The sequence below is a fragment of the Lactobacillus sp. ESL0785 genome (assembly GCF_029395455.1).
Classification (GTDB): domain Bacteria; phylum Bacillota; class Bacilli; order Lactobacillales; family Lactobacillaceae; genus Lactobacillus.
Genome location: NZ_CP113916.1, coordinates 1211100 through 1268770, shown reverse-complemented (window position 1 = coordinate 1268770; position 57671 = coordinate 1211100). Strand labels below are relative to the sequence as shown.

The following is a 57671-nucleotide window of genomic DNA, read 5'->3' as shown; positions in this document are numbered from 1 at the left end:
ACAAACAATTGAGATTAAATTTAATCAGGAAGTAACATATGGGCAAAAACCGTTTGCCTGTGTTCAGTTAGAGGATAATGAGGACGGTATTAAGTCATTTCATCTAATTGAAGATGAGGCAGGCAATTCTAGAGCCGTTTGTGAACTAACTTGGCGGCAAATATAATATAATTAATTGAGCATGGCTGGTCGTCATGCTTTTTTAATGAGAGGAAGTGCAGGCCAATGATTTCAAAAGAAACTTTCAAACTACAATTGCGGGATCTAATTCTATTAGGGATGGTTGTAGCAATGAAAATTATTCTTAAACAGTTTAGTATTGGCACACAAGTCGTTCATATTAGTCTGGATTTTATCGGTAATGTGCTGCTAGGATATTTGTTTGGCCCTATCTGGGGAGCTGTTGGTGGTGGTATCGGTGATTTAGTTTCTTCCGCTTTTTTTGGTAATCAAGGTGGCTTTTTTGCCGGTTTTACGGTGAGTGCAATGCTGGGACCGGTGATTTATGGGCTATTACTTTATCGGCAACCGATTAAAATTGGGCGGATTGTCGTTGCTACTATTATGGTAACGGTGATTATTAATTTGGGCTTGAACACATTATGGCTACATCTTTTATATGGCTTAGACTTCAAGGCAGCATTGCTGCAGCGAGGAGCTAAGGAACTAATTGTTCCTTGGATGCAAATGTTTGTAACCTACTTTGTTTTGCAAGCTCTTTCTCGTGTTAAAATAAGAAAGTAGATTTTTTAAAAAGGGAAAAGTAATTTGAAATGAAAATATTAAGTGTATCAACGGCAACTAATCATTTGAGTGTCGCGTTGAATGACGGCCAGACAGTGATCATAGAAAAAGGCGAACAAGATGAGCGTAATCATAGTGAGCATCTTGATCCGTTAATTACTGAAATCTTAGCAGCTAATAATTTGCAATTAAAAGATATTGATCGTTTTGCTGTTGCAATTGGGCCAGGATCTTATACGGGATTGCGGATTGGGATTACTACTGTTAAAATGTTTGCCAGTATTTTGCATAAGGATGTTGTTGGCATTTCAACTCTGCAGGCATTAGCTGCAAGCTGCGAAGATAAGGATACATTAATTGTAGCGGGAATTGATGCGCGCAATGATAATTACTTTGCTGGAGCTTACCTTAATCAAAACGGGCAACCTGTTAATGTAATTGCCGATGGTCATTATCAGATTACAGCTTTATTGGCTGCAGTTAAAGAGTATTTGGTTACTAATGAAATAGCTAAAGTTGTTTTTATTGGTTCAGGTTTTACTAAGCAGGAAGAATTACTTAAACAATTACCGGCATCGTTCAGTTATGGTACAGATGAGCAAAATATCATTCACGCTGGCTTAATTGGCAAGTTAGCAGTAACTGCAGAACCAACTGCTCCTGATCAACTGCTGCCACGATATTTACGCCGTACTCAAGCCGAAGTAGATTGGCATAAGAAGACGGGACAACCATTTGCACCAGACAGTAATTATGTAGAAGAAGTTTAAAAATATTAATTATTTTTGAGATCAATTCGTTGGCCGTATTAATTGCGATCAAGAGGTAGTAAAGAATGGTTTGCTGGTGTTGAAAATGCTGCCAGAACGGAAAAAGAAAGGGATTAAGTTTTGAATAAACAAAAAGATATTCGTATTTTAGCTTATGAAAGTTCCTGTGATGAAACTTCAACTGCAGTAATTAAAAATGGTCGTGAGATTGAGAGTTTAATAGTTGCTACTCAAATTAAAAGTCACCAGCGCTTTGGCGGTGTAGTGCCAGAAGTCGCTAGTCGTCATCACATTGAAGTAATTAGTCAGATTACGACAGAAGCCTTAGTTGAAGCAAATATAAATTGGAATGATATTGATGCGATTGCTGTAACTTATGGTCCTGGACTTGTTGGCGCGTTATTAATTGGCGTTAGTGCGGCTAAGGCAGTATCAATGGCAACTGGAATTCCGCTAATCGGCGTTGACCATATTATGGGGCACATTATGGCTGCACAGTTAACAGATGAGATTACGTATCCAGCTTTGGCTCTGCAAGTTTCAGGTGGGCATACCGAAATTGTTCTATTAAAGGATCCAACTCATTTTGAAATTGTAGGTGATACGCGCGATGATGCCGCTGGTGAAGCTTATGATAAGATTGGTCGAGTTCTCGGCGTAAAGTACCCAGCGGGTAAAACAATTGATGAATGGGCCCATCAAGGTCAAGATACTTTTAACTTCCCCCGGGCAATGATGGAAGATAATGATTATGATTTTTCTTTTTCTGGATTAAAGAGTGCGTTTATCAATACTTGTCATCATGCTGACCAAATTCATCAGGAGTTGAATAAGTATGATTTAGCTGCAAGTTTTCAAGCAGCAGTTGTAGATGTTTTGGCTCATAAAACTATACGGGCAATTAAGCAGTATCAGCCTAAGACCTTTATTATGGGAGGCGGTGTGGCTGCTAATCTTGGCTTGCGTGACCGCATGCAGCACGAAATTGCGGCATTACCATCAAAAATGGCGCCTAAAGTAATTTTACCTAGTCTTAAGTTGTGTGGTGATAATGCAGCAATGATTGGTGCAGCGGCTTATAATTTGTATAATGAAGGTCAATTTGCAGATTTAACATTGAATGCAGACCCATCGTTAGAATTACCATATGCTAAGAGTATGTTAGAATAAAAACAAATTAAAAAAGACGAGGAAATACTTAACTTCTTCGTCTTTTTTGTTATTCAAAATTATCTAATTTGGCTGATGCCTGTTCCCAAGCCATTTCGATTTGGCTGTAATTTAAGTCTGCTGTTGTTGGAAATAATAATTTTGCTTTATTTAATTCTTCCTTTTCCCCTACACCAATTGATAAGCTGCCAGCACTATTGATTGCATTAATTCCGGCAATCGAATCTTCAATGCCAACGCAATCTTTTGGCTGCACGTCAATTTCTTTTGCAGCTTGAAGAAAAATATCTGGTGCAGGTTTTCCAAGTTTAACTTCATTTGGGTTAGCTATTGCATCGAAATCTTGCCGTAAATCTAATTTTTCTAAAATTAAAGGAGCATTTAAACTTGCAGAAGCAAGAGAAAGCTTGACATCATGGCTCTTAAAATCATTAATTAATTTTTGGATTCCAGGTAAAATATCTTTTGGAGTTAAGTTGTTTAGTAACTTTTGATATGTTTGATTTTTTTCAGCGGCTAATTGCTCAAATTGTTCTTTGCTAACATTAATATTTAAAAAATTCAGGATAGCTTTTAAGGAATCTGCTCGACTAACACCTTTAGTTTGTTGTTCCAATTCATTAGGTAAGTTTAATGAAAAGTGATCCTTAATTAGTTTACGCCATGCTTGAAAATGATAAATTGATGTATCGGCAATAACGCCGTCTAAATCAAAGAGAACGCCTTTCATGCAAAAACTTCCTTTCTTCTGGTAATGGTGTTTGATTTAATATCTGTTCAATTTTACTGAAGTCAGTATCGGAAATATTAATAAAGGGTAGCATGGTATCTAGTTGTTTTAATGACATTGAACCCAAATTATCTAAGTTTGTCTTGTCTTTAAGAAATAAAAATACTGAATTAATTGGTGTCAGCTGTGTAAGTAACTCTGAATCACTCATTAATAATTTAACTGGCATATTTAAAGTATAATATTCAATATAGCTATTTTGAGGTATAAAAGTGATATTAAATATACCGTTTGTTAAAGTTAACTCGTCATTCTTCTTTAATCCATTAACTTTAATACTACCTTCTTGATAGTTAGGTAACTTTAAATTAACTGTTTGTCCAAACGGAACTTCAAGTCTCATTTTTACGGTATGATTTTCGTCAGTTTCCAATTGATAATCTACTTTTAATTGACCATAAGAGCTTTCATAAAAGCCAATAACATGTTTTAAGCGATAGTCAAATTGTGGTGAAAGCAGGACATTTTGATAACCATTTGTTTGTTCTCTAAGTCCCAAAACATATTTGTATGCCCACTGCATAATTGCCCCAATGGAGTAATGATTTAACGAATTCATTCCTTCAGGATTCATTGAACCATCAGGTAATACAGAATTCCATCTTTCCCAAACTGTCGTTGCTCCTAAGTTAACTGCATATAACCAACTTGGAAAATCTTCATTTAAGAAAATTTGCGTTGCCAGTTTATGATACCCATTATCTGATAAGACCTGACAAATTATTGGCGTACCAACAAAGCCTGTTTTAAGATGATTATTATCTTTATCTAGTCTAGTAATCAAGTCAGTTACTACTCGCTTCTTTTGGTCTTCTGGAACTAAATTAAAGTATAGAGCTAATGCGTAAGCAGTTTGGGTATCAATTGCTAACCGACCATTTAGAGTAATGTATTCTTTACGAATTGCTTCCTTTATTTTTTTAGCCTTTGCTAAATATTTATCAGCTTCGTCTGTTTTGAGTTTAAGTATTTTAGCTGTTTTGGAGACAATTAAGGTTGAATAATAGTAATATACTGAAGCAATAAAGTCCTCATCTGTTTTGCCAGTTGGAAGTGCAGGATTTTCACCATCTAGTGAAAGCCAATCTCCAAATTGAAATTGACCAGTCCATAGGTTTGATGTTGAACTGTGAGCATTAATCCAGTCAACCCATGCTTTCATTCCTGAATAATTTTGTCTTAAAATTGCAGGATCACCAGTAGATAAATATGCTGTCCACGGAATAATAGTAGCGGCATCGCCCCAAACGGCAGCACCACCATCATTGGCACCCATAGCTGGGGCGTACATTGTTAGCATACCATGATGTTCGTTTTGTTCAATCAGCATATCTTTAGCATATTTTTTAAAGAAAGCATAACTGTTCATGTTTAAAACAGCTGTTTCTGAAAAGACATCCGCATCTCCAGACCAGCCTAAGCGTTCATCACGTTGAGGGCAGTCTGTTGGTACATCCATAAAGTTGCTCTTTTGTCCCCAAAGAACATTTTGAAACAAACGATTAACTTTTGAATTATTTGTAATAATGCCGCCAGTGATTTTCATGTCAGAGTACATAACATTTGAGCGAAAATCAGCTGCAGAAATCGGTTTAGTCAATCCCGTAACTTTGACATAGCGATAACCATAGTAAGTAAAGTGAGGCCGCACCCATTTTTCTTTGCCATCCGATGTATAAACGAAACTAGCTCTGGCCTCACGTAAATTGTCGCGATAGAAGTTACCGTTTTGCAATATTTCTCCCATTTGCAATTTAACAGTTGTTCCAGTAGGTTCGTGATTTAAGAATTCTGGCCAACCTGCATGGTTCTGACCAAAGTCTAAAACAGTTTCTCCTTTTGGAGTATGGATAATTTTCTTAACTGGTAAAAATTCATGACTCTTAATTGGCAAACTTAGGCGATCATGCAAAGGTGCAAATGAATGATCAATTTCTACTGCTGGTTGCCAATTAGTAATGGCGATTCTGTCATCATAATCTTCACCATAATAAATTGCGGATTTAGTGATCTTCCCAGCAGTTGTTTGCCATGAATGGTTGCTTAGTATCACATCACTTGTACCATCTTGGTAGTTAATGTGTAGTTCAGCTAATGCCATTTGTCTTGAGCCGTAAATATTATCTTTACCACCATCGAAGCCAAAATTTCCTTTATACCAGCCATCACCAAGAGAAATTAGCAGTTCTTGCTGTAAGTTATTAGTTACAAGATTGTCGATATCGTAAGTTTGGACTTGGATTAATTTATCATAGGCTGTTACACCAGGAGCAAGAAATTCATTACCAATTTTTTTACCATTAAGGTAGGCTTCATATAAACCAAGACCAGTAATGTATAATCGAGTACTTTTAATTGGTTTTTCAATTTTAAAATGTTTCCGCAATAGTGTATTTTGTAAATTACTGTTTGAGTTACCAATCCATTTACCTTTAAAAATTTCAGACATTTTTCCTGTTTCAAAAAATGTTGAACCTTCGCTAATTTTATCGGCTTGCTTTAATTGAACGGTTACTGTGTAGCGAGTGCGAGGCTTTAAGGGGATAGTCTCATCAAAAACATTATTGTCGTAACTTTGCCAAGATGAATCAAAAATAGGACTATCTGTTTTAATAATTAATCTTTTTTGAACCGAATCAACTTTGTTTTCAACTTCAGCGCTAAATTCTATTCGAATACTATTGCCAAAATCAAAACCAATTGGTTCATGCATATGATTGATTGAAATTTCTAAAATTTGCATTTCCTATCACATTTTCTTTTATAGTCTGGTTTCAAAGCGACCGCAGAATGGATCAACAGGATTATGACCCAAGAATTTTTCTTTACCCATTAATTTCCGTAAAACCGCATCGATGGTCACATCATTTCCAGTATAAGCATTGATATAAGTCGAAACCATTGGAATATCGAACAGGTGATATGGATTGCACATTGATACAAAGACAGTTGGAATGCTGCGCATAAACCAAGGTGCATCAGCTGCCATTAGGTGAATCCAATCAATTCTGGTTGTGGTTTGATTGCTAGCCGTTTCCACATTTGCAATGTATAAGGCAAGGTCGAATTTGTTCTTTTCGTCTTGCAGACCGCCTTCAAACACTTCATAAAAGTCTAAATTTTTTCGGTCAAATACTGAAACTTGAAATCCAAGTGCTTCCAACTTTTTCTTGAACTTAGCAGTTACTTGGCCGCCTTCTTTAAAGCCACCATCATCAGTATCGCCTAAGACAACAAGGCGTAAGCGTGGATATTTTTGAGGAGTGATAGGCAGAATTTGGTCCCTATCTTTAACTAAAGTTACAGATTTTCTAGCAACTTCAGCAGCAAGCTTTTCATGTTCAGCCAATTTCAGATCAAACTTAGCTGGTACTGGTTCAAGTAATTCGCAGTTGGTATTCATTACTTTTTGGGCAACTTTGGTGGCGATTATTCGTGTGACTGCTTCATCTATTCGCTTTACTGAAAGAGTACCGTCATTTACTGCATCTTTGATAAATTGATAATCTTCATCAATGTTTTTATTGAATAAAATCATGTCAATTCCAGCGTTAATTGTTGTTGGCAGAGCTTTGGAACGAGGCATGATGGCATTGTAACCAATCATTGGAGTTGCATCAGTAATTGTTAAACCATTAAATTTTAAAACTTTACGTAATAAACCATTAATCAGCAATTTGGAAGTAGTGGCTGGCCGTAAATCCTTGTCTTCAATTCCTGGCTCTAATTTTCGTTCCCAAGCAGGCTGCATGATGTGAGCAATCATGATACTTGGCAGGCCATTTTCGATTAAATGATGATAAATTTGACCATAAGATTCCATCCAGTCTTCAGCGGATAAAGAATTAATTGAACTGAGTAAGTGTTGATCACGCTCATCAACACCATCACCAGGGAAGTGTTTAGCGACAGGAATAATATTATTGTTTTTCAAACCGTTAATTTCTGCGTCAGCCATTTTGATAACAGTGTCTTCATTACTGCCAAAAGTACGTGTGTTCATAATGGGATTACGAAAATTCTCATCAAGATCAACAATTGGCGAAAATGACATATTTCCACCAACTTGTTTGGCTTCATATCCAGAAACATCGCCAAGATTATAAGCTGATTGCGGATCATTAGTTGCAGCTGCCTGCATTGGGCGAGCAAACCAAGTGCCTTCACTGATTAAGCCATTACCACCAGCTTCAAGATTAGCAGAAATAAATAGTGGAATTTCACTTTCTTTTTGAATGGTTTCAATTTCATGCTGTAATTTTTTAGCTTTATCAGGTCGATACATAATTCCACCTGGTTGATATTTATTGATGAAGTCCTTTAGATTAGTTGTATCTTCATCTTGACCAATTACGAAAAACAACTGACCTATCTTAGCATCCATTGTCATGCTTGCAACTTTTTTTTGAACAAATTCAATTTGTTCAGTGGTTAAATTGTAAGGCTTTTTAGTTAAATCTGTCATAGTTTACCTCTATCCATTGTTTAATAATTATTGAATTTAGGTTTAGTTTATCTTACTGTTTAATAGTATGCTATCGTTAAAAAACACAAGAACTGTGTTTATTTCACAGATTTATAGTATGGCTAAGAGGGAAAAATTTGACTAATAAGCTAATTAATTATTTACGTACAAAAAATCATCAGCGAAGCTGGGATGATGTTTTTGCAGAAATTAAAGATAATGGGAAAATAGCTCATAGAGTACGAATGATAGATTGCGAGCCAGTATATCAATTTTATGATACGTATTCGGATGATTTAATTTTGAATAGTAGTGCAATTACTATCTCTCTTCAACCAGTTGAATCATTTATTCCTTTTCATATCCATGATTATGTGGAAATTATGATTCCACTAGTTGAAGACTGTGAGATTGTTTTAGAGCATACTAAGATTAAAGTTAAGCAAGAGGATATTATTTTCATGGGTAACCAGACAATTCATCAGGTTAAACCAATTAGCAAGAAGGGAATTGTTATAAACATAGCTTTAAAAGCCTCGGCTTTTTCTTTAAATGAACTGAATTTTTTGCAAGCAAAAGAGAGTAGTTCGGCAATTTCAAACTTGCTTTTTTCTTTATTATCGGATGAAGAGTATGGGGAAGGGCGTTACAGCTTATTTGAAATAAATCATAATCAAAAGATAGTCGACTTAGTTTATGACATTATTGGCGAATACTATTTTCCAGAGATTCAATCAGATCAAATTATTAAACTGGAAATGTTGACTTTGTTTTCTCGCTTAATTCGTCAAGTCAATTACTCTGATATCAAGGTAAAAAGTAATCAGCGCCAAAAGAACAATCTTCTTTCATTATTGCTATATATTGAAAGAAATTATAAGGACATCACTCTTACAAAAATGGCAGATAATTTTGGCTTTAATCCCAATTATTTGTCTGATTATTTGCAAAAGCACACCGGGAAAACATTTATCAATTTAGTTCATTTGCAACGAGTGAATGTAGCAGCAAGGTATTTAAGCTATACAAATGCGTCTATAGCAAAAATTTCTAATAAAGTTGGTTATGAAAATCCATCATACTTTTATAAGATTTTTAAAAAATATTTTGGTATGTCACCGGCTGAGTATCGAAAAGAAATTAAAAAATAGCTCTGTTAACGGCTTTAGTGGCATATATAATGCCGTACTTTTTAATTATTTATGTGATTAAGATTTAAAATGAATCTGGGAAATGAATAGATTATCTCTGATTTTTGAATATAGCTATCTACAAATTAAAATAATAAACTTAATTTGTCGTTGAAAGCGTAAACAAAAAGGAGATAAAATGGAAAAGAAGAAATTAACTGCTGCAGTTGGTATGCTGAGCATGAATTTAATGTTAATGTCGACATCAACAGCTGGCTCTGCAATAGCTGCAATTGCAAAATCATTTCCAAGAGAACCAATTTCTAAGGTTCAATTAATAGGCTCAATTCCACAGTTAGGACAAATTATTGCGACTGCATTTTTTAGTTGGCTTGCTTTTAGATTTACACGAAAGAACATGGGTGTAATTTCAGTTGCAATAACTGCGATTGCAGGTTTAATTCCTGCCTTATATAGCAATAGCTTAAATTTGATTTTAGCATGTATGGTTTTGCTGGGTTTTGGTACAGGTGTAATTAGTAATGTTGTTCCAGTTTTGATTCAGGAAAACTTTGATGGTGAAGATCGTGCAACCGTTATGGGTTGGTCAGCTGGTGCAAACAATATAGGTATGATGTTGTTTACATTTTTAGGTGGTATGCTTGGTGGGACAAATTGGCGTAATCTATTTTGGGTTTATGGAATAGGATTAATTATTTTTGTAATTGCATACGTTTTAATTCCTAAAGATAAAAAGTTGGACCAAAGTAAAACTGAAAATAGTGGTAATAAAGAAAGTGTATTTTCACTTTTGAAGAGTTTAGATCCCTTTGTTTATTTTATTTACTTAATAACGTTCTTCTTATCAATTGCAATGATGACTTTTTTAGCTAATCAATCTATTTGCCTCGCTAGTCAAGGTAAAGGTACTGCTTATACAGCAACTGTTATAGCTGTTGGTAATATCGGAGGGATTATAACTGCGGCTGTACTCACTTATATAAGAAAACTTACTAAAAATGATACTATTGCCTGGGGATTCATTGCTTTTGCACTTTCTTTTGCTTGCATTATTTTCTCTACTAACGTAGTTATGCATGTTTTAGGAAATATGTTTTCAGGTATGGGAATTGTGATGGTTAATGCCACTGTTCCATTCGAATTGTCAACTTTAGCTGATCAAAAACACTTTACTGTGGCAATTTCAATTAATACATTGGTTTCATCTATTGCAGGAATGATTGTTCCTTTGATGCTTGCAGCAATTAAAATTCAACCAGGATTCAATTCTTTTATCTTTGGAATTTGTATTTCTATTGCTGTGGCAGCAATTCTCTTTGTTACAAGATTTGGTAATCAAATTGCTAAACGAGCAAATTAAAAAATCTAATTATTGTGAGGTAAAATTATGCAAATTAAAAAATTTAATTTAAATAAAAATAATCCTGATGTTACTTTAACAGCATATTTATTAGATGATTCACATGAAATGCTTAAAGGAACACCACGGCCAGCATTAATTATTTGTCCAGGAGGAGGATATTTTAGTTGTTCTGATCGTGAAGCTGAACCTGTTGCAATGTATTTTGCTAATCAGGGTTACCATACTTTTGTACTTAGATATACAACTTATGCTAAAGGTAGTTTAGCTATGCCAGATTTATCTAAGCCATTACCAGAAAAGAAAGAATCACAATATCCGAAACAAATACGAGAATTAGGACAGTCAATGTTGCTGATAAGGAAGAATGCTGAAAAATGGCACATTGATTCTAAAAGAATCGGAGTGTGTGGCTTTTCAGCAGGCGGCCATGTTGCAGCATTGTATTCAACTGTGTTTAATGAGCCAGTTCTGACTGATTACTTGGGAGCTACTGCAAAAGAATTACGTCCAGCAGCCACAATTTTAGGCTATGCGATTACTGATTATCATTTATTGGATCAGGATGTAAAAGCTAAAAAGAACTCACCAATGGATTATGCATTTATGAAAGCTTCAAATGTTGCCTTTTTGGGTCAAGAATTTCCTGATGAGGAAACAGAATGGAAAGTGAGTCCTGTTGATCATGTCGATACTGATACACCTCCGTTCTTTATCTGGACGACTGCTACTGACCCTTTGGTTACGCCAATTAATTCTTTAAACTTAGCAAAAGTATTAGCAGAACATAAAGTTCCTTATGAAATTCATATTTTTGGTGAAGGTGGTCATGGATTAAGTTTAGGTACTCAAGCGGTTGCCGAAGCAAAGTCACAAATAAATCCAAAAGTTGGTCAATGGACGACTTTGTGTACTAAATGGTTGGAAAAATATTTTGCCCTTGATTTACCAGAAAAAAGCGATTTTGAAAAAATGCAAGAAAAAATCAAGTAAATAAAAGTGTGCGTTTAAAGCACACTTTTTGTTATGAAAGAAGTACATTTCAATGAAAAAAGAAAATTGGAATAAAGATTGGTATTTTTGGGAAGATAAAAATTCGTTTTCGTTAGTTTGGACAACTCCAGATAATGCACAAAAAGTTACGCTACCACATGATGCAATGATAATGGGTAAACGAAATAAGAATAGTAGTAACGGTGGGAATACAGGCTATTATGATGGCGGAACTTTTGTTTATACGAAAGACCTATTTGTTACACAAAATCAAATTAATCAAAATTTTATTTTGAATTTCGAGGGAGTATATAAAGATGCTCAAGTTTTTGTTAATGGTCAGTTAGCAGGTCAAAATCATTATGGCTATTCGAATTTCTATGTTTATTTAAATGATTATTTAAACTTTGATAAGCATAATGAAATACGTGTCGTGACCAAATCAGGTGCAGAGCCCAACAGTCGTTGGTATTCTGGAGCTGGTATTTATCGTGACGTTTATTTATTAACTAGTGGTAGTACTTATATTTGCTCTGATAATATTTTTGTTAAGACAAGATCAATTACGAATTCACTTGCTACTTTGCAAGCAGAGATAACGATTAATAATACAGGATATAAGAATGAGTTTTGTTTACAAACAATTGTCTATGATAACGAAAACAAAGTAGTTACCAAGGAAGAATCTCAAGTAGTCCTGTTTGCCAATGAAAAGCGAAATTTAAGACAGCGATTGTATGTTAATCAACCTAAATTATGGGATGCGGAACATCCGAACCTATATACAGTGGACTTTAGATTATTAGAAAATAATGATTTGGCTGATGAAGAAAAAGTAGTTACAGGTATCAGGCAATTAACTTTAGATCCCATTAATGGACTTGCAGTTAATGGAAACTCAGTTAAGTTAAGAGGTGCTGCAATTCATCATGACAGTGGTTTACTGGGTTCTATGACATTACAAAAAAATTCTTATCGTCAGATATACTTACTGAAAAAAGCTGGCTTTAATGCTATTAGAATGGCTCATCAACCGGCTGCACCAGCACTTCTTCGTGCTTGTGATGAATTAGGAATGTATATTTTGGATGAAACTTTTGATATGTGGAATCGAAGTAAATCTGATTATGATTATAGCCTTAATTTTTCTTCTGATTGGCATAACGACGTAGCAGCAATGGCTAAAAAGGACTTTAATCATCCTAGCGTTATTTTGTATTCTATTGGTAATGAAATTCCAGAGATTGCAACTGATCAGGGGTTGAAAATTTGCGAACAAATCAATAGCTTGATTAAGAAACTTGATGATACAAGATATACTCTTGCCGCTATTAATGGTATGTACACTGTCGGAACTGATTTGTTGAAAATCATTGTTAATGTTACATATAAGCAAGAAAAAAAGAAGTTAAGTGATCAAAATGTAAATGAATTTATGACATATATGGATAAGTATCTTGATCAAATAGTTACCGATCCAGCTATTTCTAAACAAATTAAAAAGGTAGCTGCTCAAATTGATATAGTTGGTTATAACTATATGGGAGCAAGATACAAACAAGATAGTGATTCTTATCCTAATCAAATTATGGTAGGCAGTGAAACTTATCCACCAGAAATTGCTCGTAATTGGAATAATGTCTTGAAATTATCACAGGTAATTGGAGACTTTACTTGGACTGGTTGGGACTATTTAGGTGAGGCCGGTGTTGGCGTCCCTAGTTATCATTTTGGTGATGGTGGCTTTGGTGCAAAATTTCCAATTTTAACTTCTAATGTTGGTGATTTCGACTTAATTGGTTTTAGAAGACCTATCTCTTATTATCGTGAAATTGTCTTTGGCTTACGTCAAGCTCCATATATTGCAGTACAGGACCCACATCATTATGGAAAGCAAGTTCAGTTAACTCCATGGATTTTGAGTGATACCGTATCAAGCTGGTCATGGGATGTACCTGAAAATTCTAAATTAATTGTGGAAGTCTATAGCGGAGGAACTGAAGTCGAATTATTTTTAAATGGTCATAGTTTAGGAAGAAAGCCTGCAGGAGAGAAAGTTAATTATCGTACTTTGTTTGAAACAAATTATGTTAAAGGCGAATTAGTTGCAGTATCTTACGATAATGGAAAGGAATTAGCAAGGACAGAGTTACTTTCAGCTCAGGGAGCTACACAATTGAAATTAAAACCTGAGACGTTATTTAATCAGTTAGATTTTCATGAGAGTCATAATCTATCTTATATCGATGTGAAGCTAGTCGATGATCAAGGAACAACGATAACAGATGAAGATGTCCTGTTCACTGTTGAAGTTGTTTCAGGAAATGCAAAGATTTTAGCAGTTGGTAGTGGAAATCCTAAACCTATAACAGAATTGAATAATAAGAGTAGTAATACTTATCAGGGTAGAGCATTAATTATTATAGAGCGAACAGGAAAAGAAGTGGTCAGTTTGAATGTGAAAACTGAAACTGGATTATCCATAACTACACAACTATAAAGGAGTTTCTAATGATAAATTTTAAGGTTAATTCAAAAGAGCAGCGTAGTTTTCCTCATTATTGGGAATTATGTGTTGGTAGTAGTCACGCATATACAGCTTTAAGGGCTGACTATCAGAAACAATTGGAGAAAGCACATCGAGAGTTAGGATTTAAATATGTGCGTTTTCACGGTATTTTTGATGATGAAATGAGCATCTGCACAGAAATGACCGGGTTTGATGGAATTTCACATGGTATGATTTATAATTTTGAAAATATTGACACTATTTTTGATTTTTTGCTTTCAATAGGTATGAAACCTTTTGTAGAGTTAGGGTTCATGCCTGAATGTTTGGCATCTAGTAAAGGAAAAATATTCCCTTACGGTGGTAACAATTCTATGCCTAAGTCTGATGAAAAATGGCAAGAATTAATTAGTAAATTTATCAAACATGTTTTAAAAAGATATGGCACAGAAGAAGTAGAATCTTGGTTTTTCGAGATTTGGAACGAACCAAACTTACCATTATTCTTTGCGGGAAATAAAAATGATTACTTTCATTTGTATGAAATAACTGTAAGAGCAATTAAAGCGATTAATGGTAATTTAAAAGTTGGTGGTCCTGCAACTTCCTTTAATTCATGGATTCCAGAGATGATAGATTTTTGTGAAGAAAATGCTGTACCTTTAGATTTTATATCTACCCATCATTATCCAACAGATGATCCACTATGGAAAAGTGGAATGGATATTGAAGAATATTTTAGTAAGACACACGGTGGAGATGCAAAATATCCGCGAGGTGTTCTTAAAGAAATGACGCAAAAAACTAAGCAGCAAGCAAAAAATTATCCGCTTTATTATACGGAATGGAACGTATCTGCTATGCTTGGGGATAGCATTCATGATGAGCCTTATGCTTCTGCAATGATTGCTAAGACATTGGCTGACAATGATGGCTTAGTTGATGGCTATTCATTTTGGACTTTTTCAGATATATTTGAAGAACAATTTCAAAAGCCAAATGTATTTCATGGTGGTTTTGGTTTGCAAACATATCAGGGTATTGCTAAACCTGCATATCGAATTTTTGAACTATTCCATCAATTAGGAAATATCCGTTTACAAGTAACATCTTCGCAACCTGAAGCAACAGCTGAGATGTTAGCAGTAAAGAAAAACGGAGCGGTTCAGTTAATTATATATAATCACAATGTACCAACAGAAGAAATAAGTGACTTAGAAATTTTAATTGATATAGAAAAAGATTATAATCAAAAAGTAAGCTCAATTAGAATTGATGATGATCATGCTAACGCAAAAGGATATTGGCAAGAAATAGGGGTGCCTGAGTATCTTACTTTAAGCCAGATCAAGGAATTAGATGAAGCATCATCTTTAAAAGTTGAAAAACTTAATTGTGAGAATGGAAAAATTAAAACGGTAATTCCTGCTAATGGATGTATGTTTATTACAATAGAAAATTATTTTGATTGATTTAACGAATTGTTTTAGAGGTTTAGATTTGTTGCTTTTCAAATAAATTAACTGCATAGTATAATTTTGCTTTTTTGCTCTGGCTGGTAATGACTCAGCTGGAATGTTAATTAGGGATACCTATGGTCCAAATATGCCAGGAACCGAAGCAGGCTCTGTCTTTTATTCTGGTAAACATGTTGCTTATGTTATCGCTGATAATAAATAAAATTAATTGATAGCAAGTTTAATGATCAATAAAATTTAAAAATCTCGAAATTAGTGTAGCTAACTTTGGGATTTTTTCTTTCAGTCAGAATCCCAACTTTTTATCTGTTCCAAAATTTAGTCAAAATAAAACCCTGAAATCAGGTTGTCCTAATTTCGGGGTTTAGATTGTAATTTACTTTTTGTTATTCAAAATTATCTAACTCGGTTAATGCCTGTTCCCAAGCTTCATTGGCCTTATCTAATTCGGTCTGCGTGGCCGTTAGGTCCTCTTGCAATGGTCCTAATTTGCCAAAGTCAGAAGCAATGTCGGGATTAGCCATTTGGGTTTGAATGTCTTGCTCTTTTTGTTCTAATTCTTCAATTTTGGCTTCAACATCTTCTACTTGACGTTGCAATTTGCGTTTTTGCGAGTCGCGTTGCTTTTGCTCTTGATAAGATAGTTTAGTGGAATTAGCAGCTGTTGTTTCTACTTGTGCATTCTGATTAGCGGGAGTTACGGTATTAGCAGCAGTTTGTTTAGCCTGTTCATCTAAGTAATACGAATAGTTACCTTCGTAAATTTGGGCATGATTATCTTTGACGGCAACAATCTTGTTCGCTAGTTGATTGATAAAGTACCGATCATGGGAAACAAAGAGCAAGGTACCGTCGAACTTTTGCAAAGCTTGTTCTAGCACTTCTTTAGCTTCAATATCCAAGTGGTTGGTTGGTTCATCCATCAGTAAGAAGTTATTGTGCTCAAGCGACAAGACAGTTAGAGTCAAGCGGGCTTTTTGCCCACCGGATAATTGGCCGACAGTCTTATCAATATCTTTAGCAGTAAATAAAAAGCTAGCAAGGATTGAGCGGACATCACGCTCAGGCATTGTTTTGTGTCTATCCCAGATAGTATCAAGAACAGTTTTCCCCTGTTCTAAGCCCTGTAATTCTTGGTCGTAATAGCCGATATCAAGCGAGGCACCGTATTTAATAGAACCAGCTTTGGATTTTAATTCCTTCATAATGGTCTTAAGCAAGGTTGATTTACCAATGCCGTTAGGACCAATAACAGCTACTCGATCACCCTTGTTAATTTGAAATGAAATATCTTTAACCATTGTCTTAGTAGGGTAACCAATTGTTAAGTGGTTGAGAATGAGTACTTCCTTGCCTGATGGTCGTTCACTTTTGAAATTAATTCGCACCTTATTTTTGTGTTTCGGTGGCTTAATTCGTTCAATTTTTTCTAATTGCTTACGGCGGCTTTGTGCTCGTTTAGTAGTTGTTGCCCGTACAATATTTTTTTGAATGAATTCCTCATCTTTTTTAATCTTATCTTGTTGTTTTTCGTAAGCTTCTTCTTGTTGGCGGTCGCGAAGCTCACGCTGTGCAACGTAATTCGAATAGTTACCTTTAAAAGGTGTCAATTTACCAAATTGTAATTCGAAAATTTGGTTGGCTAAGTGATCTAAAAAGTACTGATCATGAGAAACAACTAAAATTGCACCAGCATATCCTTTAAGGAAGTTTTCTAACCAATCTAATGTATCAAGATCTAAATAGTTTGTGGGCTCATCAAGCAGCAATAGTGGTGGCTTGCGTAATAATAATTTAACAAATGCTAATCGCGTTTTTTCCCCACCAGAAAGACTGCCGATTACTTTAGACCAAGTCGTTTCCGGAAAGTTAAAGCCGTTGAGAATGCTCTTAATATCTGCTTGATAAGTGTAACCGCCTTGCTGTTCAAAGTTAAACTGCATCTGATCATACTGCTTAAGTAAGGCTTTGTCTTCAGGATGATTAGCGATTTTTTCTTGCATGACAGCAATTCTTTCACCTATCTTGATTAGTTGCGTAAAAACCTCCAGCATTTCATTCCAGATTGTTTTATCTTCATTTAGACTATTTTCCTGAGCAATATAACCAACGTCGATTCCCTTATTAATGGTAAACTCGCCGTGAGTTGCATCTTCTTCACCGGTCATAATTTTAAGTAGAGTGGTCTTGCCAACTCCATTGGGACCAACGAGTCCAATCCGTGCATTTGCATCAATTGAAAAGTTGACGTGTTTAAATAAAGTATTGGCACCGAATTGTTTTTCTAAATCGTGTCCTTGTGCAATTATCATATTTTTCACCTAGAAACCATTTTAGCATATTATTTTGACCTGGTGAAAATTCATCATGGAAAAGACAAAAATAAGTCGTACATTACAATTATGCACGACTTATTTCAAATATTAATTTTCAGCAGCTTGTTGTCCGGCTAAGCGACCAAAGGTTTGAGCATGACTTGCGGCTAAACCAGGAATTCGATCTGGATAACTACCAAAGAAGAAGCCACCACTGGCATTTCCAGCTGCATAAAGGTGTTGGATGGGTTCGTAATCTTGGTTAAGAACTTCCATTTTCTTATTAATTCTTAAGCCATCAAGTGTATCTAGAACACGACCACCTAAAATACAACCATAATATGGTTTCTTCTCGATTGGTGTTAAGCGGTAAGCTTCTTTACCAAAGTCTTGATCAATATTGGCTGTTACTAAATTATTATTACGTTTAACAGTATTAACTAAATTTTTAACTGGCAAATTTAATTTTTGCGCTAGTTCTTCAATTGTATTAGCTTTAACAACTAGTCCTTTTTTAACATATTGTTCAGTATCAGCCATCAATTTTTCAGCACTAGCCATATAACCAGGGAAGCCTACTCTAGCACAACCTAAAGTATGGAATTGTTTTGCATATTCACCATAATTATCATCCCAGATCATTGCATAGAGATAACCGGGTTGTTTGCTTGCAGCATTGACGATAAATTGATAAGGAACAGATTCATTAGCAAATCTTTTACCACGTAAATTAACTTTTAATAAAGGATGACTGCCAAGCCAAAGCCAATCTTGATAGGTATCTGTTTGAACATACATGTCTTCGGTCTTTTTACCTACAGGTACTAGTCCACGGTCAAAAATACATTCAGCAGGTTCTTCATCTTTGATAGCACCGATTTCTATTGCAGCAGTAATACCTTTACCTGTATTACGAGGACTATCATTATAAACATTCTTCTTTAAAGATAATGGATTCCATTTTTTAAGTAATTTTGTATTCGCAGCATATCCACCTGAACAAATAATTACACCTTTAGATGCATTAATTTGGATATCTTGATTTTCTTGACTTCTATGGGCAATTACACCAGTAACTTGGTTATTTTTACTTATTAATTTAACTAGTTCTGTGTTAAATTCCAAATCTACACCCATTTCGGTTACTTTTTGAATAAACCATTTGCCATAAGAAGTAAAAGTCTTATCATCAAAAGTTGGATCGTTCTCTGTTGCAAAGCCTTGATATGCGTGGCCTGTCACCATAGCATCTGGTTCTGCTCGTAAATGAGCACCATGAGGTTTCAGAATATTATCTTCAACCCAGTTAACAGCTTCAGCACTATGATCAGCCCAATGATAAATTAAGCCTTCATCGACATTGTGTTGGGCAAAAGCTGCTAAATATTCGACTAAATCATATTTATTAATTGTCATGTTTGCTCGCTTTTGCGCATTAGTTCCAACTCCGGCTAAGCCAACACGTAATAGGTTAATAGAATCTTCTTTTTCAATGACAGTAACTTTGGCACCTTTTTCAGCTGCGGCAGCTGCGGCCATCATACCAGCATTTCCCGCTCCTACTACTAGAACTTCTGTATTAATTTCTTTCATTTTCAATTTGCCTTTCATAATTAAATGAATTATTTTAAGTAGCGTAAATAAATATCGATATTTTTGTAGCGCTTACATTGATAAACATATCACAATAAATATATCGCGTGAAATTGGAAAATATAATTGCTAATAATAAAAACTTATGAATGGAAGATAATTATATGAATTTTGATCATTTAAAAATATTTATTAATTTGGCTGAGACACTAAATTTTTCTAAGACTGCAGCTTCAATGAGTGTTTCTCAGCCAGCAGTGTCACAGGCAATTCACTCGTTAGAAAATGAAATTGGTTTTACACTATTTCAACGAACTAAGCGAGAAGTAAAGTTAACAGTAAGTGGGCATATGTTTTATACAAAAGTTCAGCTTGCTGTTAAAATTTTAGATAAAGCCATTTTTGAAAGTCGCGAAAATTATCAGCGTGAAAAAAGTTCATTGACAATTGGCTTAACTGGGACATCCTTTGAAGCTCATATTTTGCCTAAGTTGATTAGAGATTATTGTCAATTGAATCAAGATATTAGGGTATATGTAGAATATTATGACCATAATCAATTAAAACAAAATTTAATTCAACAAACCTGTGACGTGATTTTTACAACAGAAGATGATGTAGTAGATTATAAAGAAATAGCTTATTACTCTTTAATAAAGGGAAACTTTAGTGTAGCAGTTCCATCAAATAATTTATTAGTCAGAAATAAAAAAATAAAACTTGATATGTTGAATAATCAAAGAATTATTTTATTTGTTAACAGTTGGTGTCCGCCTGAACAATTAAAATTGCAAAATTTAATAAAAACCTCTTGTCCAGATGCTGAATGTATTATTGTTAATAATTTTGCAGCAATCGATACGATGGTTGAATCAGGTTTAGGTATTGCCGTTATACCAGATTTTACTGAATACGAAAATCATGAATTTTTTAAAATCATTCCGTTAGATTATCCTGTTTCATTGTCATATGGTGCAGTTGTTCTTAAACCACCAGTTTCGATTAGTGCTAATAGTTTTGCTAAATGGATAATGAAAAAGAAACTAGATTAAATATTAATAAATTGTTATACTCCTAGTTCTTAATTGCAGTTTAACTAAAAGCTTGGTGTTTGTCTGGAAAAATTAGTTAAGTGGCTACATAATGCAGTTAACTAGTTATTGTGGTTAGTTAAGTGGTAAAAATAATTATTTTATTTATCTGCTAGTAACGCTTATTCACTAGGATATCAGGCTTTTTTGTGGTAAAATTTACAAGATTGTGAAAAAAACATTTGCAATAATCGTAATTTTATAGGTAAAATAATACTGATTGGTGCTTAATTCACAAACTAAATGTGGGAGGCTTTTTATAAAAATGGAAAAAATCAAAATTCCTACGGCAACAGCTAAGAGATTGCCGCTTTATTATCGGTATTTAATCATCTTAAATGAGAGCGGCAAAGAGAAAGTTTCTTCAACCGAATTGTCTGATGCTGTTCAAGTTGATAGTGCATCAATTCGACGGGACTTTTCTTACTTTGGTGCTTTAGGTAAGCGTGGCTACGGTTACGATGTTAAGAGCTTATTATCGTTTTTTAAAAAAATCTTGAACCAAGATACGCTGACTAATGTTGCTTTAGTAGGTGTGGGTAATTTAGGTCACGCGCTGCTTAATTACAACTTTAAGCGCAGCAATAACATTCGGATTTCTTGTGCATTTGATATTGATCAGAAAATTACAGGTAAAATTTTAAGTGGGGTTCCTGTTTATAGTATGGCGGAACTCAATAAGCAATTAAGTGATCAACAGATTTCCATTGCTATTTTGACAGTTCCTTCATCTACTGCTCAAGCGACGGCTGATGAAATGATTGATGCCGGAATTAAAGGTATTATGAACTTTACGCCGATCCGTCTTTCTGCACCAAGCGGGATTCGTGTGCAAAATGTTGATTTGGCAACGGAATTACAAACGTTAATTTACTTTCTTGATTCTGATAAGGATAGGAATAAGTAATTATTGATCAAGGCTGTTGCACCGAGATAATTAATATGCAAATTACTAATGTTGTCGATCCAGAAGTAGTAGCCGTATTGTTTTTAAGGAAAAATAATACGGCTATTTACTTTATATGATCGAGAAAAATGAAAAATCAAGAATTAAATAATAAAAGAAAATTATTGTTAGGCTATACTGTATCAGGTTTTGGTGACCAGTTTTATACTTTTGCGGTACCATTACTTATTTTAGCGTTTAATCATTCACCAGTGACAATGGGTTTGCTAACGGCAACAGAATATTTGCCAACCGCACTTTTCGGCTTAGTGATTGGGGTTTTGTTTGATATCTATAATAAGCGGCGCGTGATGTTAATCACGCTGCTTGCGCAAATGGGATTGGTATTACTAATTCCAATCATGATTTTTAAGCAGTGGCCTTTTTGGTGTCTTTTGACAGCAATTTTTGTTTTTGGTACCTTTGATTTATTGTCGTGGGTGGGTTATCAGACCATGCTTGCAGAATCATTATCAGCAGAAGAATTAGCTCAGGTTTCTGGCCAAGTAGGTTTAGTTTCATCAATTCAACGAATGTTGGGGCCAGGAGTTGCTTCACTTATTATTAATGTAATGGGTTATCTAAGTGGTTTCTCACTTGATAGTGTTAGCTTTGGCTATCTGGCTTATATAATTAAAGACGTTCATGAAGATGATGTTAGCCCGAAAACGCAAAATATTAAGGATAAAATTACTGCTGGTTTGAAGTTTATTTGGCAGAATCAACAATTGAAATGGTTAATTGCTGGTTTCTTTGTTGCTAATCTTGGGTTTCAGGTAGTAGTACCGATGTTGACTTTTACGTTAAAGCAGTATCTTAAAGTATCAGTCAGCATGGTTAGTGTCTTTTTCACGGCTGCTGCAATTGCTAGTATTCTAGCCAATTTTATTTATTTGCATTTTAATCAAAAAATTAAGCTAGGCCTGCAGCTAATTATTAGTGGTAGTTTGATTTTAGCGGGTTTTATGCTGATGTTGCTGCTTAATTCACTGCTAACGGTTACGCTAGGATATATATTGGTATCCTTTGGCAGTGTCTGGTCACAGGCGAACTTCTTTACGATAGTTCAAGCATTAACTAAAAAAGAATATCGCGGGATGGTAACTTCCGCTGCAACTACTCTAACTAGAATTATGGGAGCAGTGATGGCTGTGGTCAGTGGCTTTCTTGCTAAAATAGATATTCATTTAATTTTTATAACAGCTGCTAGCATGATGCTTATTTCTATTTACATTATGTGTGAAAAGCATCTAATTAAATTAACGCTATAATAGAAATGGTTTTGCATAAAAAATATATTTTTTAATAGAAGAATATTGCTATAATAAAGCTTAGTGATTAAGTTGCTTGTACATGAGGTAAATAAATGAAGAAAAGATCAAGGATAATAGCGATACTTACTGCTATTATAATGAGTGGTTCTCTTGTTTTAACTAATACTAGTAATTATCTTAGTCAGCCAGTTTCAGCTGCTACTAGTAAAAGTAAAATTAACCAGCACCGCAGTAAGCAAGTTAAAGGAAAACGTGGGGGCATTGGCAATACGCTCAAACCTCAAATCGGTACGCGTCCACAAGATAATTTGTATTTAGCTGTTAATTCTAAATGGCTAAAGCAAGCTAAAATACCAGTAGATGGTACTCGTACTGGTGCTTTTGATGAGCTTTCGACTAAGGTAAATACTGAATTAAGTCAAGATATGGCAGCTTTTGCTAATGGCAAAAAGCCACTGCCGAATATTCCTAATTTTGCTAAGGCTGTTGCTTTATATAAGCAAGCTCGAGATATGGATCAGCGTAATCGCGATGGTGCTGGACCAATTAAACAGGATTTAGCAGAACTAGAAGACATTAAGGATTTTGCTGATTTTAATACTAAAGCAACAAAACTATTTAATGAAACGATGCCGCTGCCAATTGGGTGGGATGTAGAGCCTGATTTGAAAAATGCCCGAAAGAATGACCTCTACTTTGGCGCCGCTGGAACATTTTTACCTGATACTACTAGCTATCAAGATGCTAATGCAAAAGAGTTACTCGATATTTTTAAAAAACAATCTATTAATCTATTAAAATTAGCCGGTGTATCAGAAGCTGAAGCAACTACCTATGTTGAAAATGCGCTTAAGTTTGATAGTAAGATAGCGCAAAATACTAAGTCAGCTGAAGATAGCGCCGAAGTGACTAGCAATTATCATCCAATGAATGTCAAAGATTTTGAGGCGAAATTTAGTGACTTTGATATGGCGGGCTTTTTACAAAGAGCAATTGGTAAAGAACCTGACCAGATTATTGTCACGGATCCGAACTTCTTGAATAATGTTAACAAGTTGCTCAATAAGGATAATTTCGCTGAAATTAAAGGTTGGATGATCGTTGAATTCATTAATGGTGTTGCAGGAAATTTGTCACAGCAATTTATTGACGCCAGCGCACCATTTGCGCAAGCAGAATCTGGTCAAAAGGAATTGTCTTCAACTGCAAAACAGGCATTTGCAATTACAGATAGTGATTATGCTGACCTAATAGGTGAATATTATGGCCAAACCTATTTTGGTTCTGCTGCTAAAAAAGATGTCACTAAGATAGTTAAGCAAATTTTGAAAATTTACGAACATCGTTTGCAAAAAAATAAGTGGCTGTCTAAGTCAACCAGACAAAAGGCAATTGCTAAATTAAAGACAATGAAGGTTAAGGTCGGGTACCCAGGCGATGTTACCGACTTTTATGATGATATAAAAGTGGTTCCGGCAAGCCAAGGTGGTAGTTTGTATGCTAATCGAAAAGCAATGACTATCCAAGCCCTTAAGGAAAGCATCTTAGAGTTAGATGAACCTGTTAATCGTGATGATTGGTATTTCACTGGCGATGAAGTTAATGCAGGCTATAATGATGAACAAAATGATATCACTATTCCTGCAGCTATCTTGCAAGCACCATTTTATAGTAAGAAGCAAAGTAAGGCTGCTAACTTGGGCGGTATTGGCGCAGTTATTGGTCATGAAATATCTCATGCCTTTGATAATAATGGTGCTAAATTTGATAAATATGGTAGTTTGCATAATTGGTGGACTAAAAAAGATCATGCTGCATTTAATAAGCGGATTAAGGCAGAAATCAAATTATTTAATGGTATCAAGTATGGCGGTAAAAAGGTTAACGGTAAGCTGACAGTATCAGAGAATATTGCCGATCAAGGTGGATTATCTGTGGCCATAGCAGCTGCTAAGAAGGATCACGTTAGTTTGCGTGAACTTTTTAAAAATTATGCTCGAATTTGGCGGTTAAAAGCAAGTCCAGAAGTGACTCAAGGCTTACTCGCCACTGATGTTCACTCACCTAATGCCTTGCGAGCTAATGTACAAGTACAGTGCCAACCGGACTTCTATAAGGTCTTTAAAGTTAAGAAGACGGATGGTATGTGGCTGCCGCCAAAAAAGCGGGTACTAATTTGGTAATATTTCTTTTTGAGTTATAGTAAGATGAACCCTGAAATTAAGATGAATTAATTTCTAGGGTTTTTATTATGGTTAAATTATTTTACTAAGCTGATTGCAAACGGCATTCTAAGTTTAACTAGTAAAAACAATATTTTGCGCACATGTAATAGTTTTACACACTGTTTTTTACAGTTTTAATTTAAATTAGATAGTATTTGATGATGATAAGAGCAAAAAATTAGTTGAAAAATGGATAAGAAAAATTTTAATTATATGCGACGTGATGCGAGTTAAGAACTTGCAAAAAATAAAATTAGCACTTTTTTGCCTAAAGTGCTAATTTTTTCTTGCATTTTTTGGCAAAAGAGGTTATTATCATATTTGTAAGTTAGCACTTAGCTAATAAGAGTGCTAACTACTTAATAACAATAATAAGATTTAGCAAAATTAATTTTAGGAGGCAGTCATGTTACAACCAATCGGTGATCGCGTGATCGTAAAAGTTAAAGAAGAAGAAGAAAAGACTGTAGGCGGCATCGTCTTAGCATCTAATGCTAAAGAAAAGCCAACTGAAGGCGAAATCGTTGCTGTTGGTGCAGGTACTTATGCTGAAAACGGCGATAAGATCCCAATGACAGTTAAAAAGGGCGACGTTGTATTATATGACAAGTATTCTGGTACTGACGTTAAATACGAAGGTGAGAAGTACTTGGTCCTTCATGAAAAAGATATTTTAGCAATTGTTGAATAATTAAGGAGCGAATGAAAATGGCAAAAGATATTAGATTCTCAGAAAATGCAAGACGTTCCCTCTTAAAGGGTGTTGATAAGTTAGCTGATACTGTTAAGACGACCATTGGTCCTAAGGGACGCAACGTTGTTTTGGAACAATCATACGGCAACCCAGAAATCACTAATGATGGTGTTACAATTGCTAAGGCAATTGAATTAAAAGACCACTACGAGAACATGGGTGCTAAGCTAGTTGCTGAAGCTGCACAAAAGACTAATGATATTGCCGGTGATGGGACAACTACTGCAGTTGTTTTAACCCAAGCAATTATTCGTGAAGGGATGAAGAATGTAACTGCTGGTGCTAACCCAGTTGGCGTTCGCCGCGGAATTGAAAAGGCTACTAAGGCCGTAACTGATGAATTGCACAAGATTAGTCATACAGTTTCTTCAAAAGACCAAATTGCCCAAGTTGCTGCCGTTTCAAGTGCTTCTAAAGAAGTTGGTAATTTAATTGCTGACGCCATGGAAAAGGTTGGCAATGACGGTGTTATTACCATTGAAGATTCTCGTGGAATTGAAACTGAATTATCAGTTGTTGAAGGGATGCAATTCGATCGTGGTTACCTGTCACAATACATGGTAACTGACAACGACAAGATGGAAGCTGACCTTGATAATCCATACGTTTTGATTACCGACAAGAAGATTTCTAATATTCAAGATATTTTGCCATTGTTGCAAGAAATTGTACAACAAGGTAAGTCATTATTGATTATTGCTGACGATGTTTCTGGTGAAGCTTTGCCAACACTGGTATTGAACAAGATTCGTGGTACTTTCAATGTTGTTGCTGTTAAGGCTCCTGGCTTTGGTGACAGTCGCAAGGAACAATTGCAAGATATTGCTGCTTTAACTGGTGGTACAGTTATTACTGAAGACTTAGGTCTTGAATTGAAGGACACAAAGATTGAACAATTAGGTCAAGCTCGCCGCATTACTATTACCAAGGACTCAACTACAATTGTTGATGGTGCTGGTTCTGATGCTGCTATTAAGGATCGTGAAGATTCAATTAGAAAGCAAATTGAAGAAACTACTTCTGACTTCGACAAGAAGAAGTTGCAAGAACGTTTGGCTAAATTAACTGGTGGTGTTGCAGTTATCCACGTTGGTGCTGCTACTGAAACTGAATTGAAGGAACGTCGTTACCGCATTGAAGATGCCTTGAACTCAACTCGTGCTGCTGTTGATGAAGGTTATGTTGCCGGTGGTGGTACTGCCTTAGTTGATGTTGAATCAGCTGTTAAAGACCTTAAAGGTGATACTGCTGATGAACAGACTGGTATCAACATTGTCTTACGTGCTTTGAGTGCACCAGTTCGCCAAATTGCTGAAAACGCTGGTGAAGATGGTTCAGTTATCTTGAATGAACTTGAAAAGCAAGACAACGAAGTTGGTTACAACGCTGCTAATGGCGAGTGGGAAAACATGGTTGAATCAGGAATTATTGACCCAACCAAGGTTACAAGAACTGCTTTACAAAACGCTGCTTCAATCGCTGCATTGCTTTTAACCACTGAAGCTGTTGTTGCAGAAATTCCAGAAGACAAGCCTGCTGCTGATCCAAACGCAGCTGCTGGTGCCGGTGCTCCCGGAATGATGTAATTAAAAGATAAATAATAATTAAAAAAGTCGCTCGTTTGAGCGGCTTTTTTGTGTGGTGAAGATTAGTTGAAAAGGTAAGAGAACTGTTTGATTTGCTGCTGTAATAATTGTGCTAAGTTGACGGCACCAATTTCATTTAGTAAGTTGGCATAATAAACTGCTTGTTGTTGGTCTTGATTACAAATAGCTAATTCAGATTTACATAGAAGTAACTTATCATACTGATTGTTACTTTGTGCTAATTCGGCAGCTTGAGTTAGAGATTTTTCAGCGGCACTGAAATCATGTTGTTCTAGCAATAAGCTAGCCTGATTAATTAAGACGTTACATTTTAAAGCAATTAAAAAAGGATAGTAATTGTCAATTGTATTAAGAATTTTAGTAATAATTTGTTGGTTAGTATCATCATCAAAGGCATAGGCAATCATGTTCAACAGAGCAAGATCAATTATTGTTAATACTTTAATGTTAGCTAAATGATCATACCAAATAGGCTGAACTAGCTTTTTTGCTTGCTTTAAGCCGTTAGAGGTGCCTAGCAATAATTGGCCTTGTAATATTTTTTTAATGCGCTTAATGTCGATATCATCTATGATACTATCACATTGTTTGATAAGTAAATTTATCTTTTTGGTTTCAGTATTAAATTCAATATTGAAAAATTGGTATAAAATTTGATCTTTTTTGGAAGCTGAATAATCATGCTGGATATATTCAAACTCTTTAGGAGTGAGACTTAAACGAGAAATTAATTGATTGGCAACTTGTTGAGAAGGATAAGCACTACTACTTTCGATTCTTGATAAGCGACTGCGATTGAAAATACCAGCAGCTAACTCCTCTTGACTAATAGAACGGGAAACACGTAATTGATGAATTGTTTGACCAAAATCTGACATTTGAAACACCTCTTTAAGTAAATTCTACATTATATAGAGATAATTTTGCAGTGTAAAATTTAATTGTGCGGAAAACGCACAGAAATTGTTTTTAGAAAGCGCTATGATAATTACAAGAACATTTGATAAGGAGACCCTTATCAAATGTTCTGCTGATATTATTTTTAAGTTAAAAGAGTAGATTATAGAATAAAGTTAGACACTTTAGTTTCAGTGATTAGTATTGCGCTGCATCTTTGGCAATAAAATTATTTTTATATCAATTTCCCGTTGAAAGTTAATTAAAGAGGTAGTCAAATTCTTGAATTTCTGAATTAAGTGCATTGGCGGTACTATCCGCTTCTATTGAGATTAATAAATTTTTGAAAGCTAGAGCTTTAGCTTTGTTCTTATTGCAAATTTCTATTCGACCTTTTATGAATAATAATTCATCATATCTGTTTAATTTTTTAATTGATGTTAGTGAATTCTTGAAAATCAAAATAGCAGATTTTAATTTTTCTTGTTTCATTCGTAGGTATCCCTTATTAAGTAAAAAACTAATTTTTAAAGTTTGCATAAAAGGATATTTTAACTCAATTGTTTTAACAGCCTGAGATATTATCGTTTCAACTGTTTCACCATCTAAAACGAAAAATATCATATTTAAAATTTGTAAATCCGTTATAGTCCAGATAGATTTTTTTGAAAGATAATCGTACCAAATCGGTGCAATTAAGCTTTGAGCTTGTTCAAACCCATTTTCTTCCCCCCAAAATTTGCATTGCTTGCAAAATAGTGATAATTCGTTGTATTTCTATATCTTCTTTAAAATTGCTGCATTTAGATAAAAGTATATTTATTTGTTGCTGATCCGTATTGTAGTGCAGCTTAAAAAACTCATACATTAATTTTGCTTTTGCGTTACAAGAATATTCATTTCTAATATATTCAAATTCATCGGCACTAATTCCAAGTTTAGAAATTAACAGGTGAAAGTTAGTATATGAAGGTTCTAGCAAGTTATGCTCAATTTTAGATAAATTTCCTCTGTCTAAAATATTCATTGCCAATTCTTTTTGTGTCATGTTTTGTGAAGTACGTAAAATTCGTATTACATCGCCTAATTGCATCACTTTGTTACTTTCCTTAATGTATATGTGTAATTTTTACACTTTTTTAATAAACGTGCTTTTTATGATGATATTATAAAACTGAATCAAGTGTCAAATTGTTGAGAGCTCGAATTGATATATGACACTGTTTGAAAGAAAGGATCTAATTTACATGTTTACAATTTTTTGGTTTTAAAAAAGAAAGAGAAGAATATGACTCTTAAAAGAACAAAGAAATATATTATTTTAATAATTGCTTTATTTTTTTTGCTAATCACGTGGCATGTATTTTCAGCGATTAAAGATAATCAAGGAATCCTTATTAAAGGTAATATTTCGGTACACTTATTTTTTACTATGCAGTCTGGTGGTGGAAATGATGGTATAATGGTTGATTTGATAATGATGCTTGTATTTTCAATTATTGGCAGTGGTATTTTTGTTTATTTGAAAAATAGTAATATATTTTCTGGTGTTCAACAACGTGTTGGTTATCGACAATTTTTAAAAAAAGGAATAATTAATACCTTTTTAAGTGGTATGGGTCTGTCACTGATAACAAATCTGTATGAGATGCTTTTAATAAATTGGTTCTACTTTCCTTTTGTCTATAATTTTCATGATACTAACTTGAGTGAGGGAATGCGTCCGGGCTATTTTACAACTAATGATTTAACAGAAATCCTTTTGTTTATCATACTTGCTGCTATTGGTTGGGGAATATTTTCTGTTCTAGTTTTTAGTGTAGGTCTTTTCGTACAAAAAAATGCTCTTTATATTAGTATTGGACCAATTTTGGGATTGATTTTAATTTTGTTGCCAATCTTGGGAAATATGAATAATCTTGTTTGGCGGACATTTTCCTTTTCATGGTTTTTATATACTTTGGTTGCTCCAGGACAATATACTTTTATGAGTCAAAGACCACCAATTAATTCATTAGTGGCATTTATACTCGCAGGAGTGATTTACTTAGTAGTTGCACTATTAATAATTAATCTCTGGTATCGAAGAAAGCTGCGTGAAGGTTAACGATGTTAGTTAAAAAGGTAAGCCAGCGTATCTGGTTAATTGGGATAATAATTGCATTGCTAGGCTTGTGGGGTGGCTGGTATCTGATTATTAATAGTCCAGCTGAAACTATGGAATTACCTAACGCGTATATTGATTCAAATCTAGTGTCATTATATTTACAACCAGTGATTTTGGCATTAATGTACACTCAAATACTGCGCTTTCGTAATGTCCGTTTGTTAGTCGGTGTTCGTGGTCAAACTAATCAGATGACTAAGAGATTACTGATATTAGTAACAATGTATTGCTTAGTCTTCTGTTTAGGCCTAATTGTGCCATACCTGTTTACCAGTTTTCCCTTATTTCGTAATGGTAATTCAATTTTAGGAACAATGATTTTGGTGTTACATGTTGGCATATTGCTATTTTTAGCTTGGGTTTTAGTTGGTGCTTATAATTTGAAGCATCCATACTTGTTATTATTGATCATATTTATTTTGGAAATGGCATATCATTTTTATTTTGAAAAACAAATTTTGATTAAATATAGTCCTTTATATGATCCTCTGTATCGGGCAGTGCATCATATTTATGGCGGATATTAAAGGGGAGACTTATCATGTTGCAATTGACTCATATTAAGAAATCTTTTAAGAATAAGCAGGTTTTGCAAGATGTAACAATGACAGCTGAAGCTGGTGAATTAGTACATATTTCAGGGATCAATGGTTCAGGGAAATCAACAATTTTTAAAATTATTACCGGCTTATTAAAGCCTGACAGCGGCAGTGTTACAATTGGCAAGGATGATTTGATTGGTGCATTAATTGAAAATCCGGAATTTTTGGAATATGAATCCGCAATGACTAACTTACATTTCTTGGCTAACTTGAATCATCGCTTTAATGAAGAAAAAGTTAGGGCTTTACTGCAATATTTTGAACTTGATCCTGATGATCAGCAGGCGATTGCCAAATATTCTGTTGGTATGCGGCAAAAAGTAGGAATTATTCAAGCAGTAATGGAGGGACAAAATATTATTTTGCTTGATGAGCCAACTAGAGGGATTGACCAAGATAGTATTGGGCAATTTATAGCTTTACTAGCAAAGCTGAAGCAAGAAAACAAAACGGTAGTCGTGGCTAGTCACGATCAAATTCCAGAGATTAAATACGATCAGTATTTAAAATTAAAAAATGGTGTAATTGTTAATGAATAAGAAATTTGTCTTTTATATTTATGCGGCTGCGACAAGTTTATTGATTATTTTGGCACGTGAGAATTGGACATTATATTTATCGGCTAAGAAACTATGGCAACTTAATTTTGCTTGGTTACCTAGGCCATTTATTTTTTCGCTACTATCAGCCAATATGCTATTTTTTGATTGCATGTCTATTTGGCTGCCACGCAGTGATTTTAATTCGCTTAGTAGGTTAATGGTAATACGCCAGCCGAGTTTTAAAAGTCTCGTGATAAATATTGCACCGCGTATTTGGCAATATTTATTAGTATTTATGTTAGTGCATATTTTTGCTTTTAGTAATAGTAATTTAGTTAGTTCATTGATAGTATTAGTAATGATGGTTGTTATTTGGTTAATTTTAATGTTTTGGCCTAATTATCAGCGTGCTCTTAGTATTCAGGGTGCAGTAATTTTTATACTTTTATTAGCAATAAGATTGTTTTTATATCAATTTATTTAAGAAAAAGATCATTAACCAGTGGTCTTTTTTCTTTTGCCCCAAGAGATAGCGTATAATATAACAGTAATAGTAAAGAAGAAGAGGAATAAATGGCAAAAGCAAGTACGACTCCGATGATGGAGCAATATTACGAAATTAAAAAGCAATATCCCGATGCCTTCCTTTTTTATCGTGTCGGTGATTTTTATGAATTATTTGAAGATGATGCTGTCAAAGGTGCGCAGATTCTAGAATTAACTTTAACACACCGCTCTAATAAGAGTGCTAACCCCATTCCAATGGCGGGTGTACCTCACGTTGCCGTTGATTCGTATGTTGATACACTAGTGGAAAAGGGCTACAAAGTTGCACTGTGTGAGCAATTAGAAAATCCTAAAGAAGCTAAAGGCATGGTTAAGCGTGGGATTATCCAATTAGTGACGCCGGGAACAAGACTAAGCGATAAGCCGAGTGAAGCCAAGGATGCAAATTATCTAACATCAGTTGTGACGACTAAGAGTGGTTTTGGGTTGGCATACAGTGATGTCTCAACTGGTGAAATTTTTGCGACGCACTTAAAAACATTTGCGGCAGTTGCTAACGAGTTATTGTCATTACGAACACGCGAAGTTGTCTATAATGGGCATTTAAGTAGTGATGATACTGAGTTTTTTAATAAAGCTAATATTACCATTTCTAAACCAGTTGAACTCACTAAAAAGCATGCTGAGATTTCATTTGCTCAACAACAATTAACTAATAGTGCTGAGAAGGCTGCTGTTAAGCAGTTAGTCAGTTATTTATTGACAACGCAGAAGCGCAGTCTGGCACATTTGCAAGTTGCACAAAGTTATGAAGTAAACCAATATTTGCAAATGTCGCATACAGTGCAGAACAATTTAGAATTAATTTCTTCTGCTAAAACGGGCAAAAAAATGGGTTCGCTTTTCTGGGTGCTTGATAAAACGCATACAGCGATGGGCGGTCGATTGCTTAAACAGTGGTTGGCACGGCCATTGCTTGCAGTTGACAAGTTACAAGAGCGACAAGAAATGGTACAGTCATTATTGGATGGCTACTTTACTCGGGAAAATGTGATTGATGCTTTAAAGGGTGTTTATGACTTAGAGCGTCTGACAGGACGGATTGCTTTTGGCAATGTCAATGCTCGTGAATTATTGCAATTATCGCATTCACTTGCAGCGGTTCCCACAATTCTAGCGGAATTACAAAAATCTGATAGTGAAATCTTGCAGCACTTTGCGCAAGCAATCGATCCGTTAAAGGGTGTTGCCAAATTAATTGCAACTACCATTGTTGATCAGCCACCGATTGTAACTACAGATGGCGGCTTGATTCGAGACGGCGTTGACAGTCAACTTGATCGTTATCGCGACGCGATGAATAACGGCAAAAAATGGTTAGCAGAAATGGAAGTTTCTGAGCGGCAAAAGACGGGCATCGATAACCTGAAAGTAGGTTATAACAAGGTGTTTGGCTATTATCTTCAGGTAACTAATTCTAATAAGAGTAAGGTGCCACAAGACCGTTATATGCGTAAGCAAACATTGACGAATGCTGAACGTTATATTACGCCGGAATTAAAAGAACACGAAAATTTAATTTTAGAAGCACAAACAAAGTCAACAGATTTGGAATATGACTTGTTTGTTAAATTACGTGAAGAAGTTAAAAAATACATTTCTGCTTTGCAAAAGTTAGCAGGACAGTTAGCTAGTTTGGATGTTTTCTGTTCGTTTGCTCAAGTGGCAGAAGAAAATAATTATTGTCGACCACATTTTCATACCGACAATCAGGACGTGAAGGTAGTTGCTGGGCGTCACCCAGTAGTTGAAAAAGTAATGCAGGCTGGAGCCTATATTCCTAATGATGTTAAGCTTGATGAAGCTACCAATATTTTCTTAATTACAGGGCCAAATATGTCTGGTAAAAGTACTTATATGCGGCAGATGGCTTTAATTGCAGTTATGGCACAAGTGGGTTCATTTGTGCCAGCAGAAAGTGCTGACTTACCAATTTTTGACCAGATTTTTACGCGGATTGGTGCTGCAGATGACCTAATTTCAGGTCAAAGTACTTTTATGGTAGAAATGACAGAGGCTAATGCTGCTCTGCAAGCGGCAACTAAGCGCAGCCTAGTCTTGTTTGATGAAATTGGTCGCGGCACGGCAACATATGATGGTATGGCTCTGGCTGGTGCAATTGTGCAATATTTACATGATGAAGTTGGCGCAAAAGTCTTATTTGCAACACACTTTCATGAATTAACAGCGCTGGAACAAACGCTGCCACATTTAAAAAATATTCATGTGGGAGCAACTGAAGAAAATGGGAAACTGATTTTCTTACATAAAATTTTACCAGGACCAGCTGATCAAAGTTATGGGATTCATGTAGCACAACTTGCTGGTCTACCACGTAAAGTATTGCGGCAGGCGACTAAACTCTTGCAACGGCTAGAGGCACAAGGCAGTAATCTGGGTCCAACTTCTATGCAACTTGACTTGTTTAGCAGTAATTCGGCTAGTGAAGAAACAGAAAATTTAGTAGAATCTGACGTAACTCCTGTTACTGATAAAGAAAAAGATATTTTGGATGAAATTGCTAATCTTTATTTAGCGGATCAAACACCATTGCAGGTAATGCAGTTGGTTGAAAATTGGCAGGAAGATTTAAAGGATAAAAATTAGGTATGGCGCAAATTCATGAATTAACGGAAAATTTAGCTAACCAAATTGCAGCCGGAGAGGTAATCGAACGGCCAGCAAGTGTCGTTAAGGAATTGGTAGAAAACGCCATTGATGCTGGTAGTAGTCGGATTCGAATTGACTTTGTTAATGCAGGATTAAAAGAAATTGTCGTACAGGATAATGGTACAGGAATTGCTGGTGATCAAATTGATCTGGCTTTTACGCGGCACGCAACAAGCAAAATTACCAGTGAGCACGACTTGTTTAATGTTGGTACTTTGGGTTTTCGCGGTGAGGCTTTGGCTTCGATTGCGGCTGTTAGTCATGTGGAAATTTTATCTAATGTTGCGGGAGCTGTTGGTCAGCGGGCAGAGTTTAACGGTGGCGTGAAGGTACTGCAGGAAGATGCTGCTGCTAAAAAAGGCACTCAAATTACAGTTAAAGATTTATTTTATAATACTCCGGCCCGGCTGAAGTATTTACGTAGTCCACGTACCGAAATTATGAAAATTGTAGATATTGTGAACCGGATTGCTTTGGGCTATCCACAATTGGCTCTAACACTAACCAATGAAGGACGAATTTTGTTACGGACAGCTGGTAATGGTAATTTACAGCAGACAGTTTCCAGTGTTTATGGTCGGCATATTGCAGAAAAAATGCTGCCATTTGAAAGTAACAATAGTGATTTTACAGTTAATGGTTTGCTGTCTAAACCAGAGTTAACTCGGTCGACACGCAATTTTATTTCGATTTTGCTGAATGGCCGGTATATTCGTAATTTCAAATTGGCCGCAGCGGTTATGGCTGGTTACGGTACTCATTTAGCTGCAAAACATTATCCGATTGTTGTAGTAAAAATTGAAGTTGATCCTTTGCTTGTCGATGTTAATGTGCATCCCACTAAGCAGGAAGTTCGCTTGTCGAAAGAACAAGATCTTAGTCGTTTGGTAACTAATGCAATCAGTAATGCACTCTTATCAGCAAATGAAGTTAGTGCGCTTGACAATTTGGCTGCAACTAAACAGGATACGTTAGTTGATCAACTTAAGTTCAATTTAAATAAAAATGTGGTCGATACGAAGCGTTCTACAAGTATTAATGAAGTGCATGAAAGCAAACCTGCTGCCATTGTTATTCCCAAGCACGGGCAATATGTTGATTTAACTGTGCCGCGTGAAGATGATCGCTACCTTATTACTAAAACTTGGCTTAAAAATGTGCATGAGCAGTGTCATTTAACGCCTTTTGGTCACCAGCAACTTGATGCCACGGTTGTATCAACTGGGGATGAAGTTTTGGCTAATCAATTGCCGGAACTGCGTTTTATTGGTCAAACTAAAACTTACATAATTGCGGCTGATGGTGAAGATTTATATTTAGTTGATCAGTTGGCTGCTCGTCGTCTGTTACGTTTTACGGCGATAGTCCAGATAATTACTGAACAAAAAATTACGCAACAAGGCTTGCTGACGCCATTAACATTGTCATTTGGTAATTTAGATTTTATGCAAATTAAAAATCATTTGTCACAAATTAACAAAATTGGTTTATTCTTAGAAGAATTTGGGCAAGAGACATTTATTTTGCGTTCTTATCCAACCTGGATTAAGGGTGATCCGGAAGTAGCAATTCGTAATATTTTGGATAGTTTCTTAAATATTGACCAAACAGCTTCTGCTAGCTGGATTAACCGAATTGCAGCTCAGCAAGCACAAAAAGAGGTTTCAGGTCGAATTAAACTGACTGCTGCTGAAGCTGGAACAGTTTTGACTAAGTTGCGGCAGGTTAATGATCCTTATCATGATGCAATGGGAAATTTGGTACTTGTGCGTTTGCGGGAAAATGAATTAAATAAAATGTTTAAAAAGGATAGATAATTAATGTATGAATATTTAAAAGGTATAATTACTGAAATTATGCCTGATTATATTGTGCTTGATGTTGGTGGGGTCGGCTATAAAATTTTCAGCCCCACTCCGTTTGCTTATCAAGAAGGGCAACCAGCTACGGTGTATCTTGAGCAGGTTGTCCGTGATACTGGGATTACCCTGTATGGCTTTCAAAGTGCAGATGACAAAGGTTTGTTTTTGAAGCTGCTTAGCGTCAGTGGGATTGGTCCCAAGTCTGCGTTGGCAATCATGGCGGCAGAAGATAGTAATTCTTTAGCTGAAGCTATTGAGCAGGGAGAAGTTAAGTATTTGACGCGGTTCCCTGGTGTTGGTAAAAAGACGGCCTCACAGATTGTATTAGATTTGAAAGGCAAATTGGGTGATTTTGTTCAACGCGTTGATCAAATCAATGATATGAAGATTTCACCTGAATTAAATGATGCCTTACTAGCATTGCTGGCTTTGGGTTATACCAAAAAAGAGGTTGACCGAATAACACCAAAATTGGCGGCTGCGTCTCAGACAACAGCGGACCAGTATATTAAGCAGGGATTGGCGCTTCTCCTAAAGAAGTAATTCTTGTTATAATAGAGAGTAATGAATAAAAAGGAAGTGAAACTGGTGGCAGATAAAGAAGATTCGGTTGTTTCTGGTGAGAGTCAGGGACAAAGTGAAGAACAGGCAGAATTTTCGCTTAGACCGCAGCGGTTAGCTGATTATTTGGGTCAAGAGCGGGTAAAAAAAGATATGACGGTTTATATTAAAGCTGCTAAGCAGCGTGATGAAGCCCTTGACCATGTTTTGTTATATGGGCCGCCAGGACTAGGTAAGACGACCTTAGCTTTTGTAATTGCTAATGAACTTGGTGTGCATTTGAAGAGTACAAGTGGTCCAGCAATTGAAAAAGCGGGTGATTTGGTTGCTTTGTTAACGGATCTTGATCCCGGAGATGTTTTATTTATTGATGAAATTCATCGTTTAGCTAAACCGATTGAAGAAGTTCTTTACTCGGCAATGGAGGATTATTATATTGATATCGTGATTGGCGAAGGGCAGACAACGCATGCGGTTCACGTACCACTACCACCATTTACTCTAGTAGGGGCAACAACTTTGGCAGGTCAGTTATCAGCACCATTGCGGGATCGTTTTGGTATTGTTGAACATTTACAATATTATCAAATTGCTGAATTGGAAAAAATTATTCAACGATCAAGTAATGTTTTTAATATTAAAATTACCCCAGAAGCAGCTCATGAACTAGCACGTAGATCTCGAGGAACGCCGCGAGTTGCTAATCGCTTGCTCAGACGAGTACGGGATTTTGCAGAAGTTAAGGGTGAAAAAGTAATTTCTTTTGCAACAACGACGAGATCGCTCGAACAATTACAGGTTGATAATGAAGGATTAGATCAGACGGATCGCAAAATTCTGCGGGTCATGATTGAAAATTATCATGGCGGTCCAGTTGGGATACGAACTCTAGCAGCTAATAGTGGTGAAGATGTGGAAACTATTGAATCGCTTTATGAACCATATTTACTGCAACGTGGTTTTATTTTAATGACGCCGCGTGGGCGCATGGTAACAGAAAAAGCCTATTTGCAACTAGGATTACCAATTCCTGGGCAGTAGTGCAAATGTAATTGATTTTATGTATAATTAGATAGTTAAGATTTTTTAGAATTTAATGAGGTGTAGAAGTGAATACTTTATTTTTAGCAGCTACTGGTGGTAACAGTATGTGGATGATCATTTTATTGGTAATTATGTTTGCTCTGATGTACTTTACAATGATTAAGCCACAGAAAAAGCAACAACAGAAGAAAATGGAAATGATGAACCAATTGAAGAAAGGCGACAGCGTTATTTTAATTGACGGGTTGCATGCGAAGATCGATTCGGTTAATACTAAAGATAAGACAGTTGTGGTTGATGCTGATGGTATTTACCTAACTTTTAGTCGGATGGCGGTTCAACAAATTTTGCCAGCTGTCGAAGCTGATACTACTGATAAGGCTGCTGAGGATGATAATGAACCTGCAAAGGAAGAAAAAGTAACAGCACCTGCTGATAAGCCTGCTGAAAATACACCGGCTAAGTCAGACGATGATTCTACCGAAGAATAAAAATATAAATTAAAGAAGTTCTTGCAATATGCGATGGGCTTCTTTTTTTGTTAACCGATAATATTTTCAGTAACTTGATTTTTATTAAAATGATGCCGTCTTTAAATGAGTGAGTGCTCACTTTTTATGAAAGAAAGCTGGAATAAAATTGGCGACAACAATTAAAATTAATGTGGTACAGGCCAGTGATTTTAACTGAATTTCTAATTAAGGGCTTAACACCGTAAAAATAATAATTCACCATCGTTTTTAATTAAGCTTTGGTGATTTTTCTTTGAAAATTATTGATCAGATTGTCTTAAAACTAATGTTTGGCTGCAAAATAGTATAAAATGGAATTAACTTAAGTTTGATTTTAGGAAAGGGACCCCTTATGAATAATATTCCAGTTGTAATGATTATTTTTGGCGGCAGCGGCGATTTGGCCCATCGTAAATTGTATCCAGCTTTGTTTAATTTATATGAGCAAGACCTAATTCATGATAATTTTGCAGTTATCGGTACGGCGCGGCGGCCATGGACCCACGAATATTTGCGTGAACAAGTAAGTGATGCAATTCATGAAACTCACCGTGAAGTTAGCGAAAACGATGTCCAGGATTTTGCCAGTCACTTTTATTATCAGTCTCATGATGTGACGAATGTTGAACATTATCAAGCGCTTAAAGAATTAGCGCAAAAACTTGATGATCGTTATAGTGCACAAGGTAATCGGATTTTTTACATGGCCATGGCGCCACGTTTCTTTGGCACGATTGCAACGCATATCAATGACCAGCATCTGACCAGTACTGGTTTTAATAGAATAGTAGTCGAGAAGCCATTTGGGCGTGACCTTGCCTCTGCCGAAAAGTTGAACAAGCAAATTACTGCTTCTTTTGCCGAAGACGATATTTTTCGAATCGATCATTACTTAGGTAAGGAAATGGTGCAGAATATTTTGCCATTGCGGTTTACCAACCCGCTGATTAAGAATGTCTGGAATAATGCTAATATTAAAAATATTCAGGTTACTTTAGCAGAACGGCTCGGCGTTGAGGCCCGCGGAGGGTATTATGAAACTTCTGGGGCTTTACGCGATATGGTGCAGAATCATATTTTTCAAATTATTACCTTGCTTGCCATGCCGGAGCCTAAGGATTTGCGCTCTGAAAGTATTCATCAGGCCAAGCAGGAATTGCTTGACAGTATTGTTATGCCAGATAAGGCAGCAATTGATAAGCATTTTGTTCGGGGACAATATTTAGGCAGCGACACGACATTTGGTTATAAGCAAGAGCCAAATGTTGCTGAAAATTCAACCACAGAAACATATGCAGCGGGCCAAATTAAATTCAAAAAGGGCCCCGTTGCTGGTGTACCGATTTACTTTAGAACGGGTAAAGAATTTAGAGAAAAGGAAAGCCGCATTGATATTGTCTTAAAGCACATGGCTAATCCTTATGGTCAGGCGCATTCCAACAACATTACGATTGTGATTGACCCACAAATGGAAATTTTCATTACAATCAATGGTAAAAAAATTTCAACAAGTGGCATTCGCCGTGAAAATCTGGATTACATTTTTGCCAAGTCTGAATTAGCCCAAGTGCCGGACGGTTATGAGCGTTTATTGCACGATGTGTTTATTAATGATTCAACTAATTTTACTCATTGGAGTGAATTGAAGAATTACTGGCAGTTCATTGACTTAATTGAGGCAGCTTGGCAGCAAGATAATAAAGCTGGGCAAAAACCAGAAGAATATTTACCATATCGGATGGGACCTAAAGCTGCTGATAAAATTTTTGAAACAGCAACTGAGCATTGGATTTATGACTAGTCCAAGTGATGATCTGCTGCCGCTTAATGATACTCACCGGCGCATTATCCATATTGATATGGATGCCTTCTATGCTTCAGTAGAAATGCGCGATCATCCGGAATTGAAAAATAAGGCGCTGATTATTGGCCAAGATGCCCGGAAAAATCATGGTCATGGTGTCGTGGCAACGGCAAATTACGTCGCTCGTAAATACGGTGTGCATTCAGCAATGCCGTCAATTAAGGCAATTAGGCTGGTACCAGCGGATAAATTGGTCTTTTTGCGGCCGGATTTTACTAAATACCGTGCAGTTTCGGCGGCAATCCACGAAATGATGCACGAAATTACGGATTCCGTGCAGTCGATTGCGCTTGATGAAGCTTATTTGGATGTAACTGAGAATAAGCTGGGTTCAACCTCGGCTGTTCAACTAGCGATTGACTTACAGATGCGGATTCGTAAGGAAGAAGGATTGAATTGTTCTTTTGGTGTCACTTATAATAAATTTTTGGCAAAAATGGGGTCAGAATATGCTAAGCCATTCGGTCGCACGGTTATTTTGCCTCTAGAGGCAAAAGCTTTTTTAGCAAAACAAAAAATTGAAAACTTTCATGGCATAGGTCCCAGAACGCAGGAACGTCTTCATCAGATGGGGATATATACTGGTAAGGAGCTGCAACAGATTCATGTGCGCGAGTTGATTAAGCATTTTAACCGTATGGGCTATTTGATGGCCGAACACGCTAATGGAATTGATTTGTCGCGGGTCATCCCTGATGATGAGCACAATCGTAAGTCGATTGGCATTGAACGGACTTATGAGCCGTGCCTTTTTGATGAGCAGACGGCATTAACTAATATTCGAAATTATGCTGCTAGTTTGGAAGGAAAGTTGCATAAGCGTAACTTTTTTGCTAATACAATTGTTTTAAAAATTCGCAATAATGATTTTGTGACTGTGACCAAACGACGAAAATTGCCGCATGCAACGCATAATGCAACGGAAATCTACCAAGCAGCCCGAGAACTGTTTGAACCGCTGGCTAGTAGTTTTCTTACTAATGGCATTCGACTCTTAGGAGTAACTGCAACCGATTTTTCTGAAGCTGATTTTGAGAATATAAATTTAGACTTGTTTTCAGATTAGCCAGTTTTTTTGGTAAACTAAAGATTAATATTAATAAAGATTGAAGGAGTAAATTATGAGTACTTTTGCAGAAATATACCGAAAAATCGAACAATATTCAACAATTATTCTGCATCGACATACTAGTCCAGATCCTGATGCCTTAGGATCCCAGGCTGGACTCGCCCGCTCGCTGAAACTAAAATTCCCTGAAAAACGGATTTTGTGTGCTGGTGAAAATGATGAAGGTGATCTTATTTGGATTAATAAGATGGACAAGGTAACCGCGGCAGATTATCGCGGTGCCCTTGTAATTACGACAGATACTGCTAATACTGCTCGGATTGCCAATGATTTATATCGTCATGGTAATTTGTTGATTAAAATCGACCATCACCCTGATGTTGAGCCGTATGCTGATATGAGTTATGTGGATGACCAAGCACCGGCAGCATCGCAAATTATTGCCGACTTCTTAATTGAAGAAAACTTGCCGTTAACTCCAGCAGTTGCATATCCGTTATATGCAGGAATTATCGGCGATACGGGGCGCTTTATGTATCCTGAAACTACGGCTCATACTTTTAATATTGTTGCTAAATTAGCAGCAACTGGAATTAATATTACGGAAATTGCTCGCAATATTAGTGACGTTACTTTTGTTCAGGCAAAATTGCAGGCAGAAGTTTTGGATTATATGAAAGTAGATCCATGTGGAGCTGCTTATGCAGTTTTATCTAAGGATGCATTAGCTAAATTGGGAGTTGATTCCAATCAAGCGTCCTGTACAGTGGCAACGCCAGGCAGAATTAAAGATATTATTGCGTGGAATGTCTTTGTGGAAAAGCCGGATGGTACTTACAGAGTACACTATCGTTCAAAGGGGCCAGTTATTAATGAGTTGGCTGCTAAGCATGATGGTGGTGGTCATGCATTGGCTAGTGGTGCTAATGCCCAAGATCTAGCAGAAGTTAAGCAAATTTTTGCAGAATTGGTTCAAGTAACTAAGGAATATCAGAAAAAACATGAATAATATTTTTAAAGACACCAAGATTAAACCAGAATTACAAGTTGGGCTAGAAAAAATCAATTTTACTAAGCCAACTAAGGTGCAGGAAGCAGTTATTCCTGTTTTATTAGCACATAAAAATGCTGTTGTTCAGGCAGTTACTGGTTCAGGGAAGACGCATGCCTTTTTAGTACCAGTATTAAATGCCATTGATCCAGAAGTAGCTTATACGCAAGCAATTATCACGGCGCCTAGTCGTGAACTATCAGAGCAACTATATCAAGTGGCACGTGAGTTGCGGGATGCAGCAAGCTTGCCGATTTCGATTGCTCATTTAGCTGGTGGGACAGACCGGGAGCGCCAATTAAAGAAGATTGCTAATAATAGACCACAATTGGTAGTTGCAACGCCAGGACGACTGCATGATTTTGTGCAAAAGAAATTATTGTTCTTAGATTATGTTAAAGATTTTATTATTGATGAAGCTGATATGACACTAGATATGGGCTTTTTAACTGATATTGATTTTATTGCGCAAAGAATGCCTCAGGAAATTTTATTTGCAGCATTTTCGGCAACAATTCCGGTTCAATTGCAGAATTTTTTACGTAAATATATGGCTAAACCTGAGCAAATTGTGATTGATAATCCGGCAGTAATTTCGCCAACGGTTAAAAATGATTTGATTGATATTGGTGCTAAAAGTCGCAAGAAAATCTTGTATCAGTTGCTGACAATGGGGCAGCCTTATTTGGCACTTGTTTTTGCCAACACCAAGCAGACAGTTGATAAATTAACAGAATATTTGCAAGAGCAAGGGCTAAAAGTAGCTAAAATTCATGGTGGAATTACTGAGCGTGAACGTAAGCGTGCCCTGCGCGAAGTGGAAGCAGGCCAATTTCAGTACGTTGTTGCGACCGATTTGGCAGCGCGCGGACTTGATATTGATGGTGTCAGTTTAGTAATTAACTATGAAATTCCGCGGGATTTAGATTTTGTGATTCACCGAATTGGTCGAACTGGCCGTAATGGTTTATCAGGTCATGCTGTTACCTTGATTCGTGAGGAAGAAATGAAACGGATTGCTGGCCTGGAAAAGTTAGGAGTTCATTTTGACTTTGTAGAAATGAAAAATGGTGAATTAGTTCCCCGTAAGCACTATCACCGACGGGATCGCCGTCAAGCGACTAATCATCAAGTTGATAATCACTTGAATGGCTTGGTTAAAAAGGCAAAGAAAAAACGTAAACCGGGTTATAAAAAGAAGATTAAGCAGGCAATTCAAAAGGATAAAGCACAAAAACGTAAAATTGAGCAGCGTCATGAACTACGCAAGGCAAAGCGCCAACGTAAAAAACGACGTGATGATGCTCGTTAATTAAGGGCAAGACAATATTGGTCTTGCTTTTTTTGTGGCAAAAACAGTACTTTTGAAACTAAATTTCTTGGTATAAACAGAAATAAATCGCTTTATTTTTTTGATTAAAAGTATTGCGTGTTAGCGCTTTTATTGATATATTTATTGTATTATAACTTAAGGAGGACAAGAACATGGCAATACCATGCTCAGAGAGGGTTTTGAAGAGCACCTTAACTAAAAATATCCGCAGTCAATTTACAGTGATTGAATTTTGTAAAGAAGCACAAATTAAGCGCGGGATGTTTTATAATCATTATCAAAATATGTCGGATTTGCTTTTATCAGTTGTAGTTTTACAATTAAAACGTTCACTGCGAAGTTTTCGCGGTGAAACAATGCGCCAGATGTTTTATCGAGTGCTAATCAAGATTCAGGAAAACAAAATTTTTTATATCAATATGCTTTTAATAGCGAAAGAACCGCGGCAATTTTGTATGGTTTTAACAAAAGAATTGGCTTTAGCAATTGAGAATTACATGCGGCCGCGGGGAGCTTTTTCAGTTAGAAAAATTAATTTGGTAGCTATCGGTGTGTATTCAATTATCTATAATTGGGTCGTTCAAGAATGTGTAAGTGATGTTCGCGATATTTATCAATCAATTAATTTGTTACTGCAAAATATTGAACAAGTACCGAAAAATTAGGCTTTTTATAGAATGCTAGAAATAGTATTCTATTTTTTTGCAAAAAAAGCTTGCAAAAGAGAGAGTAAGTTGGTAGTATTAATAACTGTCGTCGGGCAAGAGAGCGGAAAGCAAAGGAGCCTGAAGGCGAAAGAAATATCAAGCTAAGCAGTTGACAAAGAGTGAAAGGTTTAGTAAGATAATAAACGCTGTTGAGTGAAGCGAGAATTCATCAAGAGCGTTGCAGAAGAAAGTTCTTGACAAAAGAAATTGCTTCTGTTAAAATAAAAAAGCGCTGGTGCAGCTAATGCATCAGCGGGTAGTACCTTGAAAACTGAACAATGTTTTCGCAAAAAGTGTGCGGGTGTAAGAACCCAAAACAAAAAAGCGAAGTCAATTTCGCAAGCAAATAAATCCGAGATGCAAATCTTGGAACGAATGAGCAAACATTCAAACAAACATTTAAAAATGAGAGTTTGATCCTGGCTCAGGACGAACGCTGGCGGCGTGCCTAATACATGCAAGTCGAGCGAGCAATTTTAACAGAATACCTTCGGGTAGGAAGATAAAAGCGCGAGCGGCGGATGGGTGAGTAACACGTGGGTAACCTGCCCTCTAGATTGGGATACCATTTGGAAACAGATGCTAATACCGAATAAGAAGTAAGATCGCAGATCTAGCTATGAAAGGCGGCTTTCGAGCTGTCACTAGAGGATGGACCCGCGGTGCATTAGCTAGTTGGTAAGGTAATGGCTTACCAAGGCGATGATGCATAGCCGAGTTGAGAGACTGAACGGCCACATTGGGACTGAGACACGGCCCAAACTCCTACGGGAGGCAGCAGTAGGGAATCTTCCACAATGGACGCAAGTCTGATGGAGCAACGCCGCGTGAGTGAAGAAGGTTTTCGGATCGTAAAGCTCTGTTGTTGGTGAAGAAGGATAGATAGAGTAACTGTTATCTATTTGACGGTAATCAACCAGAAAGTCACGGCTAACTACGTGCCAGCAGCCGCGGTAATACGTAGGTGGCAAGCGTTGTCCGGATTTATTGGGCGTAAAGCGAACGCAGGCGGGAAGACAAGTCAGATGTGAAAGCCCTCGGCTCAACCGGGGAATTGCATCTGAAACTGCCTTTCTTGAGTGCAGAAGAGGAGAGTGGAACTCCATGTGTAGGGTGGAATGCGTAGATATATGGAAGAACACCAGTGGCGAAGGCGGCTCTCTGGTCTGTAACTGACGCTGAGGTTCGAAAGCATGGGTAGCGAACAGGATTAGATACCCTGGTAGTCCATGCCGTAAACGATGAGTGCTAAGTGTTGGGAGGTTTCCGCCTCTCAGTGCTGCAGCTAACGCATTAAGCACTCCGCCTGGGGAGTACGACCGCAAGGTTAAAACTCAAAGGAATTGACGGGGGCCCGCACAAGCGGTGGAGCATGTGGTTTAATTCGAAGCAACGCGAAGAACCTTACCAGGTCTTGACATCTAGTGCAATTCATAGAGATATGAAGTTCTCTTCGGAGACACTAAGACAGGTGGTGCATGGCTGTCGTCAGCTCGTGTCGTGAGATGTTGGGTTAAGTCCCGCAACGAGCGCAACCCTTATTATTAGTTGCCAGCATTAAGTTGGGCACTCTAATGAGACTGCCGGTGACAAACCGGAGGAAGGTGGGGACGACGTCAAGTCATCATGCCCCTTATGACCTGGGCTACACACGTGCTACAATGGTTAGTACAACGAGGAGCGAACCTGTGAAGGCAAGCGAATCTCTTAAAGCTAATCTCAGTTCGGATTGCACTCTGCAACTCGAGTGCATGAAGCTGGAATCGCTAGTAATCGCGGATCAGAACGCCGCGGTGAATACGTTCCCGGGCCTTGTACACACCGCCCGTCACACCATGAGAGTCTGTAATACCCAAAGCCGGTAGGATAACCCTTCGGGGAGTCAGCCGTCTAAGGTAGGACAGATGATTAGGGTGAAGTCGTAACAAGGTAGCCGTAGGAGAACCTGCGGCTGGATCACCTCCTTTCTAAGGAAGAGCGAATAGGTGGAGAGTAGAGATACTAGAGGAAGCCTAGGAGCAACGGAAGCACACGAAAGGCGCGAACATTGTTTAGTTTTGAGGGTAGTACCTCAAAAAGAGAAAAGAAACAGATACGCAAGAGACGGGCCTATAGCTCAGCTGGTTAGAGCGCACGCCTGATAAGCGTGAGGTCGATGGTTCAAGTCCATTTAGGCCCATTGACATCAGAGTTATTTGACTGTCGAAGAGAAGAGTATTTGGGGGCTTAGCTCAGATGGGAGAGCACCTGCTTTGCACGCAGGAGGTCATCGGTTCGATCCCGTTAGCCTCCATTGGATCGTAACAGATCCATATGGTTAGTACATTGAAAACTGAATATAATCCAAGAAAAAAACCGAGACACAATCATTGAAGAAAAGAAACAGATTGCAAGAGCGACCGAGAGAGTATCTTGAGTAAGGTCAAGAAAAGAAGGGCGCACGGTGAATGCCTAGGCACAATAAGGCGAAGAAGGACGTGACAAACAGCGAAATGCTTCGGGGAGCGGTAAGTACGCAGAGATCCGGAGGTATCCGAATGGGGGAACCCAGTATGAGAGATCATATTACTAGCTGATGAATAGATAGTCAGTTAGGGCAAGACGCAGTGAACTGAAACATCTAAGTAGCTGCAGGAAGAGAAAGAAAAATCGATTTCCCTAGTAGCGGCGAGCGAAGAGGAAAGAGCCCAAACCAGTTGATTTATCAATTGGGGTTGTAGGACTGCAAGAAGGTAGTACAGGAGATAGCAGAATTATCTGGGAAGATAAGCCAGAGAGGGTGAGAGCCCCGTAAGCGAAATTGAAAGTACGCTGAGCAGAATCCTGAGTAGGCCGGAACACGAGGAATTCCGGTTGAAGCAGCGAGGACCATCTCGCAAGGCTAAATACTAAATTGTGACCGATAGTGAACCAGTACCGTGAGGGAAAGGTGAAAAGAACCCCGGAAGGGGAGTGAAAGAGAACCTGAAACCGTGTGCCTACAAGTAGTCAGAGCCCATTAAAGGGTGATGGCGTGCCTTTTGTAGAATGAACCGGCGAGTTACGTTAACTAGCGAGGTTAAGTCAGAAAAGACGGAGCCGTAGCGAAAGCGAGTCTGAATAGGGCGAGATAGAAGTTGATGTAGACCCGAAACCAAGTGACCTACCCATGGCCAGGTTGAAGGTGCGGTAAAACGCACTGGAGGACCGAACCCACGTAAGTTAAAAATTGCGGGGATGAGCTGTGGGTAGCGGTGAAATTCCAAACGAACTTGGAGATAGCTGGTTCTCTCCGAAATAGCTTTAGGGCTAGCCTGGTGCGAGGATGATAATGGAGGTAGAGCTCTGTTTGGACGAAGGGCCCGTCAGGGGTTACTGAATTCAGATAAACTGCGAATTCCAGATATCAAAGCACTGGAGTCAGACTGCGAGTGATAAGATCCGTAGTCGAAAGGGAAACAGCCCAGATCACCAGTTAAGGTCCCAAAATCTATGCTAAGTGGAAAAGGATGTGGAGTTGCGTAGACAACTAGGATGTTGGCTTAGAAGCAGCCATCATTAAAAGAGTGCGTAATAGCTCACTAGTCGAGTGACGCTGCGCCGAAAATTTACCGGGGCTAAGCATAGTACCGAAACTGTGGATGTGTAGTAATACACGTGGTAGGAGAGCGTTCTAAATGCGGTGAAGGCTAATCGAGAGGATAGTTGGAGCGTTTAGAAGTGAGAATGCCGGTATGAGTAGCGCAAGATAGGTGAGAATCCTATCCGCCGAAAGACTAAGGTTTCCTGGGGCAGGCTCGTCCGCCCAGGGTAAGTCGGGACCTAAGGTAAGGCCGAAAGGCGTAGCCGATGGACAACAGGTAGAGATTCCTGTACTGCGTTAGATCGTTAAAAACGAAGGAGGGACGCAGGAGGCAAAGAACGCATGGCGCTGGAAGCCATGTTCAAGCGATAAGTGAGAGAGTGAGTTAAATGCTTGCTTTTAATAATCATGAGTCGTGATGAGGAGCGAAATTAAAGTAGCGAAGGTTTGGAAGTCACACTGCCAAGAAAAGCTTCTAGTGAGAGCTAACGTACCCGTACCGCAAACCGACACAGGTAGTCGAGTGGAGAACACTAAGGTGAGCGAGAGAACTCTCGTTAAGGAACTCGGCAAAATCGCCCCGTAACTTCGGAAGAAGGGGTGCTGGTGTAAGAGCCAGCCGCAGTGAATAGGCCCAAACAACTGTTTATCAAAAACACAGGTATCTGCAAAGTCGTAAGACGACGTATAGGTGCTGACACCTGCCCGGTGCTGGAAGGTTAAGGAGAGAGCTTAGTCGTAAGACGAAGGTTCGAACTGAAGCCCCAGTAAACGGCGGCCGTAACTATAACGGTCCTAAGGTAGCGAAATTCCTTGTCGGGTAAGTTCCGACCTGCACGAAAGGTGTAATGATTTGGGCACTGTCTCAACGAGAGACTCGGTGAAATTATAATACCCGTGAAGATGCGGGTTACCCGCGACAGGACGGAAAGACCCCATGGAGCTTTACTGCAATTTGATATTGAGTAGCTGTTAAACATGTACAGGATAGGTAGGAGCCAGAGAAGATAGGACGCTAGTCTTATCAGAGGCAATGTTGGGATACTACCTTGTTTGATGGCTGCTCTAACTAATATCTCTAAGCGAGATATAGGACAGTGTCAGATGGACAGTTTGACTGGGGCGGTCGCCTCCTAAAGAGTAACGGAGGCGCCCAAAGGTTCCCTCAGAATGGTTGGAAATCATTCACAGAGTGTAAAGGTATAAGGGAGCTTGACTGCGAGAGAGACAACTCGAGCAGGGACGAAAGTCGGGCTTAGTGATCTGGTGGTACCGCATGGAAGGGCCATCACTCAACGGATAAAAGCTACCCTGGGGATAACAGGCTTATCTCCCCCAAGAGTTCACATCGACGGGGAGGTTTGGCACCTCGATGTCGGCTCGTCGCATCCTGGGGCTGAAGTAGGTCCCAAGGGTTGGGCTGTTCGCCCATTAAAGCGGCACGCGAGCTGGGTTCAGAACGTCGTGAGACAGTTCGGTCCCTATCCGTCGTGGGCGTTGGAAATTTGAGAGGAGCTGTCCTTAGTACGAGAGGACCGGGATGGACATACCGCTGGTGTACCAGTTGTCTTGCCAAAGGCATAGCTGGGTAGCTAAGTATGGCAGGGATAAGCGCTGAAAGCATCTAAGTGCGAAGCCCCCCTCAAGATGAGATTTCCCATACGAAAGTAGTAAGACACCTCAAAGACTAAGAGGTAGATAGGCTAGGAGTGGAAGAGTCGTGAGACTTGGAGCGGACTAGTACTAATCAGTCGAGGACTTGACCAGAGCTTGAGCAATCTGGGATTGTAAGTAAGTTTTTTTAAGAGATTATATTTAGTTTTGAGTGTAAGAACTCAAACAGAAAAAGTACGGTGGCAATAGCAAGAAGGAAACACCTGTAACCATGCCGAACACAGCAGTTAAGCTTCTTCACGCCGAGAGTAGTTGGTGGGAGACTGCCTGCGAGGGTAGGACGCTGCTGTGCTTTTTTAATATTCCGGCTTAGCTCAGTTGGTAGAGCGCTTGACTGTTAATCAAGATGTCGTCAGTTCGAGTCTGACAGCCGGAGTATTTTGGAGCGTTGTCCGAGTGGCTTAAGGAGCATGATTGGAAATCATGTATACGGGTTTAATCCTGTATCGAGAGTTCAAATCTCTCACGCTCCGTCAATTTCATGAATAATGTTGAAAACACCGCTAATAATATTAGCGGTGTTTTTGTATTTAATATAAAAATAATTAGAGTTTATTTACAATAATTATTAGGTAGTAATTTTTGATGCAATTTAAGTTGTACGTTGCTAATGATCAAAATCTTACTATTAGTTAAAAAGTTTGTTAGTACATTATTTATAATAACTATTCCTGCAAAGATAATTTAGACATTATCGTGAATGATCTGTTTATCAAATCTAAGCTCACTTTGATGACAGTAGAATGGCTAGTTATGTAAGAAAATTGACTGTAGACCAATTAAACATACTATTAATAATTTTGTTAATATTTAGAAGTTTATAGTATTGTAAAAATTATCATCAATTTGTCTGACATCCATAAGCAACATGTTTATTTTATTAAAATCAGCAAAGAGTCGCATTTCTAAGTCAATTATTGCTTCTTGGTCAATAATTTTTGGTTGATTAATTTTGCAAGCAATTTTCTTACTATGAATTAAGCGGTTTTCAGATTTACTATTTGCTTCATTACATGGCTTACGGCTTAGCATCGGTACATAATTGAAGTGATGAATTATTTTAATTTAGCTTTTCAATATTTATCTATTCATTTTATTGAACTAGGATTTAGTATTAATGGATAAAAAAATCTAATAATTTGAAAAAAATTATCAAAAAAAGATAGACAAATCTAAAGCCTTTTGCTATAGTATTAAGAGTAGTCATGAGATGACAGTGACCTGGAGGATTAGCTCAGCTGGGAGAGCATCTGCCTTACAAGCAGGAGGTCACAGGTTCGAGCCCTGTATCCTCCATAAATAATGGTGGTGTATCAAGTTACACCGCCATTATTTATGGAATTAATTAAATATTATTTTCCCAATTTAAGAAGGAATTCTTGCATTTTTGATAGTGCTTAGTATACTATTAATTGTGTTTTGATTCAGGCTATGACCCGTTGGTCAAGTGGTTAAGACATCGCCCTTTCACGGCGGTAACATGGGTTCAAATCCCGTACGGGTCACTTTGGAGGATTAGCTCAGCTGGGAGAGCATCTGCCTTACAAGCAGGAGGTCACAGGTTCGAGCCCTGTATCCTCCATCGTTCTAAGACTACCGAATCTACGGTAGTCTTTTTTTATACAGTAGAACGAATAATATAATATTTATCGGTTCAAGTCCTGAGAGGATCCACTGAGTAGTGGAGATGCCTTGTAACCGAATAGCTGTTGTCTATACAGGGGGACTATTATGGAAAAACGTTTATTTACCTCAGAATCTGTTTCTGAAGGTCATCCGGATAAAATCGCTGATCAAATTTCTGATGCGATTTTAGATGCAATTATTGCTAAGGACCCAACGGCACATGTTGCTTGCGAAACGATTGTTACCACTGGTATTGTGTATGTTTTTGGTGAGATTTCAACTAGTGCTTATGTTGATATTCAGTCAATTGTCCGTAAAACTGTTTTACGAATTGGCTATGACAAGCCCGAACTTGGGTTTGATGGCAATAATTGCGCTGTTTTAGTTGATATTGATGAACAATCACCTGATATTGCTGAAGGTGTTGATCATTCTCTTGAAACAAGAGAAGACAATTCTGATGAGGATGATTTAGATCAAATTGGTGCTGGTGACCAAGGATTAATGTTTGGCTTTGCAATTAAGGAAACACCAGAATTAATGCCGCTACCAATTTCGCTAGCACATCGTTTAATGCAGCAAGTTGCGCAATTGCGTAAAGATGGGACGTTGCCTTGGTTGCGTCCAGATTCTAAAGCGCAAGTTACGGTCGAATATGATGAGCAAGATAAACCTAAGCGGGTTGACACAGTGGTTATTTCAACTCAGACTGATGATCAAGTAACTAATGAAGAAATTCGCCAAGCAATGATTGAATTAGTTATCAAAAAAGTCATTCCAGCTCAATATTTGGATGCTCAAACTAAGTTCTTGATTAATCCATCTGGGCGTTTTGTTATTGGTGGTCCTAAAGGTGATTCTGGCTTAACTGGGCGCAAGATTATTGTTGATACTTATGGTGGTTATGCGCGTCATGGTGGCGGCGCTTTTTCTGGTAAGGATCCGACAAAAGTTGATCGTAGTGCCAGTTATGTCGCACGTTATGTTGCCAAAAACATTGTAGCTACAGGTTTAGCTTACCGCTGTGAGGTTCAACTTGCCTATGCGATTGGGGTAGCTCATCCGGTATCAGTTATGATAGATACCGCGGGAACCGGCAAGGTTAGTGATGAGTTATTAACTAAAGCAGTTCGGGCAATTTTCGATTTGCGGCCGGCAGGTATTATCAAAATGCTTGATTTGCAACGGCCAATTTATGAGCAGACAGCTGCTTATGGTCATTTTGGACGCACAGATATTGATTTACCATGGGAAAAAACTGATAAAGTTCAAGTATTACGAGATTTTGTTAACAAAAATAAATAATTTAATTTAAAGGAGGAGTAATTATGAAAAAAACAAACGTATCCATTGTTACGCTTGCGATTTTTATGACAACTTTTATGACTGCGATTGAAGGAACAATTGTTTCAACAGCAATGCCAACCATTGTTTCTGACTTGAATGGGTTAGAAATTATGAACTGGGTTGTCTCAATTTTCTTATTTATGACAGCTGTATCAACTCCTTTATACGGAAAACTGGCGGACAGCATTGGCCGTAAGCCAGTTTTTTTATTTGGAATTGCGTTGTTCGTCATTGGATCGGCACTCTGTGGTCAGGCTCATAACATGCTAGAGTTAATTTTGTTCCGTGTGATTCAGGGACTTGGTTCTGGTGCTGTTCAGCCAGTAGCAATGACGATTATTGCTGATTTATATACGTTGAAAAAGCGAACTAAAATGCTGGGACTTAATTCTGGCTTTTGGGGTGTAGCCTCGGTTATTGCTCCACTTTTAGGTGGCTTTATCGTACAAAATTTGTCGTGGCACTGGGTCTTTTATATTAATGTCCCAATTGGTTTGGTTGCTTTTTTACTAGTGATCTTCTTTCTGCATGAATCAAAAACCAAAACAAGCAGTAAATTAGATATTAAGGGTACCTGTTGGTTAATAGTCTTATTGTTATCGCTCATGTATGTTTTGCAAGAATTAGGCTCATTAAATTGGCTATTAACAGCTTTACTATTGCTTTTAATTATTGTTAGTGCAATTGCCTTTTATCATGTTGAAAGGAACGCAGAAGACCCAATAATGCCTCTGTCAATGTTGAAAGGTAAGGAGTTCTTAGCTGTCAATTTGATTACTCTGTTTATTGCAGGAGTTGTAATTGGCTTTGAGTTTTACATTCCAACCTGGATGCAGGGAATTAAGGGCACTAGTGCAACAGTAGCTGGTTTTGCGGTTACGCCAAGCTCGGTAATGTGGGTTGTTGGTTCGTTCTTAATCGGTGGGTTACTAAGTCGTTTTGGTGTTAAAAAGACTTTCTTTGGGATGCTGACAGTTTTAATTGTGGCTGACTGCTTCTTATTAATTGTGCCACTGCATACACCATTTTGGGTTTTCTGTTTGATTGCGACAATGAATGGTTTTGCTTTTGGTGCGATTTTAACGGCATCACAAGTGCGTTCACAGATCTTGGTAGCACCAGAAAATGTTGGGGTTGCAACTTCATTTAATACTTTAATGCGTTATTTAGGACAGACAATGATGGTATCAATTTATGGGATTACTTTTAATACAATTGTTGCCCAGCAGCTTGCTAAACACCCACAGCTGACACAGGGAATGATGAATAAAATTGTTTCTTCGGTTAAAGCTAAAGAACTAGCTGCTAACTTAGTGCCGCAATTGCGTCAAGTTTTGTTTAGTGCATTGAAAGGTGTCTATGTTGTTTCAATGGTTGCAATTGTTATTTCACTATTGATTAACTTTAGTTATCAAAGACGTCAAAAAAATTAGACTATTAAAAAAGCTGCTTATTAAAGCAGCTTTTTTTAATGCAATGTTATTCTTTTAAATAATAATGATACAGAATGGAATAGCCAATTAGAACAAAGGTAATTCCTTCTAAAAAGCCTCCAAGCACATCTGATGGATAATGCACGTGGGTAAAAATCCGAGTATAGCCAATTAATAATGGAAAACAAGTCCAAACAATACAAAGAATGGTTTTAACCGCTTTGTTTTTAATTAATAAAATTGTCAGCACGATTAAGATTCCAAATAATGTAGCACTACCAACTGAGTGTCCCGAAGGGAAACTATAGCCGTGAGCTGCAACCAAATGATGTACGTATGGTCTGTGACGTGCAATTGCGTGCTTAATGATCCAATTATAACCGTTAGCAGCAATCATTGTGCCAGCTGTAAACAGCGCGTAGGCATATTTTTTACAAATTACTAAAATCATAAATAAAATGATGGTTTCAACGACAATGACACTTGTGTTACCTAAATTCGTAAACGTAGTCGCAAATTTGACATTAGCTGGATTAGTATTGCAAATGAGCCCAATTATTGCTTGATCGAATTGATGAATGATTTGTTGGCCTGACGAAACTAAGAGTGCCCAGACTGCATAAAGAACCAAAAAAATGGTTGCCGGCACAATTGTGTCCTTTTCGACATGTGTTGTATTGTTCAAATGTTTTTCTCCCCTTGTTTTTTTTAGCATTTGTGGTAAATTATAATCATTATTGATAAAAAAATAAAGGTCAGGAACTAGTAGCAGTTCTATTTTTTCTTAGAGAAAAGCCGGTGGGTGCAAGGCTAAAAAAATAAATTGTGAACTGAGCCTGTAAAAAGCCTTTCGTTGTGCTAGCCGCGTTAAGGAGCGTTCAAGGGTCACGTCTGATGACGTGAAACTTAGGTGGTACCGCGATTATTCGTCCTATGATTAGTTTCATAGGACTTTTTTTATGAGGTGAGGATAGATGTACAATCACAAAGTCGTCGAAAAAAAATGGCAAGATTATTGGGCCAAAAATGATACTTTTAAAACGGGCAATGATCCGAAAAAGAAAAATTATTATGTAATGGATATGTTCCCGTTCCCGTCAGGTAAAGGACTGCATGTTGGTCATCCAGAAGGCTATACAGCAACTGATATTACTGCAAGAATGAAGCGGGCACAGGGCTATAACGTTTTATACCCAATGGGTTGGGATGCTTTTGGTCTGCCAACAGAGCAATATGCGTTAAAGACGGGTAAGGATCCGGCTATTGTTACTAAAGAAAATATTGCTACTTTTAAAGAGCAATTGCATAAGCTTGGCTTTTCATATGATTGGAACCGGGAAATTGCTACCTGTGATCCGAAGTATTACAAGTGGACACAATGGACTTTTGAGCAGATGTATAAGCATGGACTTGCTTATGAAGCCGAAGTTCCAGTTAATTGGTCACCGGATTTGGGCACAGTTGTTGCTAATGAGGATATTGTTGATGGTAAGACTGAGCGGGGCGGCTTTCCAATTTATCGCCGCAATATGAAGCAATGGATGCTCAAGATTACAGCTTATGCTGATCGACTTCTTGCTGGTTTGGACAAGCTTGATTGGCCAGAAAACGTTAAGGAAATGCAACGTAATTGGATTGGTCGTTCAGTTGGTGCCCAAGTTACTTTCAAGATTAAGAATTCTGATAAGACCTTCGATATTTTTACAACTCGCCCTGATACCTTGTTTGGTGCTAGTTATGCTGTGTTAGCCCCAGAAAATAAGTTGGTTGAAGAGATTACAACAGCTGAACACAAGGCTGAAGTTGATGCTTATGTTAAGGAAATTGAATCTAAGTCTGATTTGGAAAGAACTGACTTGAATAAGCATAAGACTGGTGCCTTCACGGGTGCTTATGCAATTAATCCTGTTAATAATGAAGAAATTCCTATTTGGATTTCCGACTATGTGTTAGCAACTTATGGTACAGGTGCTGTCATGGCTGTGCCGGCACATGATGACCGTGATTATGAATTTGCTCAAAAATTCAACTTACCAATTAAGGCTGTAATTAAGGGTGGCGACATTACTAAGGCAGCTTATACCGGTGATGGTGTTCACTTTGATTCAGAATTTTTAAATGGTTTAAAGATTGACGATGCCAAAAAGAAAATAGTTGCTTGGCTTGAAGAACACCATGTTGGTCAAAAGAAAGTCAATTACAAGTTACGTGATTGGGAATTCAGTCGGCAACGTTATTGGGGTGAACCAATTCCTGTTATTCATTGGGAGGATGGCGAAACAACTTTAGTTCCAGAAGATCAATTGCCATTAGTTTTGCCGCATGCAACAGATATTAAGCCATCTGGTACGCCTGAAAGTCCGCTTGTTAACTTGACAGATTGGGTTAACGTGGTTGACGAAAATGGCCGCAAAGGTAAACGCGAGACCAACACAATGCCTAACTGGGCCGGTTCATCATGGTACTTTGTCCGTTACGTTGATCCACATAATGACCAAAAACTTGCTGATTATGACTTGCTTAAAAAGTGGCTGCCAGTTGATTTGTACATTGGTGGGGCAGAACACGCAGTTCGGCACTTACTTTATGCTCGCTTCTGGAACATGGTTTTATACGATTTGGGTGTTGTGCCAAATGAAGAGCCATTCCAACGGCTGTATAACCAAGGTTTGATTTTAAAGAATCACGAGAAGATGTCCAAGTCAAAGGGCAACGTTGTTAATCCAGACGATGTCATTGATGAATATGGTGCAGATAGTTTGCGGATGTACGAAATGTTCATGGGTCCCCTTGATGCATCAATTGACTGGGATGATAATGGTCCTGCCTCAACTAAGAAATTCTTGGATCGGGTTTGGCGTTTATTTGTCAATGATCTGGACTTGAAGCCAATTCCACAAGAAAATATCGTTTCAGAAAATGATGGGACGTTAGATAAAGTTTATGCAGAAACAGTTAAGAAGGTCACTGAAGACTTTGAGGCATTGCACTTCAATACGGCCATTTCACAAATGATGGTCTTTGTTAATGCTGCACAAAAGGCCAAGACAATTCCACGAGAATATGCGGAAGGCTTCATTACCTTAATGGCACCAGTTGCACCACATATGATGGAAGAGATCTGGCAAGTTATGGGTCACGACCAATCAGTTACCTTTGCCAAATGGCCTACTTATGATCCAGACAAGTTGGTTGAATCAACAGTCGAGATTATGGTTCAGGTAAATGGTAAATTACGCGGTAACTTCAAGGCTGCTAAGGATACTGCTAAAGATAACTTGGAAAAACAAGCTTTGGCTTTACCGCATGTGCAAAAGTTCTTGGCTAATAAAGATGTTAAGAAAGT

Annotated in this window: 41 protein-coding genes, 7 tRNA genes, 3 rRNA genes and 1 riboswitch (2 of these 52 cut by a window edge); of the genes, 42 read left to right on the top strand and 9 right to left on the bottom strand. The window is 37.4% G+C overall.

Annotation, left to right across the window (positions count from 1 at the left end; all coding sequences use genetic code 11):
* From OZY43_RS05990 to tsaD, 4 genes are all read left to right on the top strand, one after another.
* A protein-coding gene (locus tag OZY43_RS05990; protein ID WP_277164156.1) for an acyl-ACP thioesterase domain-containing protein crosses the window boundary here: on the top strand, positions 1–166 show its final stretch. 572 nt of this gene lie to the left of the window's left edge; 166 of the gene's 738 nt are visible here — the last part of the coding sequence; the start codon falls outside the window, past its left edge; its stop codon occupies positions 164–166.
* 59 nt (positions 167–225) lie between these two features.
* Entirely contained in the window at positions 226–744 is a 519-nt protein-coding gene (locus tag OZY43_RS05985) for a folate family ECF transporter S component (protein ID WP_277164155.1), read from the top strand.
* Between the two features lie 29 nt (positions 745–773).
* Positions 774–1514, top strand: a complete 741-nt coding sequence (gene tsaB / locus OZY43_RS05980) for a tRNA (adenosine(37)-N6)-threonylcarbamoyltransferase complex dimerization subunit type 1 TsaB (protein ID WP_277164154.1) — start codon at positions 774–776, stop codon at positions 1512–1514.
* Between the two features lie 120 nt (positions 1515–1634).
* On the top strand, positions 1635–2684 hold the full coding sequence (tsaD, locus tag OZY43_RS05975; protein WP_277164153.1) for a tRNA (adenosine(37)-N6)-threonylcarbamoyltransferase complex transferase subunit TsaD: 1050 nt from the start codon (positions 1635–1637) through the stop codon (positions 2682–2684).
* 49 nt (positions 2685–2733) lie between these two features.
* On the opposite strand, the gene pgmB is transcribed toward tsaD, so the two are convergent.
* Genes pgmB through OZY43_RS05960 form a run of 3 tightly spaced genes read right to left on the bottom strand, consistent with a single transcriptional unit; the run spans position 2734 to position 7939 of the window.
* Positions 2734–3414: a beta-phosphoglucomutase gene (gene pgmB / locus OZY43_RS05970; protein WP_277164152.1), complete on the bottom strand. Its 681-nt coding sequence runs from the start codon at positions 3412–3414 to the stop codon at positions 2734–2736.
* Positions 3395–6217 carry an alpha-L-rhamnosidase gene (locus OZY43_RS05965; RefSeq protein WP_277164151.1) on the bottom strand — a complete coding sequence of 941 codons (2823 nt, stop codon included), beginning with the start codon at positions 6215–6217 and terminating at the stop codon, positions 3395–3397. Before OZY43_RS05965 ends, pgmB begins: the two co-directional genes overlap by 20 nt.
* Before the next feature lie 18 nt (positions 6218–6235).
* Positions 6236–7939: a glycoside hydrolase family 3 N-terminal domain-containing protein gene (locus OZY43_RS05960; protein ID WP_277164150.1), complete on the bottom strand. Its 1704-nt coding sequence runs from the start codon at positions 7937–7939 to the stop codon at positions 6236–6238.
* 137 nt (positions 7940–8076) lie between these two features.
* On the opposite strand from OZY43_RS05960, the gene OZY43_RS05955 reads away from it, so the two are divergent.
* The 5 genes from OZY43_RS05955 (at position 8077) to OZY43_RS05935 (ending at position 15424) form a co-directional block, all read left to right on the top strand.
* Positions 8077–9090, top strand: coding sequence for an AraC family transcriptional regulator (locus tag OZY43_RS05955; RefSeq protein ID WP_277164149.1), 1014 nt, complete (start codon positions 8077–8079; stop codon positions 9088–9090).
* A 178-nt stretch (positions 9091–9268) separates the two neighbouring features.
* Positions 9269–10450, top strand: a complete 1182-nt coding sequence (locus OZY43_RS05950; RefSeq protein ID WP_277164148.1) for an MFS transporter — start codon at positions 9269–9271, stop codon at positions 10448–10450.
* A gap of 27 nt (positions 10451–10477) precedes the next feature.
* Complete coding sequence (locus OZY43_RS05945; RefSeq protein WP_277164147.1) at positions 10478–11443, top strand: alpha/beta hydrolase; 966 nt, start codon at positions 10478–10480, stop codon at positions 11441–11443.
* 52 nt (positions 11444–11495) lie between these two features.
* Positions 11496–13943: a glycoside hydrolase family 2 TIM barrel-domain containing protein gene (locus OZY43_RS05940; RefSeq protein WP_277164146.1), complete on the top strand. Its 2448-nt coding sequence runs from the start codon at positions 11496–11498 to the stop codon at positions 13941–13943.
* An 11-nt stretch (positions 13944–13954) separates the two neighbouring features.
* On the top strand, positions 13955–15424 hold the full coding sequence (locus tag OZY43_RS05935) for a cellulase family glycosylhydrolase (RefSeq protein ID WP_277164145.1): 1470 nt from the start codon (positions 13955–13957) through the stop codon (positions 15422–15424).
* A 392-nt stretch (positions 15425–15816) separates the two neighbouring features.
* Here the strand turns inward: OZY43_RS05935 and abc-f are convergent, their stop codons facing one another.
* Both abc-f and OZY43_RS05925 read right to left on the bottom strand, forming a co-directional pair.
* Positions 15817–17742 carry a ribosomal protection-like ABC-F family protein gene (gene abc-f / locus OZY43_RS05930; RefSeq protein WP_277164144.1) on the bottom strand — a complete coding sequence of 642 codons (1926 nt, stop codon included), beginning with the start codon at positions 17740–17742 and terminating at the stop codon, positions 15817–15819.
* Between the two features lie 111 nt (positions 17743–17853).
* Positions 17854–19338 (bottom strand): FAD-dependent oxidoreductase, encoded by a 1485-nt coding sequence (locus OZY43_RS05925; protein ID WP_277164143.1) that lies wholly within the window; start codon positions 19336–19338, stop codon positions 17854–17856.
* Positions 19339–19502: 164 nt separating this feature from the next.
* Between OZY43_RS05925 and OZY43_RS05920 the strand changes: the two genes are divergently transcribed.
* The 6 genes from OZY43_RS05920 to groL all read left to right on the top strand — a co-directional run bounded on the left by OZY43_RS05920 (position 19503) and on the right by groL (position 27214).
* The gene (locus OZY43_RS05920; RefSeq protein WP_277164142.1) at positions 19503–20390 is read left to right on the top strand and encodes a LysR family transcriptional regulator; all 888 of its coding nucleotides are present in this window, start codon (positions 19503–19505) and stop codon (positions 20388–20390) included.
* Positions 20391–20694: 304 nt separating this feature from the next.
* A complete protein-coding gene (locus OZY43_RS05915; RefSeq protein WP_277164141.1) occupies positions 20695–21336 on the top strand; it encodes a redox-sensing transcriptional repressor Rex in 642 nt (213 codons plus the stop codon).
* A gap of 128 nt (positions 21337–21464) precedes the next feature.
* Positions 21465–22646, top strand: a complete 1182-nt coding sequence (locus OZY43_RS05910) for an MFS transporter (RefSeq protein ID WP_277164140.1) — start codon at positions 21465–21467, stop codon at positions 22644–22646.
* Between the two features lie 95 nt (positions 22647–22741).
* Complete coding sequence (locus OZY43_RS05905) at positions 22742–24832, top strand: M13 family metallopeptidase (protein ID WP_277164139.1); 2091 nt, start codon at positions 22742–22744, stop codon at positions 24830–24832.
* A gap of 448 nt (positions 24833–25280) precedes the next feature.
* A complete protein-coding gene (groES, locus tag OZY43_RS05900; protein WP_277164138.1) occupies positions 25281–25565 on the top strand; it encodes a co-chaperone GroES in 285 nt (94 codons plus the stop codon).
* Positions 25566–25582: 17 nt separating this feature from the next.
* On the top strand, positions 25583–27214 hold the full coding sequence (gene groL / locus OZY43_RS05895) for a chaperonin GroEL (protein WP_277164137.1): 1632 nt from the start codon (positions 25583–25585) through the stop codon (positions 27212–27214).
* Between the two features lie 62 nt (positions 27215–27276).
* On the opposite strand, the gene OZY43_RS05890 is transcribed toward groL, so the two are convergent.
* The 3 genes from OZY43_RS05890 to OZY43_RS05880 all read right to left on the bottom strand — a co-directional run bounded on the left by OZY43_RS05890 (position 27277) and on the right by OZY43_RS05880 (position 29225).
* Positions 27277–28113 carry a helix-turn-helix transcriptional regulator gene (locus OZY43_RS05890; RefSeq protein ID WP_277164136.1) on the bottom strand — a complete coding sequence of 279 codons (837 nt, stop codon included), beginning with the start codon at positions 28111–28113 and terminating at the stop codon, positions 27277–27279.
* Between the two features lie 277 nt (positions 28114–28390).
* On the bottom strand, positions 28391–28624 hold the full coding sequence (locus tag OZY43_RS05885) for a hypothetical protein (protein WP_277164135.1): 234 nt from the start codon (positions 28622–28624) through the stop codon (positions 28391–28393).
* A gap of 220 nt (positions 28625–28844) precedes the next feature.
* Positions 28845–29225, bottom strand: a complete 381-nt coding sequence (locus OZY43_RS05880) for a helix-turn-helix transcriptional regulator (protein ID WP_277166374.1) — start codon at positions 29223–29225, stop codon at positions 28845–28847.
* Between the two features lie 195 nt (positions 29226–29420).
* Between OZY43_RS05880 and OZY43_RS05875 the strand changes: the two genes are divergently transcribed.
* From OZY43_RS05875 to OZY43_RS05750, 26 genes are all read left to right on the top strand, one after another.
* Positions 29421–30239, top strand: a complete 819-nt coding sequence (locus tag OZY43_RS05875; protein WP_277164134.1) for a hypothetical protein — start codon at positions 29421–29423, stop codon at positions 30237–30239.
* A gap of 2 nt (positions 30240–30241) precedes the next feature.
* Positions 30242–30826 (top strand): hypothetical protein, encoded by a 585-nt coding sequence (locus OZY43_RS05870; RefSeq protein WP_277164133.1) that lies wholly within the window; start codon positions 30242–30244, stop codon positions 30824–30826.
* Positions 30827–30840: 14 nt separating this feature from the next.
* A complete protein-coding gene (locus tag OZY43_RS05865) occupies positions 30841–31440 on the top strand; it encodes an ABC transporter ATP-binding protein (protein WP_277164132.1) in 600 nt (199 codons plus the stop codon).
* Positions 31433–31927 carry a hypothetical protein gene (locus tag OZY43_RS05860; RefSeq protein ID WP_277164131.1) on the top strand — a complete coding sequence of 165 codons (495 nt, stop codon included), beginning with the start codon at positions 31433–31435 and terminating at the stop codon, positions 31925–31927. Before OZY43_RS05865 ends, OZY43_RS05860 begins: the two co-directional genes overlap by 8 nt.
* Before the next feature lie 113 nt (positions 31928–32040).
* On the top strand, positions 32041–34617 hold the full coding sequence (gene mutS / locus OZY43_RS05855; protein WP_277166372.1) for a DNA mismatch repair protein MutS: 2577 nt from the start codon (positions 32041–32043) through the stop codon (positions 34615–34617).
* 2 nt (positions 34618–34619) lie between these two features.
* A complete protein-coding gene (mutL, locus tag OZY43_RS05850; protein WP_277164130.1) occupies positions 34620–36497 on the top strand; it encodes a DNA mismatch repair endonuclease MutL in 1878 nt (625 codons plus the stop codon).
* A 3-nt stretch (positions 36498–36500) separates the two neighbouring features.
* Positions 36501–37085: a Holliday junction branch migration protein RuvA gene (gene ruvA / locus OZY43_RS05845; protein ID WP_277164129.1), complete on the top strand. Its 585-nt coding sequence runs from the start codon at positions 36501–36503 to the stop codon at positions 37083–37085.
* Positions 37086–37106: 21 nt separating this feature from the next.
* Positions 37107–38144: a Holliday junction branch migration DNA helicase RuvB gene (gene ruvB / locus OZY43_RS05840; RefSeq protein ID WP_277164128.1), complete on the top strand. Its 1038-nt coding sequence runs from the start codon at positions 37107–37109 to the stop codon at positions 38142–38144.
* A 68-nt stretch (positions 38145–38212) separates the two neighbouring features.
* Positions 38213–38638 (top strand): preprotein translocase subunit YajC, encoded by a 426-nt coding sequence (yajC, locus tag OZY43_RS05835; protein ID WP_277164127.1) that lies wholly within the window; start codon positions 38213–38215, stop codon positions 38636–38638.
* A 373-nt stretch (positions 38639–39011) separates the two neighbouring features.
* Entirely contained in the window at positions 39012–40460 is a 1449-nt protein-coding gene (gene zwf, locus OZY43_RS05830) for a glucose-6-phosphate dehydrogenase (RefSeq protein ID WP_277164126.1), read from the top strand.
* Positions 40453–41589, top strand: a complete 1137-nt coding sequence (gene dinB / locus OZY43_RS05825) for a DNA polymerase IV (RefSeq protein WP_348535289.1) — start codon at positions 40453–40455, stop codon at positions 41587–41589. Before zwf ends, dinB begins: the two co-directional genes overlap by 8 nt.
* A 55-nt stretch (positions 41590–41644) precedes the next feature.
* The gene (locus tag OZY43_RS05820; protein ID WP_277164124.1) at positions 41645–42601 is read left to right on the top strand and encodes a bifunctional oligoribonuclease/PAP phosphatase NrnA; all 957 of its coding nucleotides are present in this window, start codon (positions 41645–41647) and stop codon (positions 42599–42601) included.
* The gene (locus OZY43_RS05815) at positions 42594–43955 is read left to right on the top strand and encodes a DEAD/DEAH box helicase (RefSeq protein ID WP_277164123.1); all 1362 of its coding nucleotides are present in this window, start codon (positions 42594–42596) and stop codon (positions 43953–43955) included. Before OZY43_RS05820 ends, OZY43_RS05815 begins: the two co-directional genes overlap by 8 nt.
* Before the next feature lie 173 nt (positions 43956–44128).
* Positions 44129–44641: a hypothetical protein gene (locus OZY43_RS05810; RefSeq protein ID WP_277164122.1), complete on the top strand. Its 513-nt coding sequence runs from the start codon at positions 44129–44131 to the stop codon at positions 44639–44641.
* 443 nt (positions 44642–45084) lie between these two features.
* A 16S ribosomal RNA gene (locus tag OZY43_RS05805) occupies positions 45085–46650 on the top strand.
* 138 nt (positions 46651–46788) lie between these two features.
* Positions 46789–46862, top strand: a tRNA-Ile gene (locus OZY43_RS05800).
* A 41-nt stretch (positions 46863–46903) separates the two neighbouring features.
* Positions 46904–46976 (top strand) — tRNA-Ala (locus tag OZY43_RS05795).
* Positions 46977–47103: 127 nt separating this feature from the next.
* A 23S ribosomal RNA gene (locus OZY43_RS05790) occupies positions 47104–50012 on the top strand.
* An 82-nt stretch (positions 50013–50094) separates the two neighbouring features.
* Positions 50095–50211, top strand: a 5S ribosomal RNA gene (gene rrf / locus OZY43_RS05785).
* Together the 16S, 23S and 5S rRNA genes with 4 tRNA genes alongside form the textbook arrangement of a ribosomal RNA operon.
* Positions 50212–50222: 11 nt before the next feature.
* Positions 50223–50295 (top strand) — tRNA-Asn (locus tag OZY43_RS05780).
* Positions 50296–50301: 6 nt separating this feature from the next.
* Positions 50302–50392 (top strand) — tRNA-Ser (locus tag OZY43_RS05775).
* A 750-nt stretch (positions 50393–51142) separates the two neighbouring features.
* Positions 51143–51215, top strand: a tRNA-Val gene (locus OZY43_RS05770).
* A 137-nt stretch (positions 51216–51352) separates the two neighbouring features.
* Positions 51353–51424 (top strand) — tRNA-Glu (locus OZY43_RS05765).
* Between the two features lie 4 nt (positions 51425–51428).
* Positions 51429–51501, top strand: a tRNA-Val gene (locus OZY43_RS05760).
* A 65-nt stretch (positions 51502–51566) separates the two neighbouring features.
* Positions 51567–51653, top strand: a riboswitch (SMK box riboswitch).
* Entirely contained in the window at positions 51651–52850 is a 1200-nt protein-coding gene (gene metK, locus OZY43_RS05755) for a methionine adenosyltransferase (protein ID WP_277164121.1), read from the top strand. It overlaps the preceding riboswitch by 3 nt.
* Positions 52851–52873: 23 nt before the next feature.
* Positions 52874–54325, top strand: coding sequence for an MDR family MFS transporter (locus OZY43_RS05750; protein WP_277164120.1), 1452 nt, complete (start codon positions 52874–52876; stop codon positions 54323–54325).
* Between the two features lie 46 nt (positions 54326–54371).
* Here OZY43_RS05750 and OZY43_RS05745 read toward each other — a convergent pair whose 3' ends face one another.
* Positions 54372–55010, bottom strand: coding sequence for a phosphatase PAP2 family protein (locus tag OZY43_RS05745; RefSeq protein ID WP_277164119.1), 639 nt, complete (start codon positions 55008–55010; stop codon positions 54372–54374).
* Positions 55011–55299: 289 nt separating this feature from the next.
* Here OZY43_RS05745 and leuS point away from each other — a divergent pair, with 289 nt between their 5' ends.
* Positions 55300–57671: the 5' portion of a leucine--tRNA ligase gene (leuS, locus tag OZY43_RS05740; RefSeq protein ID WP_277164118.1), read on the top strand. The gene runs 43 nt beyond the window's last position; 2372 of the gene's 2415 nt are visible here — the first part of the coding sequence; the start codon lies at positions 55300–55302; its stop codon lies beyond the right edge, outside the window.

What these genes read in the sequence shown, in the direction of transcription:
- OZY43_RS05810 (WP_277164122.1), top strand. Translation starts at nt 44,129, where the DNA reads ATGGCAATACCATGCTCAGAGAGGGTTTTGAAGAGCACCTTAACTAAA.
- ruvB (WP_277164128.1), top strand. Translation starts at nt 37,107, where the DNA reads ATGAATAAAAAGGAAGTGAAACTGGTGGCAGATAAAGAAGATTCGGTT.
- OZY43_RS05925 (WP_277164143.1), bottom strand. Translation starts at nt 19,338, where the DNA reads ATGAAAGAAATTAATACAGAAGTTCTAGTAGTAGGAGCGGGAAATGCT.
- ruvA (WP_277164129.1), top strand. Translation starts at nt 36,501, where the DNA reads ATGTATGAATATTTAAAAGGTATAATTACTGAAATTATGCCTGATTAT.
- OZY43_RS05945 (WP_277164147.1), top strand. Translation starts at nt 10,478, where the DNA reads ATGCAAATTAAAAAATTTAATTTAAATAAAAATAATCCTGATGTTACT.
- dinB (WP_348535289.1), top strand. Translation starts at nt 40,453, where the DNA reads ATGACTAGTCCAAGTGATGATCTGCTGCCGCTTAATGATACTCACCGG.
- abc-f (WP_277164144.1), bottom strand. Translation starts at nt 17,742, where the DNA reads ATGATAATTGCACAAGGACACGATTTAGAAAAACAATTCGGTGCCAAT.
- OZY43_RS05815 (WP_277164123.1), top strand. Translation starts at nt 42,594, where the DNA reads ATGAATAATATTTTTAAAGACACCAAGATTAAACCAGAATTACAAGTT.
- OZY43_RS05880 (WP_277166374.1), bottom strand. Translation starts at nt 29,225, where the DNA reads ATGCAATTAGGCGATGTAATACGAATTTTACGTACTTCACAAAACATG.
- OZY43_RS05965 (WP_277164151.1), bottom strand. Translation starts at nt 6,217, where the DNA reads ATGCAAATTTTAGAAATTTCAATCAATCATATGCATGAACCAATTGGT.
- OZY43_RS05890 (WP_277164136.1), bottom strand. Translation starts at nt 28,113, where the DNA reads ATGTCAGATTTTGGTCAAACAATTCATCAATTACGTGTTTCCCGTTCT.
- groL (WP_277164137.1), top strand. Translation starts at nt 25,583, where the DNA reads ATGGCAAAAGATATTAGATTCTCAGAAAATGCAAGACGTTCCCTCTTA.
- OZY43_RS05885 (WP_277164135.1), bottom strand. Translation starts at nt 28,624, where the DNA reads ATGAAACAAGAAAAATTAAAATCTGCTATTTTGATTTTCAAGAATTCA.
- OZY43_RS05910 (WP_277164140.1), top strand. Translation starts at nt 21,465, where the DNA reads ATGAAAAATCAAGAATTAAATAATAAAAGAAAATTATTGTTAGGCTAT.
- OZY43_RS05865 (WP_277164132.1), top strand. Translation starts at nt 30,841, where the DNA reads ATGTTGCAATTGACTCATATTAAGAAATCTTTTAAGAATAAGCAGGTT.
- mutL (WP_277164130.1), top strand. Translation starts at nt 34,620, where the DNA reads ATGGCGCAAATTCATGAATTAACGGAAAATTTAGCTAACCAAATTGCA.
- OZY43_RS05985 (WP_277164155.1), top strand. Translation starts at nt 226, where the DNA reads ATGATTTCAAAAGAAACTTTCAAACTACAATTGCGGGATCTAATTCTA.
- zwf (WP_277164126.1), top strand. Translation starts at nt 39,012, where the DNA reads ATGAATAATATTCCAGTTGTAATGATTATTTTTGGCGGCAGCGGCGAT.
- mutS (WP_277166372.1), top strand. Translation starts at nt 32,041, where the DNA reads ATGATGGAGCAATATTACGAAATTAAAAAGCAATATCCCGATGCCTTC.
- metK (WP_277164121.1), top strand. Translation starts at nt 51,651, where the DNA reads ATGGAAAAACGTTTATTTACCTCAGAATCTGTTTCTGAAGGTCATCCG.
- OZY43_RS05940 (WP_277164146.1), top strand. Translation starts at nt 11,496, where the DNA reads ATGAAAAAAGAAAATTGGAATAAAGATTGGTATTTTTGGGAAGATAAA.
- groES (WP_277164138.1), top strand. Translation starts at nt 25,281, where the DNA reads ATGTTACAACCAATCGGTGATCGCGTGATCGTAAAAGTTAAAGAAGAA.
- OZY43_RS05870 (WP_277164133.1), top strand. Translation starts at nt 30,242, where the DNA reads ATGTTAGTTAAAAAGGTAAGCCAGCGTATCTGGTTAATTGGGATAATA.
- pgmB (WP_277164152.1), bottom strand. Translation starts at nt 3,414, where the DNA reads ATGAAAGGCGTTCTCTTTGATTTAGACGGCGTTATTGCCGATACATCA.
- OZY43_RS05960 (WP_277164150.1), bottom strand. Translation starts at nt 7,939, where the DNA reads ATGACAGATTTAACTAAAAAGCCTTACAATTTAACCACTGAACAAATT.
- OZY43_RS05935 (WP_277164145.1), top strand. Translation starts at nt 13,955, where the DNA reads ATGATAAATTTTAAGGTTAATTCAAAAGAGCAGCGTAGTTTTCCTCAT.
- OZY43_RS05950 (WP_277164148.1), top strand. Translation starts at nt 9,269, where the DNA reads ATGGAAAAGAAGAAATTAACTGCTGCAGTTGGTATGCTGAGCATGAAT.
- OZY43_RS05875 (WP_277164134.1), top strand. Translation starts at nt 29,421, where the DNA reads ATGACTCTTAAAAGAACAAAGAAATATATTATTTTAATAATTGCTTTA.
- OZY43_RS05860 (WP_277164131.1), top strand. Translation starts at nt 31,433, where the DNA reads ATGAATAAGAAATTTGTCTTTTATATTTATGCGGCTGCGACAAGTTTA.
- OZY43_RS05820 (WP_277164124.1), top strand. Translation starts at nt 41,645, where the DNA reads ATGAGTACTTTTGCAGAAATATACCGAAAAATCGAACAATATTCAACA.
- OZY43_RS05915 (WP_277164141.1), top strand. Translation starts at nt 20,695, where the DNA reads ATGGAAAAAATCAAAATTCCTACGGCAACAGCTAAGAGATTGCCGCTT.
- tsaB (WP_277164154.1), top strand. Translation starts at nt 774, where the DNA reads ATGAAAATATTAAGTGTATCAACGGCAACTAATCATTTGAGTGTCGCG.
- OZY43_RS05905 (WP_277164139.1), top strand. Translation starts at nt 22,742, where the DNA reads ATGAAGAAAAGATCAAGGATAATAGCGATACTTACTGCTATTATAATG.
- OZY43_RS05750 (WP_277164120.1), top strand. Translation starts at nt 52,874, where the DNA reads ATGAAAAAAACAAACGTATCCATTGTTACGCTTGCGATTTTTATGACA.
- OZY43_RS05920 (WP_277164142.1), top strand. Translation starts at nt 19,503, where the DNA reads ATGAATTTTGATCATTTAAAAATATTTATTAATTTGGCTGAGACACTA.